46 protein-coding genes are annotated in these 53,831 nt (G+C 41.4%); 26 read left to right on the top strand and 20 right to left on the bottom strand.

All coding sequences use genetic code 11. The annotated features are described in order from the left end of the window. The first annotated feature begins 147 nt into the window (after window positions 1-147). Window positions 148-387 (top strand): hypothetical protein, encoded by a 240-nt coding sequence (locus ACFE93_RS15095; protein WP_375474061.1) that lies wholly within the window; start codon window positions 148-150, stop codon window positions 385-387. Beyond that, a complete protein-coding gene (locus ACFE93_RS15090; RefSeq protein ID WP_375474060.1) occupies window positions 368-670 on the top strand; it encodes a hypothetical protein in 303 nt (100 codons plus the stop codon). The genes ACFE93_RS15095 and ACFE93_RS15090 overlap by 20 nt, the downstream gene beginning before the upstream one ends. 85 nt (window positions 671-755) lie before the next feature. Here the strand turns inward: ACFE93_RS15090 and ACFE93_RS15085 are convergent, their stop codons facing one another. From ACFE93_RS15085 to ACFE93_RS15075, 3 genes are all read right to left on the bottom strand, one after another. Beyond that, a complete protein-coding gene (locus ACFE93_RS15085) occupies window positions 756-1,220 on the bottom strand; it encodes a type II toxin-antitoxin system VapC family toxin (RefSeq protein WP_375474059.1) in 465 nt (154 codons plus the stop codon). A gap of 8 nt (window positions 1,221-1,228) precedes the next feature. Then, window positions 1,229-1,711 (bottom strand): hypothetical protein, encoded by a 483-nt coding sequence (locus tag ACFE93_RS15080; protein ID WP_375474058.1) that lies wholly within the window; start codon window positions 1,709-1,711, stop codon window positions 1,229-1,231. Between the two features lie 82 nt (window positions 1,712-1,793). Then, window positions 1,794-2,618, bottom strand: a complete 825-nt coding sequence (locus ACFE93_RS15075) for a pantothenate kinase (protein WP_375474057.1) — start codon at window positions 2,616-2,618, stop codon at window positions 1,794-1,796. 109 nt (window positions 2,619-2,727) lie between these two features. On the opposite strand from ACFE93_RS15075, the gene ACFE93_RS15070 reads away from it, so the two are divergent. The 4 genes from ACFE93_RS15070 to ACFE93_RS15055 all read left to right on the top strand — a co-directional run bounded on the left by ACFE93_RS15070 (window position 2,728) and on the right by ACFE93_RS15055 (window position 7,687). Continuing rightward, complete coding sequence (locus tag ACFE93_RS15070) at window positions 2,728-4,452, top strand: diflavin flavoprotein (RefSeq protein ID WP_375474056.1); 1,725 nt, start codon at window positions 2,728-2,730, stop codon at window positions 4,450-4,452. 190 nt (window positions 4,453-4,642) lie between these two features. After that, window positions 4,643-6,355, top strand: coding sequence for a diflavin flavoprotein (locus ACFE93_RS15065; protein WP_375474055.1), 1,713 nt, complete (start codon window positions 4,643-4,645; stop codon window positions 6,353-6,355). A gap of 571 nt (window positions 6,356-6,926) precedes the next feature. Further along, window positions 6,927-7,274, top strand: a complete 348-nt coding sequence (locus ACFE93_RS15060; protein ID WP_375474054.1) for a hypothetical protein — start codon at window positions 6,927-6,929, stop codon at window positions 7,272-7,274. Further along, window positions 7,274-7,687, top strand: a complete 414-nt coding sequence (locus tag ACFE93_RS15055; protein ID WP_375474053.1) for a PIN domain-containing protein — start codon at window positions 7,274-7,276, stop codon at window positions 7,685-7,687. The genes ACFE93_RS15060 and ACFE93_RS15055 overlap by 1 nt, the downstream gene beginning before the upstream one ends. A gap of 91 nt (window positions 7,688-7,778) precedes the next feature. On the opposite strand, the gene ribBA is transcribed toward ACFE93_RS15055, so the two are convergent. Then, entirely contained in the window at window positions 7,779-9,449 is a 1,671-nt protein-coding gene (ribBA, locus tag ACFE93_RS15050) for a bifunctional 3,4-dihydroxy-2-butanone-4-phosphate synthase/GTP cyclohydrolase II (protein WP_375474052.1), read from the bottom strand. A 314-nt stretch (window positions 9,450-9,763) separates the two neighbouring features. Here ribBA and argC point away from each other — a divergent pair, with 314 nt between their 5' ends. Continuing rightward, on the top strand, window positions 9,764-10,822 hold the full coding sequence (gene argC, locus ACFE93_RS15045) for an N-acetyl-gamma-glutamyl-phosphate reductase (protein ID WP_375474051.1): 1,059 nt from the start codon (window positions 9,764-9,766) through the stop codon (window positions 10,820-10,822). A 103-nt stretch (window positions 10,823-10,925) separates the two neighbouring features. Here argC and eno read toward each other — a convergent pair whose 3' ends face one another. Beyond that, a complete protein-coding gene (gene eno / locus ACFE93_RS15040; RefSeq protein WP_375474050.1) occupies window positions 10,926-12,215 on the bottom strand; it encodes a phosphopyruvate hydratase in 1,290 nt (429 codons plus the stop codon). Between the two features lie 269 nt (window positions 12,216-12,484). Between eno and gloA the strand changes: the two genes are divergently transcribed. The 11 genes from gloA to ACFE93_RS14985 all read left to right on the top strand — a co-directional run bounded on the left by gloA (window position 12,485) and on the right by ACFE93_RS14985 (window position 29,090). Continuing rightward, a complete protein-coding gene (gene gloA, locus ACFE93_RS15035; protein WP_375474049.1) occupies window positions 12,485-12,919 on the top strand; it encodes a lactoylglutathione lyase in 435 nt (144 codons plus the stop codon). Window positions 12,920-13,529: 610 nt separating this feature from the next. Continuing rightward, window positions 13,530-16,172: an ATP-dependent chaperone ClpB gene (gene clpB / locus ACFE93_RS15030; protein ID WP_375474048.1), complete on the top strand. Its 2,643-nt coding sequence runs from the start codon at window positions 13,530-13,532 to the stop codon at window positions 16,170-16,172. A gap of 790 nt (window positions 16,173-16,962) precedes the next feature. After that, window positions 16,963-21,879 carry a hormogonium polysaccharide biosynthesis protein HpsA gene (hpsA, locus tag ACFE93_RS15025; protein WP_375474047.1) on the top strand — a complete coding sequence of 1,639 codons (4,917 nt, stop codon included), beginning with the start codon at window positions 16,963-16,965 and terminating at the stop codon, window positions 21,877-21,879. Window positions 21,880-22,076: 197 nt separating this feature from the next. Beyond that, window positions 22,077-22,724 carry a hormogonium polysaccharide secretion pseudopilin HpsB gene (gene hpsB, locus ACFE93_RS15020; RefSeq protein WP_375474046.1) on the top strand — a complete coding sequence of 216 codons (648 nt, stop codon included), beginning with the start codon at window positions 22,077-22,079 and terminating at the stop codon, window positions 22,722-22,724. A gap of 65 nt (window positions 22,725-22,789) precedes the next feature. Continuing rightward, complete coding sequence (gene hpsC, locus ACFE93_RS15015; RefSeq protein WP_375474045.1) at window positions 22,790-23,800, top strand: hormogonium polysaccharide secretion pseudopilin HpsC; 1,011 nt, start codon at window positions 22,790-22,792, stop codon at window positions 23,798-23,800. A gap of 38 nt (window positions 23,801-23,838) precedes the next feature. Beyond that, window positions 23,839-24,558 (top strand): prepilin-type N-terminal cleavage/methylation domain-containing protein, encoded by a 720-nt coding sequence (locus tag ACFE93_RS15010; protein WP_375474044.1) that lies wholly within the window; start codon window positions 23,839-23,841, stop codon window positions 24,556-24,558. 186 nt (window positions 24,559-24,744) lie between these two features. Next, window positions 24,745-25,719 (top strand): hormogonium polysaccharide biosynthesis glycosyltransferase HpsE, encoded by a 975-nt coding sequence (gene hpsE, locus ACFE93_RS15005; RefSeq protein WP_375474043.1) that lies wholly within the window; start codon window positions 24,745-24,747, stop codon window positions 25,717-25,719. A gap of 12 nt (window positions 25,720-25,731) precedes the next feature. Next, on the top strand, window positions 25,732-26,712 hold the full coding sequence (hpsE, locus tag ACFE93_RS15000; protein ID WP_375474042.1) for a hormogonium polysaccharide biosynthesis glycosyltransferase HpsE: 981 nt from the start codon (window positions 25,732-25,734) through the stop codon (window positions 26,710-26,712). Continuing rightward, on the top strand, window positions 26,709-27,764 hold the full coding sequence (locus ACFE93_RS14995) for a glycosyltransferase (protein WP_375474041.1): 1,056 nt from the start codon (window positions 26,709-26,711) through the stop codon (window positions 27,762-27,764). Before hpsE (ACFE93_RS15000) ends, ACFE93_RS14995 begins: the two co-directional genes overlap by 4 nt. Further along, window positions 27,730-28,377, top strand: a complete 648-nt coding sequence (locus tag ACFE93_RS14990; RefSeq protein ID WP_375474040.1) for a Tfp pilus assembly protein FimT/FimU — start codon at window positions 27,730-27,732, stop codon at window positions 28,375-28,377. Before ACFE93_RS14995 ends, ACFE93_RS14990 begins: the two co-directional genes overlap by 35 nt. Before the next feature lie 11 nt (window positions 28,378-28,388). Beyond that, window positions 28,389-29,090: a TIGR04282 family arsenosugar biosynthesis glycosyltransferase gene (locus ACFE93_RS14985; protein ID WP_375474039.1), complete on the top strand. Its 702-nt coding sequence runs from the start codon at window positions 28,389-28,391 to the stop codon at window positions 29,088-29,090. Window positions 29,091-29,207: 117 nt separating this feature from the next. Here ACFE93_RS14985 and ACFE93_RS14980 read toward each other — a convergent pair whose 3' ends face one another. Then, complete coding sequence (locus ACFE93_RS14980) at window positions 29,208-29,864, bottom strand: NAD(P)H-binding protein (RefSeq protein ID WP_375474038.1); 657 nt, start codon at window positions 29,862-29,864, stop codon at window positions 29,208-29,210. Window positions 29,865-30,043: 179 nt separating this feature from the next. Here ACFE93_RS14980 and ACFE93_RS14975 point away from each other — a divergent pair, with 179 nt between their 5' ends. Beyond that, window positions 30,044-30,715 carry a DUF1997 domain-containing protein gene (locus tag ACFE93_RS14975; protein WP_375474037.1) on the top strand — a complete coding sequence of 224 codons (672 nt, stop codon included), beginning with the start codon at window positions 30,044-30,046 and terminating at the stop codon, window positions 30,713-30,715. 104 nt (window positions 30,716-30,819) lie between these two features. Here ACFE93_RS14975 and ACFE93_RS14970 read toward each other — a convergent pair whose 3' ends face one another. Next, window positions 30,820-31,290, bottom strand: a complete 471-nt coding sequence (locus ACFE93_RS14970) for a DUF4079 domain-containing protein (protein ID WP_375474036.1) — start codon at window positions 31,288-31,290, stop codon at window positions 30,820-30,822. 195 nt (window positions 31,291-31,485) lie between these two features. On the opposite strand from ACFE93_RS14970, the gene ACFE93_RS14965 reads away from it, so the two are divergent. Beyond that, the gene (locus ACFE93_RS14965) at window positions 31,486-32,769 is read left to right on the top strand and encodes an ankyrin repeat domain-containing protein (protein WP_375474035.1); all 1,284 of its coding nucleotides are present in this window, start codon (window positions 31,486-31,488) and stop codon (window positions 32,767-32,769) included. 750 nt (window positions 32,770-33,519) lie between these two features. On the opposite strand, the gene ACFE93_RS14960 is transcribed toward ACFE93_RS14965, so the two are convergent. From ACFE93_RS14960 to ACFE93_RS14935, 6 genes are all read right to left on the bottom strand, one after another. Next, window positions 33,520-34,911, bottom strand: coding sequence for a PP2C family protein-serine/threonine phosphatase (locus ACFE93_RS14960; protein WP_375474034.1), 1,392 nt, complete (start codon window positions 34,909-34,911; stop codon window positions 33,520-33,522). Between the two features lie 1,356 nt (window positions 34,912-36,267). Continuing rightward, window positions 36,268-37,932: a signal recognition particle-docking protein FtsY gene (gene ftsY / locus ACFE93_RS14955; protein ID WP_375474033.1), complete on the bottom strand. Its 1,665-nt coding sequence runs from the start codon at window positions 37,930-37,932 to the stop codon at window positions 36,268-36,270. A 263-nt stretch (window positions 37,933-38,195) separates the two neighbouring features. Next, window positions 38,196-38,837 (bottom strand): transcription antitermination factor NusB, encoded by a 642-nt coding sequence (gene nusB / locus ACFE93_RS14950; RefSeq protein ID WP_375474032.1) that lies wholly within the window; start codon window positions 38,835-38,837, stop codon window positions 38,196-38,198. 122 nt (window positions 38,838-38,959) lie between these two features. Further along, window positions 38,960-39,724 carry a DUF502 domain-containing protein gene (locus tag ACFE93_RS14945; protein ID WP_375474062.1) on the bottom strand — a complete coding sequence of 255 codons (765 nt, stop codon included), beginning with the start codon at window positions 39,722-39,724 and terminating at the stop codon, window positions 38,960-38,962. 621 nt (window positions 39,725-40,345) lie between these two features. Beyond that, window positions 40,346-41,254, bottom strand: coding sequence for a glycosyltransferase family 2 protein (locus ACFE93_RS14940; RefSeq protein WP_375474031.1), 909 nt, complete (start codon window positions 41,252-41,254; stop codon window positions 40,346-40,348). Window positions 41,255-41,380: 126 nt separating this feature from the next. Beyond that, a complete protein-coding gene (locus ACFE93_RS14935) occupies window positions 41,381-42,223 on the bottom strand; it encodes an HpsJ family protein (protein ID WP_375474030.1) in 843 nt (280 codons plus the stop codon). A 791-nt stretch (window positions 42,224-43,014) separates the two neighbouring features. On the opposite strand from ACFE93_RS14935, the gene ACFE93_RS14930 reads away from it, so the two are divergent. Continuing rightward, the gene (locus ACFE93_RS14930; protein WP_375474029.1) at window positions 43,015-43,662 is read left to right on the top strand and encodes a glycoside hydrolase; all 648 of its coding nucleotides are present in this window, start codon (window positions 43,015-43,017) and stop codon (window positions 43,660-43,662) included. Window positions 43,663-43,684: 22 nt separating this feature from the next. Here the strand turns inward: ACFE93_RS14930 and menH are convergent, their stop codons facing one another. From menH to metG, 5 genes are all read right to left on the bottom strand, one after another. Further along, entirely contained in the window at window positions 43,685-44,497 is an 813-nt protein-coding gene (menH, locus tag ACFE93_RS14925) for a 2-succinyl-6-hydroxy-2,4-cyclohexadiene-1-carboxylate synthase (RefSeq protein WP_375474028.1), read from the bottom strand. Between the two features lie 231 nt (window positions 44,498-44,728). Continuing rightward, window positions 44,729-45,130: a metal-sensing transcriptional repressor gene (locus ACFE93_RS14920; RefSeq protein WP_375474027.1), complete on the bottom strand. Its 402-nt coding sequence runs from the start codon at window positions 45,128-45,130 to the stop codon at window positions 44,729-44,731. A gap of 233 nt (window positions 45,131-45,363) precedes the next feature. Further along, the gene (gene lptC / locus ACFE93_RS14915) at window positions 45,364-46,563 is read right to left on the bottom strand and encodes an LPS export ABC transporter periplasmic protein LptC (protein WP_375474026.1); all 1,200 of its coding nucleotides are present in this window, start codon (window positions 46,561-46,563) and stop codon (window positions 45,364-45,366) included. After that, window positions 46,563-47,192: an NYN domain-containing protein gene (locus ACFE93_RS14910; RefSeq protein ID WP_094348455.1), complete on the bottom strand. Its 630-nt coding sequence runs from the start codon at window positions 47,190-47,192 to the stop codon at window positions 46,563-46,565. The genes lptC and ACFE93_RS14910 overlap by 1 nt, the downstream gene beginning before the upstream one ends. A gap of 167 nt (window positions 47,193-47,359) precedes the next feature. Beyond that, window positions 47,360-48,964 (bottom strand): methionine--tRNA ligase, encoded by a 1,605-nt coding sequence (metG, locus tag ACFE93_RS14905; RefSeq protein WP_375474025.1) that lies wholly within the window; start codon window positions 48,962-48,964, stop codon window positions 47,360-47,362. Window positions 48,965-49,343: 379 nt separating this feature from the next. Here metG and ACFE93_RS14900 point away from each other — a divergent pair, with 379 nt between their 5' ends. The 4 genes from ACFE93_RS14900 to ACFE93_RS14885 all read left to right on the top strand — a co-directional run bounded on the left by ACFE93_RS14900 (window position 49,344) and on the right by ACFE93_RS14885 (window position 51,597). Continuing rightward, the gene (locus ACFE93_RS14900) at window positions 49,344-50,069 is read left to right on the top strand and encodes a lysophospholipid acyltransferase family protein (RefSeq protein ID WP_375474024.1); all 726 of its coding nucleotides are present in this window, start codon (window positions 49,344-49,346) and stop codon (window positions 50,067-50,069) included. Window positions 50,070-50,134: 65 nt separating this feature from the next. Then, entirely contained in the window at window positions 50,135-50,962 is an 828-nt protein-coding gene (locus ACFE93_RS14895) for an alpha/beta fold hydrolase (RefSeq protein WP_375474023.1), read from the top strand. A gap of 22 nt (window positions 50,963-50,984) precedes the next feature. Next, the gene (locus ACFE93_RS14890) at window positions 50,985-51,233 is read left to right on the top strand and encodes a hypothetical protein (protein ID WP_375474022.1); all 249 of its coding nucleotides are present in this window, start codon (window positions 50,985-50,987) and stop codon (window positions 51,231-51,233) included. Beyond that, window positions 51,220-51,597, top strand: coding sequence for a type II toxin-antitoxin system PemK/MazF family toxin (locus ACFE93_RS14885; protein ID WP_375474021.1), 378 nt, complete (start codon window positions 51,220-51,222; stop codon window positions 51,595-51,597). Before ACFE93_RS14890 ends, ACFE93_RS14885 begins: the two co-directional genes overlap by 14 nt. 75 nt (window positions 51,598-51,672) lie before the next feature. Here ACFE93_RS14885 and ACFE93_RS14880 read toward each other — a convergent pair whose 3' ends face one another. After that, complete coding sequence (locus ACFE93_RS14880) at window positions 51,673-51,969, bottom strand: DUF3349 domain-containing protein (protein ID WP_375474020.1); 297 nt, start codon at window positions 51,967-51,969, stop codon at window positions 51,673-51,675. Window positions 51,970-51,971: 2 nt separating this feature from the next. After that, the gene (locus ACFE93_RS14875; protein WP_375474019.1) at window positions 51,972-52,376 is read right to left on the bottom strand and encodes a DUF1308 domain-containing protein; all 405 of its coding nucleotides are present in this window, start codon (window positions 52,374-52,376) and stop codon (window positions 51,972-51,974) included. A 164-nt stretch (window positions 52,377-52,540) separates the two neighbouring features. Between ACFE93_RS14875 and ACFE93_RS14870 the strand changes: the two genes are divergently transcribed. After that, the gene (locus ACFE93_RS14870; protein WP_375474018.1) at window positions 52,541-53,707 is read left to right on the top strand and encodes an EcsC family protein; all 1,167 of its coding nucleotides are present in this window, start codon (window positions 52,541-52,543) and stop codon (window positions 53,705-53,707) included. Window positions 53,708-53,831 lie beyond the last annotated feature (124 nt).

Here is a 53,831-nt window from a genome sequence, read left to right as displayed (position 1 = left end):
GGAACGCAGACGACCAATTGCTCTACTAAAAGATGCCTTGGCTGAAACCTTAGCAACAACACCCAAAAACTGTTTGAAGAAATTCGCGCCTGCGGCTATACCGGTAGTTATGCCACGGTCTCTCGCTTCACTCGTTATCTCAAGACCTTGCCCAGATTTGAACCAGCAAAAGGTTCAACAAAAAACGTTTCTCCCAGGATAAGCTCTTCTTCCCATCGTCCTCTCACCCCCAGTCGCGTCACAGCTTTAGTCTTGCGACGACCAGAATTAACACAGCCTAATGAGCGTGAAGTAATCGCTCAACTACAAACAGCCCATTCGGATTTGAAGTCAGCTATTGAACTAGCTCAACAGGAGAGCATCTCTTGTGCGTCAACGTCAGCCTGAGCAGCTTGATGCTTGGTTAAACAAAGCTAAAAACAGCTCGGTTTCTTTGTTGCGCTCTTTTGCTGTTAGTTTAGAGTCTGACTACGATGCTGTCAAAGCAGGTGTAACTATGTCATTATGTCCTAATCTATGCTTCGGTTGCTATATTCCTTTCTTTCTTCTGCCTTCTGCCCTCTGCCCTCTGCCTTCCCACAACCGAGATCACCAAAAGTTGCCAAGAACCGGTTTATGCTTAACTGATGCCGAAAGTCAAGTTAAAAATGATTGCCCATGCCGGAAATGACTTACCAGAATCTTGTGCTGGGGTTGTAGCGATAGAGATTCGAGAGTTTATTAAAGCTATCTTAAAAAGCCATAATTTAAACGAATTAAACTAGCTCATTCAGAGTTTGCTGCCAATCTAATACACATATTCCTTCGCTCTCAAAGCGTGATATGTGTTTCAAGTTTGTTGTCACAACTATCACCCGATCAAAACTCTTCAATTGGAGAATTGCTTGAGCAGCAAGAATTACATCACCATCTAAGCTATCATTGCTTGCCGTAGGCTTCCCCTGGTTTCGTACCCATGCCCATAGTTCGGCTGCTTTTCGCATCGTTTCGGGAGTCAGTGGTATGAGACAAATTTGACTAAGTTTGTTGAGGCGATCTATACTTTTTCGTTTTCCTTGTCTCAATAGTTCACGCCGAAGTTCATAATCGGCTATTTCCGGCACACGTATAACAGTTTCGGTTTTCCCTAACGATTGTAACCACTGTTGGACTTTTGGGTCTACTTGTGGATGCGTTACTTGACTCAAAGGATGAGTATCTAGCAATACAGCTCTACTCATCTGCGTTTTTATACTGACATCCGATTCTGATTCAAGTTTGTCTCAATCTGTGGGTATGTTGGTTCATCATATCCCGATTCATCAACCATCCATTCGTCAACCAGTTCCATTACCTTTTCTAAGGAATCATCTCCTTTTGATTCCGATTCTAAAAATTGGGCAACTTGATTTTGTCTTAATACTCGTAACCAGGTTGGCAAGGGATTTGTTGCATTTGTTCTTGGTATGTTTATAGTTGCAGGTGCAGCAAGGATGTCTACGTCGTTATTCTCGTTACGAATGAATGTAAATCTACTAAAACTCCCATAATATGTAGTACTTTCAGGGATCTGAACGTTAGGCAAACGAAACAAAGGTGGTTGACCTTTACCCAATGGCAACGATTGTCCCTCAATCAAGGCATCGACTCTTGCCCTAACTGCTAGTAATTCTGCTGAAGAAAGGGCATCCAATTGTTGCATAATGACATCTAGCTGTGAAGTTTTGGGCATGGTTTATTTAGGGGGAAACTTCTCTTTTAATTCTATGCTATCTGGGTTTTGGATGGTCTCTTTGCTGTGAAAATTCGGATTTCTATTCTTTATGCTCCATTACTATTTCCCGCATACCCCAAAATATTAAATTGGGTTCTACAATCAAACGTGCTGCAATTGTAGGATATAAAGCTTGCAGATAATTTAGTAATAAAGTGCGATCGCCCCCTTTAATCGCAATCTTCCCATCAGGAAATAATTGCAGCCACGCTTCAATAAAATCTTTAATTCCAGCTAATATTGTATAAACAACTCCACTTTGAATAGCCTCTGTAGTATTGAGAGCAAAACGCGATGGTAGAGACGGGAAAATTTGCCTTTCTACTAATGGTAATTGTCCTGTTTGTTGACCGAGAGTTGCAAATTGCAAACCTAATCCCGGCAAAATTGCACCTCCAACTAGACACTGATTAGCATCCGCAGCCGTAAAAGTTAGCGCTGTCCCAGCATCAATTACCAACATTGGAAAACCCCACGTTTTACCCGCACCCCACAAAGCTAAAGCGCGGTCAATTCCTAATGTGGGATAAACAGCTTTTAGCGGTACTTGTTCTAATGTAATAACATGAGTATTTGGGTAAGTTTGCCAAATAGCAGTTTGGCTGGGAACTACGGAGGCGACGAAGATAGGACAGAGGGGCAGAGTGTTTGTTAGAGATTCACCTTGTGGAAAAATTCTCTCTAGTAAATCATTCAGAGTTTGACATTCAGCCAGGTGTTGTATAACAGACTCAGGTAGATGGTCAGTATCCCAAGCTGAATAAAAGGTTTCGCCAATAAACAATGCCCAATGTAACTGAGAGTTCCCAATTTCCAAAGCTAGCCAAATATTATCTGTGTGTTCTGGGTGCTTATGCGGTTTCACACTTTTAACTTTTTTAAGTCGTTATATGTTTTTTAATAAAAATTAACATTCATCCCGTGTCACAATAAACCTAGAGGAACAAATACTCATTGTGTCAAGGAGGGGAGTTATGGTAGCGCTCACCGAAAAAACTGAAAAACGGCTCACCATACAGACAGTGGAAATCGCTCAAGAGACTACGGCTATTCGCTCTCTGGATTGGGATCGCGATCGCTTCGATATTGAGTTTGGTCTGCAAAATGGTACCACCTATAACTCGTTTCTCATCCGTGGGGAGCAGACTGCCTTAGTTGATACCTCCCACGAAAAGTTTCGTCAACTATACTTGGATACGCTCACCGGACTAATTAAGCCAACAGATATTGATTATTTAATTATCAGCCACACCGAGCCAGACCATAGCGGTTTAGTTAAAGATTTGCTGCAAATGGCTCCAGAAATAACCGTTGTCGGTTCTAAAGTGGCGATTCAGTTTCTAAATGATTTGGTACATCAGCCATTTAAACGGCGGATTGTGAAAAATGGCGATCGCTTAGATTTGGGCAATGGGCATGAATTTGAATTCGTAATTGCCCCAAATTTACATTGGCCCGATACCATTTTCAGCTTCGACCACAAAACCAAAATTCTCTATACCTGCGACGCTTTTGGATTGCACTATTGCTCAGATAGCACCTTTGATGAAGACTTAGCAGCTATCGAAGAAGACTTTCATTACTACTACGATTGCTTGATGGGGCCGAATGCCCGGTCAGTTATATCTGCCCTGAAGCGGATGGCGGAACTGAAAACTATCGACATGATTGCCACAGGACACGGCCCATTATTATCTCACAATGTTGAAGAACTAGTTGGACGTTACCGCACTTGGAGCCAAACGCAAGCCAAGCCAGAAACAGTGATTGGCATATTTTACGTTTCTGAATATGGATATAGCGATCGCCTTGCGCAAGCAATTGCCAACGGTATCAGTAAAACTGGTGTCACCGTGGAAATTGTCGATTTGGGATCTGAAGTCGATTTACAAGAACTGCGGGAACTAGTTAGCCGTTGTGCTGGACTAATCGTTGGATTACCTCCGGCTTCTGGTGGTGCGAATATCCAAGCTGCACTCAGCACAGTTTTAGGATCTACTAAAGAAAAGCAAGCTATCGGCGTATTTGAAACCGGCAGTGGCGATGATGAGCCGATAGATCCTTTGGTGAGTAAATTCCGTAATTTGGGTTTGACAACAGTTTTTCCAGCGATTCGGATTAAACAAACGCCTACGGAAAATACCTACAAGTTGTGTGAAGAAGCGGGTACAGACTTAGCTCAATGGGTAACACGCGATCGCAACATCAAAGCGATGAAATCCCTTGGTGCTGACTTAGATAAAGCACTAGGTAGAATTAGCGGTGGGTTGTATATTATTACTGCTAAGAAAGGCGATGTTTCCAGTGCCATGCTAGCCTCCTGGGTTGCTCAAGCCAGCTTTAAACCATTGGGATTCTCCATTGCAGTTGCCAAAGATCGGGCAATTGAATCACTCATGCAAGTAGGCGATCGTTTTGTTCTCAATGTCTTAGAAGAAGGCAATTTCCAACCATTAATGAAACACTTTTTGAAACGGTTCGCCCCTGGTGCAGATCGTTTTCAAGGTGTAAGAACTCAGCCAGCCGAAAATGGTGCGCCTATCCTCAACGACGCCCTCGCCTACATGGAGTGTGAAGTCATCAGTAGAATGGATTGCGGCGACCATTGGGCAGTATATAGCACAGTCTACGCCGGAGGGGTTTCTAAGCCAGAAAGTTTGACTGCTGTGCATCACCGTAAAGTTGGTAATCATTATTAACAAGCAAAGCAGAGGGGCACAGGAGCGGGGAGAATAATTAATACCAATGCCCCATGCCCTTCAGGAGTGCTGAGTGCTGAGTGGGGAATCTCACTTCTTTACTCGCTTGCCGAGGAACTCGAAACGGGCTAAACGCCCCGCTGACGCTAACGGAACTGTTTTGCCCCATCCCCTATTCCCCAATAAAGCTATGTCAAAAAACAAACCCCGTGACGTTCAAGTTTTCCCCATTGCTACAGATACGAGAATACTGCGATCGCGCAGTTGGTCAAGGCTGAGATTTGAAATTGAATATGCTCTTGCTAAAGGTACAACTGCTAATTGTTATTTAATCGAAAGCGATAAAAGTGCCATTATCGATCCTCCAGGGGAAACCTTTACGCAAATTTATTTAGAAGCTTTGCAGCAACGTTTCCATCTCGAAGATTTAGATTATGTAATTTTGGGACACGTAAATCCTAACCGCGCTGCAACTTTAAAAGCTTTGTTAGAAATTGCCCCGCAAATCACCTTTGTGTGTTCTAATCCAGGGGCGAGAAATTTACGTGCGGCGCTGGAAAATCCAGATTTGCAAATTCTTGTCATGCGGGGCGAAGAAACTCTAGATTTGGGTAATGGGCATAATTTACAATTTATTCCTACCCCCAATCCCCGCTATGCAGATCAACTTTGCACCTACGATCCACAAACAGAAATTCTGTACACAGATAAGTTATTTGGGGCGCATGTTTGTGGAGATCAGGTATTTGATGAAGGCTGGGAAATATATAACGAGGATCGGCGCTATTATTTTGATTGCCTCATGGCTCCCCACGCCCGTCAAGTTGAAACAGCGCTGGATAAACTTGCTGATTTTCCTGTGCGAATGTATGGCACTGGACACGGGCCTTTGGTGCGCTATGGCTTAATCGATCTGACCAAAGCTTATCGGGAATGGATTCAACAGCAAGCATCTGCTGACTTGACAGTAGCGTTAATTTATGCATCCGCTTATGGGAATACGGCAACATTAGCCCAAGCGATCGCTCGTGGAATTACAAAAGCTGGCGTTGCCGTAGAATCAATTAACTGCGAATTTACGGAATCAGAAGAAATCCGAACGGCTGTGGAAAAAGCGGGTGGTTTCATCATCGGTTCTCCTACTCTCGGCGGTCATGCACCGACACCCGTACAAACAGCTTTAGGAATTGTGCTATCCACCGCCACTAATAATAAACTCGCTGGTGCTTTTGGTTCCTTTGGCTGGAGTGGGGAAGCGGTTGATTTAATTGAGGGTAAATTAAAAGATGCTGGCTATCGGTTTGGTTTTGACACCATCCGGGTAAAATTCAAACCCGACGATGCCACCTTACAATTGTGTGAAGAAGCTGGAACCGACTTTGCCCAAGCACTGAAGAAAGCAAGAAAAGTGCGATCGCCACGTCAACCTGCAACAAATGTAGAACAAGCAGTTGGTCGGATTGTGGGTTCTCTTTGCGTTCTCACAGCCAAGGAAGGCGATCGTTCCAGTGCCATGTTAGCTTCTTGGGTGTCTCAAGCTAGCTTTAGTCCACCTGGTTTAACCATCGCCGTTGCCAAAGAGCGTGCAGTAGAAACTCTGACACACTCAGGAAACAAATTTGTCCTCAATATTCTTAAAGAGGGGAATCACTTGGGGTTGATGAAGCACTTCCTCAAACCTTTTGGCCCAGGACAAGACCGATTTGCTGATGTCGCTGCCCAAGAAACAGAAAGCGGTTCTCCCATACTTACAGATGCCCTAGCATATCTCGAATGCTCCGTACAAAACCGGATGGAATCTGGCGATCACTGGCTGGTTTATGCGACTGTCGAGAGTGGCAAAGTGCTAGATACTGATGGCGTTACAGCCGTGCATCATCGCAAGTCGGCAACTCATTATTAATTAATCATCGCCAATTTCTGACCCCAGCCTATTTTTGTTAGTACAATTGTTTCCCTTCTTGCTTGCGGGGAGGGGTTATGGGTGGGGTGCTTTGATTTTGAAGAATTTGGGAAGCACTGAAAAGTTCATTTTTAGTAGTTACTTTGTCAATAGATTGTGCTATCATATTTTCAAAAGTTGTAATTAAATTACAAATTAAGTTACTTACAACATAGAAAGCAAGCTAAAAAAGACTCAAACACTACTTGGTCAGAAGTAATGTTTAAGTCCAATTTGACAGGGTGATAACTAAATTATCTTCCTGTGAATTTTTCAGATTTTTAACTTTGTATGAGTTGCTAAAAACAATTCAGCACCTAAGAAAGCTAAAAACATAGCTTGGTCAAGTCTAAATTGTGTGTTTTGGGACTATTTTTGTTTCAGCATATTTAGTACTGAAACTACAGATTTAAGAATAGAATCTGTATTTAAAGAAATATAAGCCACTGGGAACAGTAGCGTTAAAGCTAGAAACCAAAGAATATATATTTTATTCATTGTGTTTTTAGTTTTATTTTTCAGCACACAACCAATGAATTCGACCAGCACCCTGATTAAAACCTGGGTACAGTCATTGTATTTATGTATGCGTGTTTCTAACTATAGCTTATTTATTTTAATAACTCAATGCTCTCTGTTGAAAATTGTTGCTATGACTTTACGTGAACTTGAAGATCAAGCACTGAGATTATCTGCCGAGGATCGTTGGCAGTTAATCAATACATTGATGCGATCGCTCCAACCAAAACTTCAGCCAACCCCGAAGCCAAAGGGTTTAGCTGCAAGTTTAATCGGTATTGCCAAGACTGATACCCTGCCACCTACAGATGAAGAAGTAAAAGCCATGTTAGATGAGCGGTTGGTGCAAAAGTATCTGTAATGCGAGTTTTATTTGATACGAATGTTCTGCTGGATACTTTGCTAGCGCGTGAACCTTTTGTGGCGGATGCTGCTTTTTTGCTAGAGACAGTTGAATCGGGGCAAGTTGAAGGATTTATGTCGGCAACAACGGTTACGGATGTACATTATTTAGTTGGACGCCAAACCAAGAGTGCTGAAATTGCGATTGCCGCAGTGACTCAATTGTTAGCACTGATGGAAATTTGTGCAGTGGATCGCAGTGTGCTAGAGCAGGCGATCACATTGAGGTTGACTGATTTTGAAGATGCGGTGCAAGTAGCGTCTGCGATCAAGTTGGGGTTGGAAGCGATCATTACTCGTGATGTACATGGATTCACAGGTTCGCCGATTCCAGTACTATCATCGAAAGAGATGAGAAATCAGTTGATGTAGCAGAATGCCTGAAAAGTTCGGGGGAAGGTAAGACTTACGCAAAATAAATCTCCAACCCCCTTAAAAAGTTTTCTCTTAAGGTTGTGGCTATTTAGCTAAAGCTGTAAATTTGCTGCGTCTCCAAGCGATCGCTAATTGATGAAGGCAGTGTACCATCCGCAAATGTCTGCCGATCTAGTTGGACTTGTAAATTACTCAAAGGATCGCAACCAGAAGAAATCAGAAATTCTAGTTTCTGGATGTAAGGCACAGTTGCTAGGTTATCCAGAATTTGGAAGATTGCGTGTATATAAGGATGACCACTCTGCTGATACCAATCACAGCTAGCAACTTTTGCCTGATCGAAGCCCAAGTGTACTGTTAAAGATGGCTCGTCAAATAAAGCGATCGCTAAAGGACGCGCTTCTTCTTGCAACAATAGATCGTTACTTTTCGCTAGGTGTCGCAGTTTTTCTAAGCGTTCATAACGTTCGGTCACAGCTTCCGGGTCATCTTGCCAGTGGATTGCTACTGTTACTAGATAAGTCTGTAACAGCATGTGACCCAGCTTTTTCGCCTTTGTCGCTAGATAATAGGAATTGTAGTCGTTTGCCTCAATCAACAATGGCACGCGATCGACTACTTCTAACCCATAACCTTTGACACCAGCAATCTTACGGGGATTATTGGTAATTAGGCGAATCTTTTTTATGCCCAAGTCCATGAGCATTTGTGCCCCCATACCGTAGTCTCGCAAGTCAGCAGGAAATCCCAAACGCTCATTTGCTTCTACTGTATCCAGTCCCATATCCTGCAATGAGTAGGCTTTCAGCTTGTTAATCAAGCCGATTCCCCGCCCTTCTTGACGCAGGTATACAACTACACCTTGACCAGCAGACTCAATCATTTTGAGTGCGGCTACAAGCTGCATCCGACAGTCGCAGCGCAAAGAACCCAAAGCGTCGCCAGTTAAGCATTCTGAGTGCATCCGCACCATCACTGGCTCATCTTGGAAGTTAGCTGGATCGCCCTTGACTATCGCAACGTGTTCTGTATTATCTAAGGTATGGCGATAGGCGTAAATTTCAAACTGACCGAATTGACTAGGCAGCTTGGTAATTACCTCACGATATACTAAGCGATCGTGCTGTAGGCGATAGCTGATTAGATCCGCAATACTAATAATTTTTAAATTGTGACGTTTAGCGTATTCAACCAACTGCTGCAACCGCGCCATTGAACCATCGGAGTTTTGAATTTCACAAATTACCCCCGCCGGGTATAGCCCTGCTAGCCTAGCTAAGTCCACAGCAGCTTCCGTATGTCCTGCGCGTTTGAGTACGCCTCCAACCTTAGCCCGAATCGGAAAAATATGACCAGGACGACGTAAATCGGTAGGTTTTGTGGCTGGGTTGAGAGTAACCTGGATAGTCCGGGCGCGGTCTTCTGCTGAAATGCCTGTGGTGACACCTAATTCTGGCCCGGCATCAATACTGACAGTGAAGGCAGTTTGGTTAGTATCTGTAATGTTGCTTACCATTAAGGGTAAGTCTAGCTCGTCTAAGCGATCGCCCATCATTGCCAAACAAATAAGTCCTCTTGCTTCCACCGCCATGAAATTAATCGTGTCGGGTGTGGCAAATTGGGCAGCACAAATTAAGTCGCCTTCATTTTCTCTATTTTCATCATCTACCACTACAATGACGCGACCAGCTTTTAGGTCTGCTAAAGCGGCATCAATCGAATCAAATTTAAAAGCTTGGGTAGGATTAGTCTGTGACACAGAAAGATTTCCAGCTATAAACGTAAATTTTTTTAACAATTTCTTATTTTAGATTGTAGCTCCTTTATAAGGCAGAGAAGTAGACTAGCAATCATTTGATAACGGGGCAAAAATTTTTGCTATTAAAAGTGGCGAGAAAGTGCAGCGACAGTAAAGGATGAAGGGAATGAGGAATAATAATTGTTTGTTTGCTCTCCCATCTCCCCAGAACAAAGTAGAGGGGTTTAAGACGTTTTGTGTGCCGTGCGTCTGGTCGCTGATATTGTTGATAGCTGAGAACGAATTAACCATTCATGGGATAAGGATTTGGGATCATGGGCAAATTTAGACGCGTACCCGTTGGGATTGTTGGCGCGTCGGGCTATGGTGGAGTGCAGTTAGTACGACTACTGATGGATCACCCAGAAGTCGAAATGGTTTATTTAGGAGGTGAGAGTAGTATCGGGAAATCCTTTGGGGATCTCTACCCGCATCTGGCTCATGCAACTAACCTGCTAATAGAGGCAATAGAACCAGAAATAATTGCTCACCGCTGTGAAGTAGTTTTCCTGTCTTTACCAAATGGTCTGGCTTGCCAAATCGCACCCAAACTATTAGAAAAAGGATGTAAAGTATTAGATTTGAGTGCAGACTATCGGTTTAGTAATTTGACAACTTATACAAATTGGTATGGTACAGAGAGAAGCGATCGCACAATTGCAGCGACAGCAGTTTATGGATTACCAGAACTTTACCGCGATCGCATTGCCGAAGCTCAACTTATTGGCTGTCCTGGTTCCTATCCTACTGCCAGTCTCCTTGCACTTTCGCCACTTTTAAAGCAAGGCTTAATCAGACCAGAAACAGCTATTATCGATGCCAAGTCTGGCACATCTAGCAGTGGACGGCAGGCTCAAACCAATTTACTACTAGCTGAAGCAGACAACTCCATAGCAGCTTTCAATGTTGGTCGTCACCGTCATACCCCAGAAATCGAGCAAATTTGCAGTGACTTAGCCGGTCACGAACTCATGATCCAATTTACACCGCACCTTATTCCAATGGTACGCGGTATTTTGGCAACAGTATATGCCACAATGAGCGACCCCGGTCTAGTGCGAGATGACTTAATCACAATTTTCTCAGCCTTCTACCGCAACTCTCCTTGGATAAGAGTCTGCGGTAGCGGCGTTTATCCCCAAACCAAATGGGCTAACGGTAGCAATCTTTGTTATATCGGTGTAGAAGTTGACCCACGCACAGGTCGTGTAATTGTCATGTCAGCAATTGACAATCTAATTAAAGGACAGGCGGGCCAAGCTATTCAGTGTCTAAACTTGATGATGGGCTGGGATGAAACCTTGGGGTTGCCCAAGTTGGGGTTTTATCCGTGATCAGTGGGGATTGGGTATTGGGTATTAGGTATTGGGGACTGGGTATTGGACATTGAGAAAACTTTTCTTTAGTCCCCAGTACCTAGTCTCTAGTCCCCAGTCCCTACTTCGGCCCTAACCCTACAGCACCAGCATAAACGGCGCGATCGCCTAGTTGATCTTCAATTCGCAGCAAGCGATTATATTTTGCTACTCGTTCGCTGCGACAGAGAGAACCTGTTTTGATTTGACCGGCACGGGTTGCTACAGCTAAATCAGCGATCGTTGTGTCTTCTGTTTCGCCAGAACGATGGCTAATTACTGAACGGATACTATTGCGAGTTGCCAAATCAATCGTTTCCAAGGTTTCGGTGAGTGAACCAATTTGATTGAGTTTAATCAAAATGGCATTGGCGGCTTTTTCCTGGATACCTCTTTGCAAGCGAGTAGCGTTAGTTACAAATAAGTCATCCCCTACCAACTGCACCCGCGAACCTAACTTCTGGGTGAGCAATTGCCAACTTTGCCAATCTTCTTCGTGCAAGCCATCCTCAATTGACACAATTGGATATTGGTCAACCAATTGTGCTAAATAATCAATAAACTCAGTCGGAGCGTGAGGTTTACCATCGTAAACATACTGACCATTCTTGTAAAATTCGCTAGCCGCTACATCTAACGCCAAGGCTACTTGTTCTCCTGGTTTGTAACCAGCTTTCTTAATCGCAGCAACCAACAATTCCAAAGCCACCTGATTAGATTCTAGGTTAGGGGCAAAGCCGCCTTCATCGCCCACACCACTAAGCAAACCCTTTTCATCTAATACTTGGCTGAGGGTAGCAAACACCTCTGCACCCCAGCGCAACGCTTCCCGGAAGGAAGTTGCGCCAATTGGGACAATCATAAACTCTTGAAAATCCACGTTATTCGAGGCGTGTGCGCCACCGTTAATCACGTTCATCAACGGCACTGGGAGCAAATTCGCTAATGGCCCACCCAAATAGCGATACAGAGGAATTTCTAAAGATTCAGCACCAGCTTTAGCAGCTGCTAAAGAAACCCCCAAAATCGCATTAGCCCCCAAATTGGATTTGTTAGCAGAACCATCTATCGCAATCATTGTCCGGTCTAGCAATTCTTGGTTGAGGACATCCAAGCCTAACAATTTTGGCGCAAGTGCTTCTCTGACGTTTTGTACTGCCTTGAGTACGCCTTTGCCCCCATAACGACTTTTATCACCATCACGCAGTTCGTGAGCCTCAAAAGTGCCAGTAGATGCACCACTGGGAACTTGCGCCAGTCCGACAACACCGTTAGCTAAATGCACTTCAGCTTCAATTGTTGGTCTACCGCGTGAATCAAGAATTTCACGAGCTGCGATCGCCTCAATAGCAGTATCTAGAAATTTACTCATCTGTACTTTATCCTTTATTCGAGTGTGTTACGCATCCAGTCCAGTTGCCTAACCCAATCGCTAGCATAGGCGGTTAAGAGACTTTCTCGGCTGAGATTAAAGAAGATTTCCATTATCGAGATCGGGAGCATTGCCAAGAATGGGTAATTGTTTATCCTGTCCTTTCGGCTTTTAATTCTTTCTGTGACGGCATTTTTACCTTAAGACTTTGAGCTAGGTAAAATGTTTGCAGAGAATAACACTAAATCAATTACAGAGAAAAGGTCAATATGCGATTACTACACACAATGCTGCGGGTGGGCAACCTTGAAGAATCCTTAAAGTTCTACTGTGAAATTCTAGGAATGAAACTGCTGCGCCGAAAAGATTATCCGGGGGGAGAATTTACCCTGGCTTTTGTTGGCTATGGTGACGAAAGCGACAACTCGGTTATAGAACTAACCTACAACTGGGGTGTGGAAAAATACGAATTAGGTAATGCTTATGGTCACATTGCCCTTGGCGTTGATGATATTTACGCTACGTGTGAAGAAATTCGCAATCAGGGCGGTAAAGTCGTGCGCGAACCAGGGGCAATGAAACATGGTTCGACAGTAATTGCTTTTGTAGAAGATCCAGATGGGTATAAAATTGAACTGATTCAACTGGGAACTCAAGGTTCGGCAGTCAAACAAGAATCACAAGAGCAACTTGTAGGTCAGTAGTTCTTACAAGGGATTTCCAAAAAATTAATTATCTAGTAGGGTGAAATGTCGCTTATTTAAGCTGGATTCAGATCCTCAACTTCTTTAAGAATTCGAGGATCTGGGCAGTAACTTTTGCTTAAGAGCGATAGGAAAATCCACACTGATATCTTGAAAACTTGAGCTAGAGGGAGATTGATTCTTCGGGCATACTGGCATCTCGTGCCAATCAACCCAGACACGCCAGACTTTCCCCTTTTTAGGCAGGTTAGGGGATCTCCTCTGCGTAAATCCGATTAATATTACCCCATACTCTCGTTAATGAGCAACACTAATAACGCTCGCTCCAACAATACCATTGGGGAAAGTCTGCTCATAACAGTGTTTTCGTTTTAAATTAGGAAATAGGTAATGGATTAAACTATCATCAATTGCCAATCCTAAATCGCCACCGGAGATACACGCGGATATACGCTAAGAATGTTTGGATAATTAGGGACTGGGGACTAGAGACTAGGAATTAGTGACTAGGGAAAAGTTTTTCCAATGCCCAATCCCCAATGCCCAATCCCCACTCCCAATCCCCACTCCCAATCCCTAAACTAAAAATCCAAATTCCAAAATTTTAAAGATGCAACCTACAGATCCCAATAAATTTACTGATAAAGCCTGGGAAGCAATTGTTAAATCTCAGGATATAGTCCGTGCTTATCAACAACAGCAACTAGATGTTGAACATTTAATTATTGCCCTGTTAGAAGAACCCACTAGTCTAGCAATACGTATCCTGGCTCGATCTGAGGTCGATCCAATCCGCTTGCAGCAGCAGCTAGAAGCTTTTACCCAACGTCAGCCGAAAGTTGGTAAAAGCGATCAGCTTTACCTTAGCCGCAATTTAGATATTTTACTAGACCGAGCGGAGGAAGCTAGAGCTAGGATGAAAGACTCCTACATTTCCGTGGAACACATACTTTTGGCCTTTGCTGAAGACGATCGCATTGGACGAAAGATACTCAAAGGCTTTAATGCGGATGCACCTAAACTCGAAGCTACTATCAAAACTATTCGCGGTAGCCAAAAGGTGACAGATCAAACCCCAGAATCCCGCTATGACGCCTTACAAAAATTTGGCAGAGATTTGACAGAACAGGCAAAAGCTGGAAAACTCGACCCGGTAATTGGGCGGGATGATGAAATTCGGCGGGTAATTCAAGTATTGTCTCGTCGTAGCAAAAATAACCCCGTACTGATTGGTGAACCTGGAGTAGGTAAAACAGCGATCGCAGAAGCATTAGCACAACGGATGGTAAACGGTGATGTTCCTGAATCTCTGAAAAACCGCAAGTTGATCTCGTTAGATATCGGCAGTTTAATTGCTGGAGCAAAATTACGAGGTGAATTTGAAGAACGTCTAAAAGCGGTTCTCAAGGAAGTTACTGAATCTAACGGTGACATTGTTCTGTTTATTGACGAACTACATACCGTAGTCGGTACAGGTTCTAGCCAACAAGGGGCAATGGATGCGGGAAATTTGCTCAAACCAATGCTGGCGCGAGGAGAACTACGTTGTATTGGTGCTACTACCCTCGACGAGTTCCGCAAACACATTGAGAAAGACGCTGCCCTAGAACGCCGCTTTCAGCAAGTATTTGTCGATCAGCCAAGTGTGGAAAATACTATTTCGATTCTGCGGGGGTTGAAAGAACGGTACGAAGTTCATCACAACGTCAAAATTTCTGATTCGGCTTTGGTAGCAGCAGCAACACTGTCAGCACGTTATATTAGCGATCGCTTCTTACCAGATAAAGCCATTGACTTAGTAGATGAAGCAGCAGCACAGTTGAAAATGGAGATTACCTCCAAACCAGCCGAATTGGAAACCATTGATCGCCGTCTCATGCAGTTAGAAATGGAAAAGCTGTCATTAGCTGGCGAAGAAAAGGGTACTCCCCAAACGAAAGAACGTTTAGAGCGCATTGAACAAGAAATCGCCAATTTAACGGAAAAACAGCAAATATTTAACGAGCAATGGCAAGGTGAAAAGCAGATATTGGAGGCGATAAGCGCCTTAAAGAAAGAAGAAGATGCGCTGCGAGTGCAAATTGAACAGGCAGAACGCGCTTACGATTTAAATAAAGCTGCCCAACTGAAGTATGGCAAATTGGAAGGAGTGCAACACGATCGCGAAGCCAAAGAAGCGAGCCTTTTAGAAATTCAAAACCAAGGTTCCACGTTACTGCGAGAACAAGTCACCGAAGCCGATATTGCCGAAATCGTCGCAAAGTGGACAGGAATCCCTGTCAATCGCTTGTTGGAATCGGAACGGCAAAAACTGCTGCAACTAGAAAGTCATTTGCATCAACGAGTCATTGGGCAAGAAGAGGCTGTAGAAGCAGTAGCAGCCGCAATTCGCCGCGCCCGTGCGGGGATGAAAGATCCCTCTCGTCCCATTGGTTCATTTTTGTTCATGGGCCCTACAGGCGTGGGTAAAACCGAACTCGCCCGTGCTTTAGCTCAGTTTCTCTTTGATTCTGATGATGCATTGGTGCGCTTGGATATGTCTGAGTATATGGAAAAACACTCAGTTTCTCGCTTAGTGGGTGCACCTCCAGGATACATAGGATATGAAGAAGGCGGTCAACTTTCCGAGGCGATTCGCCGCCGTCCCTACTCAGTGGTGCTGCTGGATGAAGTGGAAAAGGCGCACCCCGATGTGTTCAATATTTTATTGCAGGTGTTGGATGATGGGAGAGTTACTGACTCTCAAGGAAGGACGGTAGATTTTCGTAACACCGTCATTGTGATGACCAGTAACATTGGTAGCGAACATATATTGGATGTATCTGGTGATGATTCCAAATATGAAACGATGCGAAAGCGGGTAATGGATGCTTTGCGATCGCATTTCCGCCCGGAATTTCTCAACCGCGTCGATGACATTATTCTCTTCCATACACTAAATCGCACTGAAATGCGGCATATCATCCGCATTCAACTCAAACGGGTAGAAAATCTCCTCCGCGAGCAAAAAATCTTCTTTGAGATATCCCAATCAGCCTGCGATCACCTTGTTGAATCAGGCTATGACCCAGTTTACGGTGCCCGTCCACTCAAACGGGCAATTCAGCGAGAAGTAGAAAACCCCCTCGCCACCAAGTTATTGGAGAATACTTTTATCTCTGGAGACACGATTATCATCGACAAAAATGAAAACGGTCTGTCTTTTAGCAAAAAAGTGCTGGTGAAGGTGTCAGTACCACAGATTGCTACATAGCACCTGGCATCTCCCCTTGACTCAACGGGAGAGGCTAGCGCCTGCTGTACCCAAAGGGTTGTAAGGAGAAAACCAAACTGGCTTGGATAGACAAACAAAGTCTAAGAATAATTGAGGGTTTGAAACCCACGGAGGTGGTTAAACCCCGTATAATTGCGGTTTATAACCACCCTTTTTAACATTAATGTGACTGCGTGTTGCATCTATGATGCCTAGTAGCTTCTGCCACCGGGTACTAATTTTTCGTACCTTGTGGCAGAAGCTTGCTTGCCTTTAAAGGTGGTAGTGGGATTTACGCCAAGGTTTACTAGTGAGTTAATTAGTAATTAATCAAAGCAATGTGAACAACAAGATTCCCGACTTCTTAATTAAAGAAGTCGGGAATCTAAGCTGCACACCTGATTATTTTGCATCTCACTGATATCTTTTCTTTAACAGATGGGTATTATAAGCCTACTCTGCTGACAACATCTTTATAAATTTATCTTTAAATAAAACACATTTACGCAAATATACTGTGAAGTAATGCTCTTATTATTTATCAGCCTTGAACTAAATAATTCTGAAAAAATCAGTGTTTACCGGATAAAATGAACAATTCATAAATGATATAACTTTAATAAATTCTCTTTTTTATAGCTACCTTATTTGAAAGTTAGGAAAGCCAAATGTAGTAGTTAGATAAATATCGTCTTAATATAATGCCTGTGGAAATACTTCATAGGCATTATAAATGAAAACTTTGACAAAATAGAAAATCCGCTATAATCCACTTGAACAGGAAGCAGCTATGCCGCGAAAACGTCAGCTATTCAAGGCAATTCAAAAAACCTTCAGCCAAATTAGTAAGCAGTTTTTATCTGCAATTAATAAGCAAATTATTTGGCTTTTACGAACTATTTCTGGTACTCAAAGAAGACGCGGATCGGTTAATTCTGGCTTTGTATTGCCAACAGTAGCGATGGTAGTTTTGGTAGTCGTACTATTAACAACTGCAATATTGTTTCGGTCTTTTGAACGTTCTAAAAATGCTAGTAATGTCCGCGTAAATGAAGCGACAATGCAAGCCGCTACCCCTGCCTTAGACAGAGCTAAAGCCAAAATAACTGCACTGTTTGCTGACCCAACTTTACCACGCTCCGTACCATCAAATGTAACACTATACAATACCTTAATTAATAAACTTTCTATCTATACATTTGGTGATGAAACTCCCATAACCTTGGCTTATAACCTTAATAAAAGTACTTCATCTCCGATGATTGAAGCAGGTAGTAGTGTGGTTTTGGAAAATAAAGAAAACATACAAACAGCCTGGAAATTTCCTGCTGATACAGATAATAACGGTAAATTTGATAGCTTTATTCTCTATGGTCTCTACTTCCGCACTCCCCCCCAAACTGGTACAACCCAAACCAGAAGTAGAAGCCCACTAGATGCTAGAACCCCTCCTATGCTACCAGCTAAGGCAGGTGGAGCTTGTGACATAGCTGGTGATACTAGTGCTAGCTTAGTAGGTAGTTCGGGTTGGTATAAGCTACCAACTGGCGAATTGAAAAAAAGCTTTTTCGTTTATGCAGTAACAGTTCCCATTAGTGATATTGCTCAAGCTACTTCTCTTGATACAACCAAATATGAGAAGTATCGAGGTAATAAGGGCTTCTCGGCATTAGAAATGCAACAAGATCGTAATCAAGTTCCTATTACTAATAATGCCGTTGTCTATGAAGATGACTTAGATATTACACCAGGGCCGAGATTCCGTCTCAATGGACGTATTTTTACTAACAGTAACTTATTTACTGGTGAAACTAGTGAAGATATAACCTTCTTTCAGGTCAGTAGTAGGTATTCATGTTATTACGAACGAGAAAATAGCAAGATAGTTGTTGGCGGTAATATTGCAACTAATAACCCAATCAGTACAACTAATCTAGGTGGAACACGCGTAGATTTATTTCGAGAAAATAATGCACCTGATACAACTAAATCTTTGGCAGGGACTAATAAAACCACCTCAAATAACTCGAATGATATTGCCTATAACACTCAGGCTTATGCTCAACGCATAGATTTATTAGTGAAGGCACAATTTTACAATGCTTCTACTACTGACCCTCAAGAAATCAGAACTAATATAAGCAACAGGATTCTAACCGATCCAAGCTTAGATGCGAATAAAGTACGTAAGGAAGAATTGGAAAATTGGTTCCGTAAACGTACTAGGCGTGTACCATTTAAAGAAGTTCCTTATGGTACTTCTGCTATTATAAAATCTGGCACTACTGAGTATGACTATATAACAGATGCAGGAACCTTTATGAAAGGTTCCGTTAATACGCTACGTCCAATGGATGCCTGGATTTATCCAACAGATACTAATACAACACTAACACTAAATACAGCGCAACTACCTACTAGAGATCCAGACATTGTAGATGATACTCCCGTAACAGAAACAGAGTTAGGCGATCGCATCGTAGTAGGCAACAACCTGCCTGAACTTATATGGGATAGCACAAAAGGAGACTTTGTAGGAGAGAATGCTCCCCAAGCCATCTCTCCTGCGGTGAAGTGGACAAGTAGCACTACCAAAGATCGTACTCGTAGCACTCGTGTCAGACAGTTATCAGATTTAGGGGTAACTGGACGTGATGGTTTTTGGGAGATTTCAGCTGCTTCACCCCGAACTAATATCCTTGATGTGGTCGGTGGATTGAGGGTGATTACAGGTGCTGGAATATATAAACCTACAGGTTCTGGACTACCTAGTCGTCCAACAACAGTGCCTAACGATCCAAGTACGTCGGGTGTCAACGAAAATGCTGGCACAGTAGTCTGGCCTGATAGTATGCCTATGCTTGTACCCGATCCGCTCGATCCTCTTGATGCGAGTAAACAAAAACGTGGTGATTTGGTAATGCGCGCCACAGTAGTGTATCACTACAATTTTGATTCCTACAATCCTCTGGCGGCTACACCAGACGATTATCAGACACCTATGGCTTGTGTAAGTAGCTACTACGATCCTACAAACAAGGATACAGCAAGAAATACAGGTACACTGGCGGATGTGAGCGGTGAAGTAGTTGGTACTAAACCTGCTGGAGCCAGATCAAATAATGGGATTGTTTACGAGGCTCCTGCTACTACATCTGCTGGTATAACTAGAGGACAGGCAGTAGATAGCAATGGTTTTTTTGCAGCTGCGACTAACGATGATGATGTTACTAACACTAGCGTAACTTTGCTAGATCGCTTGAAACATCAAGCCAACTTGGTATTTCCCAATGGTCGCCTTGTCAATCCGTTACTGCGGCAAGCACTGGCCAAAGCAACAACTAGCAAACTCACTCTCTCTGAACAATCAGCAATTGACTCTACTATCTGTGCAATCAAAATTGCTGATGGCAGTCTGAGTACGAGTACTACCTACGTCCCTGATGGCGCAATCAAAGAAACTGCATTTCTTGATGCCCGACAAATTAAGGCTATAGATAAAGGTGCTGCATTAACTGGAAACTACAATCTGGAAGTTGAACAGCGTCAGCCACTAGAAATTCGTGCCACTACCATAGATTTAAATCTGCTTCGCACAAAAGCAATCGGCGCTGCATCGGATAAAGAATATCTATTGCCCAATAGCGGCATTATCTATGCATCTCGTGATGATGCTCAAAAAGATCGCAGTGACTCAACAAGTGATAATGTCAGCGCCAGTGACTACAAGCTTGACCCTGAACGGCGACCTAACGCCATTATGTTGATTAATGGCAGTAACTTGAGTCGTCTGAATGATTACAGAGCGGAAGAAAAAGGCTTAATTCTAGCAACTGAGCTACCAGCGTATGTTAAAGGCAATTTTAATCTGCACGCTAAACAAGAATTTCTAGGTGGGGATCTTTTAGATCCCAGTGCTAGTGACTACGATACTAAATTTTACACTCGTACTGCGGCAAATCGCGATCGTAACTTTGCTTGTCGGCCTAATGACTCTAGACTACCTAATTGCACAACAGGCGAAACTTGGCGACCAGCATCAGTAATTGCCGATGCTGTCACCTTGCTGTCTGGTAACTTCCGCGAAGGTTTCCGCAATGAGGGTGATTACGACTTGCGAAACAACTATCAAGTAAGTAATGCTGACGCCGTATTGAATCGATTGAAGGCAGGTTTTTGGAATAATAACTTTGTCACTTCATCTAATTTCTTTACTGCCTCTAATGATGATACGTACTACAAGAGTGGATCATCCGATACTACAAATGACTTTAATAATACTACTCGTCTTGTTCCAAATCCAAACAACAGTTCTTACTTGAATAATTTCGTCACACCCATTCAACGACGAGGGAGTTTTCCAGAGTATGTGATGGAAATGTGCTTCAAAATACCAGTTTCAGAATGTACAGAAACTGATTGGTATATTGGTTACGACGGCAATAGATCAATACAATCTCATAATCTTCCAGCAAATGCAGAGCGTGACAAACTCTTAGCTGGTACTACTGCCCAATCGGCAAAGGCTGGTTTTGAACGATTTGCCCGTCGGGTTGCGTTCAAACGAAATAGTTCTGGTAGGCTGCTTACTAGCACTAATGTAGTCATAACTAGTACAAATCTTGCTCTGAATAACATTACTCCAGTTGCACTAGGCATAACAACAGTAGGGGGAGCGAAAGTAGTAGCTCAATTTAATGATAGCAGCTTACCCGAACCAGCAAATAATGCCCTCTGGTTTGCAACCACGAAAGAGATTAGTATTAAGGCACCAGGATTCAGCGGCAGCGATATAATTTACAAAAACAACATTCGTCTATTCTACAGGTATCCCCAAGTACCAGCTGCTTCGCTTTCTTCGCTTAGGGATTTTCCTGGAAGCACGACAACATTCACAAGAGATGGATCTTTTCAACCACTATTAGAGCCTGTATTGCAATTACAGGTAACAACCACAGATCCTGACAATACTGAAAAGACTTACACCGACATAGCATCATCATCTAGTTTTGTTAAAAATACTAGATGGTTGTCTCTGGCAAGTGACACAACTTTTAATCTAGTAATTGCTTCTGGTGACACTCCTGCTCGTGTAAATTCAATTAGCGGGGGTTCAACTCCAACTACTTACGAAATCAACGGGGGTTTGCATAACTTTGTGCGCTTCTTAGAAAACTGGAATGGGATTAATGCCAATATCAACGGTTCATTCATCCAATTTAAACGCAGTATCTATGCTAGCGCACCATTCCAAGTTCTCGTCAGACCAGGCCCAGCAACTGTTGCTGCAACCTCTTCTACCCCTAGTGCTCTTTCCTCTACTGCTAATATTGACAGTATCTTTTTCAGAACTCTGTATTCTACAAGACCTGGTTACACATCAGATAGTACTTTCACTACTAATGGTGCTGGGGAAGCGCCTTATTATATGCCTCCTAACCGGAACTGGGGTTTTGATGTGGCTTTACTGGCGCAAAATCCTGACTTGTTTGCCCAGCGCTTTGTAACTCCAGCAGCAGATCCTCCGAGTGAATACTTCAGAGAAGTAGGCCGCGATGACCTTTGGGTGAAAACTCTGTTGTGTGCTGTCCAAACTCAAACAGCTGATGGGTTTGATACTGCGGACACGACTTACTTTGGCAATGATTTCAAATTTGCACTACCAGCAACTGAACGTCCTACTAACTGCCAACTCCAACCATCCTAAAGTGTCTGAATGAGAGTTTTTACAGCACTTTTTAGGTGAATAGACCACGTTAACAAACCTAGCCCCCTTCCCTAATGGGGAAGAGGGGAAAATTCAAAGCCTCTCCCCTACAAAAGGAGAGGTTTGGAGAGAAATTACAAGTGTATTACATAGAATCGCAAATTACTTTAAAACATAGCTTTATTAAGAAATTGAGTATGAACCCACGCCAACTACAAGAATTATCTGCCCAGTCTAACGAGTCTGGTTTTACGATCATTGAGTCGCTTGTGGCGATCCTCGTAGTTGCCATTTTGCTGGTAGCGATCGCACCCGTTCTAGTAATGTCAACAGCAACTCGTGTGCAAGCTAAACGGATAGAATTGGCAACAGGAGCGGCTAAAGCCTTCATTGATGCTATTAAGTCTAAAACAATCTCAGATCCGACAATCACCGTTACACTGGCTGCTAGCACAAGTAGAAATGTATCTAGTTCAAGCAGTGACTATTTATTGAGTAGTACGTTAGCTCCTACTGCTAGCACTGGTTTGTATTGCTTTAACAAAAATGGCAGCCTTGCTAATCCTGACTGTACTAGCGATTTGTTTTACATTCAAGCTATTCGGCTTGCTGTCACAGGTAGCGACGCTGATAAAGGTCAAGGCTATCGTTTGGGAGTTCGGGTATATCGTTCAGATGCGGAATTTGGTTCTTTGACTGCGGGTAGCAGTGGAAAAAAAGCAGCGACATTCACAGGGGGACTAGGCGATCGCAAAGCACCCCTAGTAGAAATGACAACTGAAATTGTCAGGGGTCAAAGCTCGTATAGCGCTTTGTGCGATCGCCTTGGTGGTTGTCAACCATAATTAACTCGGTAAACATAAATAATTTCATAACTCAGTATCGGTCACTAAGGAGAACCTGTAGCAAAATGAATATATTGAGGTGGCTGTTAAGTACTCAGCTAAAACCCTCTCACAAGCAAAACAAAAATAGTGGCTTCACGCTGATTGAATTACTGGTGGCTATGCTCATTGCATTTTTAGTAATTACGCCGTTACTAAGTTTTATGATCGGTGTTTTAAACACTGATGGTCAGGAACAAGCCAAAGCAAACTCTGAGCAAGAAATTAAAGCTGCACTAGATTATATTACTCGCGATCTCCAACAAGCGATATATATTTATGACGCTACTGGAATTGCTTGTCTAAGCGGTACTGTTGATGCTAGTGCCGCTAACACTTGCCCAAATGCAAGTACAACTGGGAATCAACTACCAACTACAACAGATAGAGTTCCTGTGCTTGTCTTTTGGAAACGAGAATTAGTTAATCAAGCAATTACAATTACAGGCACTCAAAAAGATGATACTTTTGTTTACTCATTAGTTGCCTACTATTTAATTAAAGACACTAGTACTACTTGGTCTAACGCTGCCCGCATCGCCAGATGGGAAATTAAAGATGGCGTTCCAAATACTGCTGCTACAGTAGGTGCTTGCGGCGATGGATTTACCACCGAAAAATATCTCCCATGTCCAGATAAAGGTTTTAAACCATTTGACTTGTCACAAAAAGGCATAACATTACAAGCAAAAATGAATAGTTGGGCAGGAGGGGGGACTTACGATCAAGTTCCCGTGGTGTTGGTTGATTTTATAGATCAAACAACAATAGCACAGGGAGCGCCAGCAGTAACATGCTCTACTGGCTTTAATCAAGTTCCAACAGCTGCAACCATTGTTAGAACAGGCTTCTATGCTTGTGTAAATTCAGTTAGCGTAGATAATAGAAGTGCTGCGGAAGTTTATTTAAGGGGTAATGCACAAGCTCGTTTAATACAAAATGATGAAACTAAAGTACGTTACGCGCAGAGTAAATCTAGTTATTTTCCGAGTGCAAACACTAAGGTTCAAGGAAGCAGCTTCATTTTTACAAAATAGCTTCTATCTATGATAAATATTCATAAAAGCAGGATAGTATGCCGAATATTCCTAGTTTAAGACTATTAAATTCTTTCCAGTTGCACAGCCGAAAAACAAAGCTAAAGCAGCAATATTTAGCAAATAGACCCTCTACTAATGGTTACAATCAACAAGATGCTGGATTTAGTCTTATAGAGTTAATAGTAGTACTGCTGTTAGTAGGAATTTTAGCAGCGATCGCAGCTCCTGGTTGGGCTGCCTTTATAAATCGACAACAAATAAATAAGGTTAACGACGCCGTTTTCGCCGCACTGCAACAAGCACAACGAGAAGCTAAAAACAAAAAACTTAGCTACAGTGTCAGTTTTCAGAGAAATAGCACAACCCAAAATGTAGAGGTTGCTATTTATCGTACCGATGCAGCAACCGCCACATGGACATGGAAACCTTTAGGGGGCGATGTGGGAGCCAATTCTGATAAATTTTTGCTGGGCGGAAATCTTAGTGGAGAAAATATTGCTAATACTACTACTAATTCTCCTGTCTCATATCCTTTAAGTACATCAGCAAAAATTACTTTTGACTATATGGGAGTTCTAACTTTGCCAAATAACTTTGGAACAGTCGCAGCAGGTACAGAGCCACCTGGGTTAAAAATAGTGGTAGCTGTACCAAGCTCTGCAAATCCTGCATCGGCTGGTAGCGTAAAGCGATGCGTCATTGTGAAAACTCTCTTAGGCTCAATGCTGACAGCAAAAGATGATAAATGCAGTTAAGTAATTTAAATACCAATATTTATTTAAAAATACGTAATATTGCTGTACATAAAACTGCACGTTGATAGCAAAATTGAAACATCATGTGTAGTTTTAATGTTTAATAGATTTATAAGAGCCATTGATAAATTAGCCATTGCCTGAACATAATAAAAAGCGTAATCATCAAAATACACTTTTCGGAAAATGACTGAAAACCTTGACTTTACTGTGGCTATCCCAACTTATAATGGTGAAAGTCGTTTGCCTGAACTACTAGAACGACTACAAAACCAACTTCACACCGATAATTTATCTTGGGAAATTATAGTTGTAGATAACAACAGCACTGATAACACAGCTAAAGTTGTTCAAACCTATCAAAAAAGTTGGCAGGCTCCTTACCCTTTAAAGTATTGCTTTGAAGCAAAACAAGGCGCAGCTTATGCCCGAAAAAGGGCAGTTGCAGAAGCTAAAGGTAGACTCATAGGTTTTCTAGATGATGACAACTACCCAGTATCAAATTGGATAGCCGCAGCTTATACTTTTGGTGAAAAATATCCGAAGGCGGGAGCTTATGGTAGCCAAATTCATCCTGACTGGGAAGTAGAACCACCTGAAAATTTTCAGCGAATTGCTCCATTCTTGGCAATTACAGAGCGAGGTAATTTACCACTATTATATGAAGCATCTAAAAAATTGCTACCACCATCTGCCGGACTTGTTGTCCGTAAACAAGCCTGGTTAGAAAGTGTACCAGATAAGTCTATTTTAACTGGGAGAGTTAAAGGCAGTATGCTTACCAGTGAAGACTTAGAAATGTTGTCTTATATCCAAAAAGCAGCATGGGAAGTTTGGTACAACCCAGAAATGGAAATTTCTCACAAAATACCCAAACTTCGTTTGCAAAAAGATTATTTAATTCCATTTTTTAGAGGTATTGGATTTAGCCGTTACGTAACTAGAATGGTTAATGTGAAACAGATATATAGACCAGTTGCTTTTTTTGCTTATATGATAAATGACCTGCGTAAAATTGTTTTTCACTTACTTAAATATCGAACTATGGTGAAAACTGATTTAGTAGCTGCTTGCGAAATGCAACTATTTTTAAGTAGTTTTATTAGTCCTTTTTATCTTTGGAAGAATGGCTATTTAAATAAAAATATAATTAGACATTAATCTTTTATGTATATGGATATTGAAAAATTAGATTTTACAGTAGCTATTCCTACATATAATGGTGCAAAGCGTTTACCTAAAGTTTTAGATTTGCTACTAAATCAGATAGGTATAGAAAGCCTAAATTGGGAAGTTATTATTATTGACAATAATAGTAAAGATGAGACGAATAAAGTAACTGATTATTACCAAAATAAATTCGATCAAAACTTTAAATTGAGGTATTTTCAAGAAAAACAACAGGGAATAGCATTTGCAAGAATGCGGGCTATTAATGAAGCTAGAGGTGAGTTTATTGCATTTATGGATGATGATAATCTCCCAGCATCTGATTGGGTTTTCCAATCTTATACTTTTGGCAAAGAGAATCCTCATGCTGGTGCCTGGAGTGGTCAAATCCACGGTGATTTTGAAGTAAGCCCACCAAATGATTTTACCAGAATTCAAGCCTTTCTAGCTATCAGGGAACACGGACTACAACCATATTTATTTGATGCAGATAATTTAAGACTTCCTCCAGGTGCTGGGTTGGTTGTTCGTAAGCAAGCTTGGTGTGAAAGTGTTCCTGAAGAATTGGTTTTTAAGGGTAGACTTAGTAAATTGATGGTTGGGGGGGATGATACAGAAGCTCTCTTATATTTACACAAAGCAGGTTGGGAAATCTGGTATAATCCTGCAATGCATATCAATCATCAAATCCCACATTGGAGGTTAGAACAAGATTATTTGCTGCTGCTAGCGCGTGGTTGTGGTCTGTGTATTTTCCAGCTACGCTTAATCAATGCTAAAACCTGGCAAAAACCAATAGTTTTAGTTAAAACTATCTTGGGAAATCTACAACGAGTATTACAGCATTTTATTAAGTATAGAGGTCAATTAAAAACTAATTTAATTATCCTTTTTGAAATTAATTTTTACTTGGCTAGTATGATCAGTCCTTTTTATTCTCTAAGATGGAAAGTAGACAGAATTTTAGGAAATACAACAAAATGATTAAATCAACTTTTGATGTAACAGTTATTTCTGTAATAATACCAGCTTACAATAGCGAAAAAACCATTAAAGAAACAATTCAATCTGTTTTAAATCAAACTTTTACTAACTTTGAATTAATTGTAATAAACGATGGTTCGCAAGACTCAACTTTAGAGGTTATTACACAAATTAAAGACGCTCGAATAAAAATATTTTCTTATCCCAACGCTGGCGGAAACGTTAGTCGTAACCGAGGGCTAAACCGTGCAGTTGGAAAATTTGTTAGTTTCTTAGATGCAGATGATCTTTGGACACCTGATAAACTTGAATCTCAATTAAAGGCTCTGCAAGAAAATTCGACTGCGAAAGTTGCTTACAGTTGGACTGATTATATTGATGCGAATGGTAAATTGGTGCTTTCAGGTAAGCGCATTAATCTAAATGCAAATATTTATGAAAGTTTATTGCTAAGTAACTTTCTAGAGAATGGCTCCAATCCCTTAATTTGTAGAGAGGCTTTAATTAAGTTAGGTGGCTTTGATGAATCTCTAACTGCGGCTCAGGATTGGGATATGTGGCTGCGATTAGCCTCTAAGTTGGATTTTATATGTGTACCATCTGTACAAATCTTATATCGCATAAGTGCTAATTCAGTTTCTTGCAATCTTGTCAGACAGGAAAAAGCCTGTTTGCGAGTACTTGAGACAGCGTACAAGGAAAGACCTTCAACACTTAAGCATAGTTGGAATATAAGCCTAGCAAATTTATATAAATATCTGGCCTGCAAAGCTCTACAAAAGCCATTTAATCGGCAAAAAGGTCTAGCCGCTGCTAGATTTATGTGGAAGTATTTTATTAACGACCCTTCAAGACTTCAAAATATAAATTTCAGCTTAAAATTATTCTTGAAAATCCTCATAATTTTTACTTCGCCCACCTTGCTCTACAGTATTATTAATCGGCGCGAAGTCAGAAGCCAAGAAGCTGAAACATTGCTCAACATCTGGGTAGCTGAAAATCGACCAGAAAGCAAAAATGGATATCCAAGTGCATTTACGATCTCTAGTTAATGCAAAAAATCTTTGGAATAATGACTCTAACAGTGGTTTTACCTTACCAGAGATGTTAGTAGTTATTGTATTAATTGGTATATTAGCTACAATTGGAATATCCAATTGGCTGGCTTTTGTGGAGACTCGCCGTCTCAACACTACCCAAAATGAGGTTTATTATGCTATGCGCCAAGCGCAAAGCCAAGCCACTAAAGATAAATTGACCAAGCAAACTAGTTTTCGCATACAAAATGGTGTTGTGCAATGGGCAGTTCATCAAGCAGAAGCAGGACAATTCATTCCTGATACTGTTAAAAACAATGGCAACCTATGGCATAACCTTGAGCCAAACATTAGCATTGATGAAGAGGAAAACAATAAAGGAAAAAAAGAGACAACTTTACTAAAACACCCTTCACAGCAAATGTGGCGAGTTTTATTTAACTATCACGGTTGTCCTATCTCTGAAATTGGAAATCAGTGTACAGTAGGCGGATTAGGACAAATAACATTCTACAGCTTGAATGGTGGGAAAACTAGACGTTGTGTCTATGTTTCTACAATTTTGGGGGCTATGCGAACGGGAAAAGATCATCCTAGAGCCAACGAAAACGACAAGTATTGCTATTAAGATATTTTTAGTTGATTCAAATAAGGTATTTTGTACTGAACTTACCAGCAAGCCCAAAACAGCACCTGATTATTTTCACCCGCTATCCAGAACCAGGTAGGACAAAAACTCGATTGATACCTGTTTTGGGAAATGTTGGTGCTGCCAATCTTCAACGGGAAATGACTGAGCATACAATATTTCAGGTTCAAGAATTGCAAAAAGCCATTGACATATCCGTGGAAGTGCGGTATGCAGGTGGCAATTCGCAACTTATGCAAGACTGGCTGGGGTTGGATTTGGTTTATCAGTCTCAAGGTGAAGGGGATCTAGGTTTAAGGATGGCGCGATCGCTTTTCGATTCCTTGCAATCTGGTGCAGAAAAAGTAATTATCATTGGTACAGACTGCCCAGGAGTGAATGCCCAGATTTTAGTAACAGCCTTTGAGAAGTTACACGCCTTTGACCTCGTACTTGGGCCTGCGATCGATGGTGGATATTACTTAATTGGTTTGCGCCAACCCATCCCAGAGCTATTCGTTAACATCGAGTGGGGAACTGCTCAAGTATTCCAGAAAACCGTGGATATTGCCCAGAAACTTAATTTATCATACGTGGACTTGTTGCCCTTAGCTGATGTTGACCGACCAGAGGATCTGTCAATTTGGGAACAAGCCCTTGCAGGAAAGATGGAGCGATCGCGCTTTAGGCAGTGGAATCAAAGGGCGGTCTAATTTAGATAATGCAAGCTAATTGAAAAAGTGCGTGGGCATTACTTTTCCATAAAGATGTGAGATGACGATCTTGGGGATGAGAATTAACAGACAGAAGCAATAAAATCCTGTAGAATATCAGCACTGCTGAAATAGCTCCTTAAAGCTTTTTGAGACTGCTTCAGGTTTAGCAATAATTTCGACAATTTTATTGCGTGCATCTGCTTCAAACAGCGCCTCAACTGCAACTTGGGCGACTTTCTGCCTGGGGATGCTACCATCAAACAGCGTATCTGCACTCTGCATCAAGATGTGGTCAGAGTTGTCTTCATTCTTCAACCCACCAGGTCGGACAATCGTATAAGTAAGACCACTTTTCTGAATATACTCTTCAGCTTGTTTTTTCCACAACAAAATTAGCCAAAACAAGTTCAGCGGATGGAAAAGTCGGGAAGTACACAAAGAAGAAACTAAGATAAGATGCTCAATTCCCTTTGTCTTAGCAGCATCTACTAAATTTTTATTCCCTTCAAAATCCACTTTATAGGGTCCAGTGGGGTCAAAGCTAGGTTTTGCCCCAGTCGCAACCAGGACAACTGTGCTATCTCCTAACACAGCAGTTAAACTTTCTGGTTGTAATACGTCGCCTACTACTAATTCGGCTTCAGGAGACAGAATACCCCTAGCTTTCTCTATATCTCGCACCAAAGCTCGGACGGGAATATTCCGCGCTATCAATTCTTGCACAATCCGGCGACCTGTTTCACCTGTTGCCCCTGCTACAAATGCTTTCATGATAAATGCTATCCTGGGAAACTATTGTGTGTTTGTTCAGTTCTCTATTTTAGTAATTCTATGGAGCCGATCGCAGATTAATGAGGTTTCGGTCAAATTGGGATCTGAATGCGAAATGACCCAGGTGTGTGGGGAATCATTAAATATAGACTAACGCCAAAATATACAGTGATGCATTTATGCTTTCAAGAAAAGGCGAATATAAATCCTGGAAAATAACAGAAGCAGTTTTACCTGTAGTGTCCAGCCAACAAGCCGAGGACACATTAACAGAACCAAATGTAGCGACGCTTACAAAATTTTACGGTCGTTATCAAGATTTTATGGAAATGGCTGCCCCAGTAGAGAAGGTTGCTGAGTATCTAAATGCTCACGCCTCATGGTTTGCGCGCTGCGCTGAACCCATGAAGGTACAATCACTTGGGGAAAATGGCTATGCTTTAGTAATTGGTCGTTTTGGTTCTTTTGGTTATGAAGTAGAACCGAAAATTGGTTTGGAATTGTTGCCCCCAGAGGAGGGTATTTACCGCATCCGTACAATCCCTATTCCTGACTACCAACCGCCTGGTTATGACGTAGACTATCGCGCATCTCTACAGTTAATAGAAACCGACGTTTCCACTAGCATTAGCAAGGTTACAAGAGTTGAATGGGAATTGGATTTGATAGTTTATCTTCATTTTCCCAAGTTTATTCAGCGATTACCCCAGTCTATAATTCAATCTACAGGCGATCGCTTACTTAACCAAATTGTCCGCCAAGTCTCCCGCCGCTTAACTCGCAAAGTTCAGGAAGATTTTCATAAATCTTTAGAAATACCGTTTCCTGCTAATTCTAAACAAAAGCGGTAATTCAAGAATACAGCCAAAGACACTCCGCCTCTGGTTAAAAGCGGAGCCAAAGACGCTCCGCTTTCGGTTAAAAGTCAAAAAACTCTAGATTCCTGAATACTTAACTATGCTTGAGTGAGAATTTTTTGGACAATTTGTACCCCAGTAACAGCCTGCCAAGCAAAAAGCCCCAAAAGGATAAAATTCAACAAAATGTGAGTTGCACGTGCCCAATTTGCTCCTTTCTGCATATAAGGAGACAAAGCAGCAGAAAATGCAATCAAACTCGTCATACCCAGTCCTGCTAGTAAGTGAGAACCGAAAAATAACTTTTGGTTATTAATGTAAGTCACAGCCATCGCACCGATCGCACCTGCTACCATCAAAGCTAAGAGTATAGACCCCATTTGGTAGTGTCTGACGTTATATCTACCTTTAATCAGTTCTTTCTTTTCTTCGCCCTGAGCATTTCTGGTACGCTGGACTTGCAGCCCTAAGTAGGCAGCATAAATTGAAAGTGCTAATAGCGCCCACATCAGCACAGGATGAAAGAAGTTCAGCCAATATTTAACCGACGTAGAAAGTTCCAGACTCATCGTGTTCTCGCCTAATCATTAAATCTTCATAAAAATTAGCATAACTCTATTTTCTGTGCTTAAATTGGCACAAATTAAAAGAGACTCCCCATCCTCACTGACTATTTTCCTTCAGCCTCTTGCCAAAGTGGATAAACAATCTCAGACTAAATTTTGAGGGTAGACGAACAAAATCCCCTTTGTGGGATCTGATCCATGACTGAAAACAAAGATACTTTGCTGCTAAAAGCTGCTAAAAGTGGTGATATTAAAGGGCTGTGTGCGCTACTAGCTGCTGCTACGAGGGTGGACGCGTGCGATCGCCAAGGCACTACGGCGTTAATGTTTGCTGCCAATTTAGGCTACACCGAAATTGTGCGATCGCTTCTGGATGCCGGGGCAAATATCAACTTGCCTAGAAAACTCTATGGTTTGACGGCTTTGATGTTGGCGGCTAGTGCCAAACAGCTTGACATTGTGCAACTTTTACTATCTAGAGGTGCAGATGTTAACGCCACTAATGAAGATGGCAGTACAGCTTTAATGGCAGCAGTACTCAAAGGTCATATTGATGTAGTGCGAGTTTTATTGGCTGCTGGTGCCCAAGTTAATATTGCTGATAAAGATGATGATACGGCATTGAAACTCGCCGTTAAGCAGGGAACAATAGAAGTTTTTCAAGCAATTCTCAAAACAGGTGTCGATATCAATATCTTAGATGAGGAAGGTGAGACACTTTTAATGCTAGCGGCAGACTTGGGACATCTGGAGATTGTGGAAGCACTGCTAGCAGCAGGGGCTGATGTGAATCTGAAAAACGCTGATGGTGGAACTGCTTTATTGGCAGCAGCAGCGGCTGGACACAGTGCGATCGCAGCAGCTTTACTAGATGGAGGTGGTGAGATTAATCTCCAAGATAAAGATGGTGAAACTGCTTTACACCTTGCCGTTGTGGAAGGCTACATTGATGTAATGCAAATGTTACTTAACAGGGGTGCAGATGTCCAAATTAGCAACTACCTGGGCGATACACCACTGCTTGTAGCAGCATTGCAGGGACATAGCCAAATTGTCGAGGCACTGCTACGTTCTGGCGGAGATATAAATGGGAAAAATCTTGGTGAAGTACCTTTAACGTTGGCTGCATCACAAGGACACACGCAAACGGTGCAAGTGTTGTTAGACTATGGTGCTGATGTCAATATTCCAGGGGATGATGGCAAAACTGCTTTGATCAAGGCAACCGAACGCAAACACAAAGAGATGGTACATTTGTTGCTGGCAAAGGGGGCAGATGTAAATTTTCAAGATTCAACGAGGGCTACATCATTGATGTGGGCTGCTTCAGCAGGTTATGGCGAAATTGTGCAGTTATTACTCCAAGCTAGGGCAGATGTGAATTTGAAAAACCGGGGTGGTTATACTGCTTTGATGATTGCAGAATTTAATGGTTATAAGAATGTGGTGCGGAGTCTGCAAAAAGCTGGGGCGCAAGAATAGCCAGCTAAATTTTTCTTCATCTAAAATCTTTTCAGATACAGCAGATTTCAAGGAAAATGAGGTACACAACGATTCGTCTGTTATATCCAGATATAAAGGGTGTTTTACTCCTTAATTCTGAATTATGTTGTATATCTTGACAAATTATTAAATGAGGGTTATTAACTTAAATACTAAAGAAGTTTAACTAATTACTAATTCGTAATCACACTCTCTATGAGACGCTGCGCGTAGAGAGTGTCATTATCAATTACGAATTATTTTAAAATAACTAAGTCTAGACCTAAGAAATAAATAAAGCAAAACTCCGTCGTAGCTGTTGTGAACTTGCTACGGCGGAGAAATAAAAAATTAAAACGCCAAAAGTGAGCAGACCAAATGCTTGCGTCACAAGGATAGAAAGAAAGCAAAAATGAAGAAGTAAATTTACCTTTTACTTTTTACCTTGTACCTTTTACCTTTTACCTGCTCTCCCCCTTAGCGTTTCCTACTGTGCTAGATGTGCAAAATATATAGTTTTTAATTGAACAGAAAAGTATTCTAACGATCATTTTTTATGTATTATCCGAAAGGCTAAATACAAACAAGTCACCAAAAAAGGTTGATGTACAACCATTTGGGCGATCGCTACGGAAATTTCAAGAAAAATAAATAAAAAATTAAATTTAGTAGAATCACTGTGGTGAATATTCTGTCACCATAATCCCAAGCATTGACTCATGACTTGACCGAGTATAAATGCCCAATGAATTATAAAATTTGTAGAACAACTAGTGTCATATCATCAGTGTTTTGTTTATCAGCACCGATGAATTGCTGAACTTGGTCAAATAAGTAATCTACAATCTCCTCTGGGCCATTGCAGTATTTACAAGCAGTATTAAAGCCAGCAACAAAATTGTCTTCATCGAAGCGATCGCCACCAGCAGCAGCAGCATCGGTCAAGCCATCTGTATAGTAAATAACTGTATCTCCAGGCTCTAACTGTGCCTGGGCATCTTCATATTGGCTGTTAGCATCCAAACCGATTAACATTCCCAAAGTATCTAAACGGGTGACAGTTTTTGTCGCTGCGTGCCACCACAAGGGAGGATTGTGTGCCGCATTGCTATAAGACAGAATTCGGCTGTGGGGGTTATATTCTGAGTAAAATAGCGTTATAAAGCGGTGCGAATTTTCCAAATCCGCATACATAACTCTATTTAAGTTTTGTAGAATTCTGGCGGGGGAATTACCATGTAGCACTTCTCCTCGTAACATTCCCCGCATCATCGTCATAATCAGCCCAGCGGGGACACCTTTGCCCATGACATCTCCAATAACCAAACCCCAGCGACTAGTTTCGGTGCCACCTTTGATCTTGGGCTGAATCTTATTATGATTGGTAGCAATAAAGTCGTAGTAGTCTCCGCCGACGCGATTGGCAGGTTTACACCGTGCTGCTAGGACTGCACCAGGAATTGTAGGGCATTGACGTGGTAGAAGTCGCCGTTGAATTTCTGCGCCAATTTCTAATTCTTGGTCTAGGCGTTCTTTTTTTCTTAGTTCTACAGCTAGTTCATCGTTTTCGATCGCTACTGCTGTTTGGTCTGCCACTAACCTAACTAACTTTTGCCTGGTTTCTGTCCAACTATATTCTGGATCGCGGCTCAAGACATAGAGCCATCCCCGTTCTGTATGCTTTACCAGAATTGCCGTACCAAAGATTTGCACATCTGGCCCCAAATAGCGATGCATCTGGTCATCTAAAATTCCCGTGGCATTAGCTAGGGGGGCAGTATTTGGCAAAAGCGTGATTTGACTACTGGCTATTTCTAGCGCTTTGCGGATATTCTTGCGCTGGCCACTATCTTGCCAATGTAACTGTTCTAACCTGACTTGACCATTAGGTTTGTAAAGAAACAGGGCGCTACCGTCTGCATCTGTCACTCTTGTTGCCATTAGCGGAATCAGTTCCAAAAACTGATTCAAATTATTGAAACTTCTCAGGGCGAATCCTAAAGAACTTAGCAAATCTTGAATTTTGTTCTGTTCCCGGTGCAACCTTGCTACGAGTTCTTTGAGTGCCACGACTGGTGTGACATCTGTGGTGGCACTACTATTATTATCAATGGGTTGAGAGGGCAGTTGAGACACAGGCACAGGTACTATTGCACTTTATATTGGCAGATTTTGGATTACTTATAAATCTTTTGGCTTTTGGCATTGCTAAACCATATTTAGACAAGACTTGTCATTTTAGCAAGAGTATAAAGACGTAACAGGCAAATTTTATAAGTATTTTATTTGCTTATTGTATTTCTAATGGAATATTAGTGATTTCAAATCATGTATTTTTAGTCCAAACTCTACCCGTAAAAATTACTAATTTTGCTGATATATCAGAAAGCTTTTCATTTTTTCATAACTTAATTACCAAAGCATATCTCTAAAGTCATAAAAATACTTTATTCAAAAAATAATTTATAACGCTTTCAGAGGGACTGTTTGGGCAGAGGAAACTAAGAGACTAAAAGTCTTTTGAGTGAAAACCTCTATAAGCACTCAAATCGAGCTTGATTTGCTAAAAAACAGGCTTACACTCATTCCCAAACTTGAGAAGATGTAAATAAGTTTTCAAATACTTAATTTGTATACCATAATTGCTGGGATAATCGCCAAGATTGAGCTTTTCCATTTTTAATTTTTCGTTTTGTGAATTTTGAGTCGCTGAATACGCAAAATTTAAACCCATCAAAACGGGATAAAAGTGGAGCAATTCTATCTTCTTAGTCAGATGTAACAGAGTTAAACCATTAGCCTGTAATTTATTCTAGGGGTGAGTCATTTGGTAAGTGTAAGATATGAATAGAAGAGATGACACTAAAAATAGAAGAAATATCTTCCAAAAACTTTAAGTCAAAAGTCAGAAAGAGTGTTTCATTTAACCATCAGAATTCAAACCTATCGAGAGACGTTGCACGAACAAGTCGCCATAGCCAACACCAGACACCTATGGAGGGAAAACCTCTCGTAGCGCTGAAATGACACGCGCTGGTTCCCCAACGCACTGCTCACCACTGAGACTGCTGTCCATCCCACAATATAGTTGTGTGAGGGTGAGCGTCTCGATTCCCTTTTCAATTGCTGCAAGATGAAAGTCTAGGGGCTTTTGTATGTCGCACTAAATACCGTACTACTACATTTAAAAAGCCCGTTTAAGACTTCAAAAAGGGCATTAGCTAGAAATTTTAGCAAAAGTCACCGATTTATTGTGACAAATTCATAATTTTAGGACTTGAGCTGTTTCTAGTTAGTTCAAGTGATAATAACAGATCGGTCATCCCTAAATTTATCAGTTTTAGGACTTACGAAAAAATAGCTAAAAAGCTTAATTTATCGAATTTCCTTCTTTCTCAGAGGCTTACGCCAACGCGCAGTGTCTCCCAGAGAAGAATCATACAGTATTGCGTAAGTCCTAAGTTTGTTAAGAAAAATTTTTAACTCGAAATTTTTCAACTAACCACTCAAGAGAGCTTCGACAAACTCATAGCTCGAAAAGGGGCGTAGGTCTTCAATTCCTTCGCCAGCACCAATAAAGCGAATGGGTAAACCTAGCTGCTGCACAACGGCAAGGGCAACGCCGCCTTTGGCAGTGCCATCTAACTTGGTTAAGACAACACCACTGAGTTGGGCAGCTTGGGAAAAAACTTCGGCTTGCCGCAGTCCATTTTGACCTAAAGTGGCATCTAGAACTAAAAGAGATTCTACTTTGGCATTTGGGGCTTTTTTGTCAATAATTCGCCGGATTTTACCGAGTTCGTCCATTAAATTTTTCTTGTTTTGTAGTCGCCCAGCTGTATCTACCAGAAGTAATTCGGTTTGACGTGCTTGGGCGGCTGCGATCGCATCAAATACAACTGCTGCCGGATCTGTATTCTTTCCTGGATTGGCAATTACATCCACGCCGCTTCTACTACCCCAAACCTTCACCTGTTCCACGGCGGCGGCGCGGAAGGTGTCTGCTGCCCCAATCAGGCATTTGTAGCCAGATTTTTGTCCAAGATGGGCAATTTTACCGATAGTGGTGGTTTTACCAGCACCATTCACCCCAGTAATTAACCAAATATTCAAGGTTTCTTTTTCTGGGGTAAAGGTAGTTTTGTGGGATGTTTTGCTCGGTGCATCCAGCATATCCCGGAGGATTTTTTTCAGGAAAGCGATCGCTTCTTCAGGTGCGGTAACTTCTTCTCGAAGTTTTGTCTGTAGGGCATTGATAATAAAGTCTGTCGCCTCTACACCCACATCCGCTTGCAAAAGCAATGCCTCAATTTCCGTCACAGCAGCTTGGTTTAGCGGCCCTTGACCAACGATCGCCTTCAGTTGATTGAGAATACTACGGCGAGTTTTGTCTAATCCTTGCCGAAGCTTTTTCAGCCAGGTAATTTCTTCAATAGAAACGTCTTGTGCACTTCTACCTTGAGCTGCTAGAACTTTCGCCGACCAGACAAACCCATCATCAAATAGCAGTCCGGGAATTTCCTCTCCTGTTTCTGAGGTTGTCGTTACTGGCTGTACTCCCTCTGGTTCTGGAACTTCAATGGCAGTGGCTATTAGTTGTTCTAGCTTGGCTTGCCGTTCTGCCGCCGCACGTTCTAAGAAGGATGGTGCTGTTGACTGTGCTGCCTCTGGCGTAGCTAGTGGTTTGGTGGGTGTTGGTTCAACTTCACTTGCCGTGAGTTCTGAACTGGAAACATCTGGCCGATCGACAATTGCTATCACTGAGGAATCTTCTGTAATTTCTTCCTCACTAGTAGCTTGGATAACTTCTGGCTGTGTAGTTTCTAGGGTTGTATTAGCAACTTCCTCAGTTGCTTCTGGTTCAGCGATTTTTGCAGTTACCGTTTCTGCGGTTTCAGGTTGTATTGATGGTGCTAAAGTATCTGCTGGATCGGGTGGGGTTTCTATTACCTCGACTTGCTGTTTTTGCTGAATATTTTTGTAGGCAGCTTTCGCAAATGCCAATAAGTCTGCCGTTGTGTCTGGTGCAGTTTCGGCAGTTGGTGTTGAGGTTTCGGCTGGCTCTGGTTGGGGTTCTTGTGCAGGAGGAGTTTCTTCCTGTTTCTTATCAGAGGGAGTGTTGGAGGAATCGTTATGTTGACGACGGAACCAATTAAAAACCATTGCAGCAGTATTAGTAATATGAGTTATAAGTTATAAGTTATGAGTTTAATTTAACTTTGCACTTTTTCTTGGGGTGAAAACTTCCCGGTTATCCTCACCTTTCAACGCTAGTTTGAGGAGAATCGTTACAACAGAAAGTTTTTTGCGTTAGCGCAGCATTTACTCTTACTCTCAAAGGGAGAAGTTTCCCTTGTAGGAAGCCGCAGAAGCGGCTACAGACTTTTTTCCACAGCAGTATAGAAATTATGAATTCCGCGGCAGTACTACGCAGTTTTTTTCTGCTCAGTGACTCGGCGCAAAACACCATTAATAAAGCGATGACCATCGTCTCCACTGTAGCGTTTGGCTAGCTCCACAGCTTCGTTAATGGCGATACTGTCTGGAACTCCTAAAAACTTCATTTCTGCTACAGCGATTTGCAAGATATCGCGGTCAATTTGGGCGAGACGAGTTACTTGCCAATCTACTAAGGCAGCAGAAATGAGTTCATCTATAATGTGTCGATTTTCGTTGACGGTAATTACAAGCTCTTTAGCGTAATTCCGAACTCCTTTGTCCTGATTAGCTAACTGAATCAATACTGGGAAATCAACTGCTGTACCCAACTGATTGATTGCTGTCTGGGTACAGGCGATCGCTTCTTGAAGCATGGTTCTAGCAGTATTGAGGTCAGAGGCCCGAGTTTGGCTACTTAAGAGGCGATCGTTACTGCGTTGTAGTTCACCTGCAGCATTATCGAGGGTATCTTGTACTTCTGAGGTCAGAGTGCGTACTGCTCCTAGTAGCAACTTGGATACTAATTGATCGTCTTCTAATTTATCTAATTTCTTTGGGTTGACTGGCAATTGGCTAAGGCTTAAAAGCGCCAATTCACGAGCAATTTGCTGGGGTTTACGAGGTTGCATAAAACTGAGGGGTGATTGTGCGAGAACTGATTAACTAGGCAAGACAAACTTACAAGCCTATCAATTTTGGCACAGTTAAACAACAACATTACGCATTTGCTTGTGACTATGCCAGATTGATTTTAAGTTTCTTCAACGGGAATAACCTGCTGCTTGATTTCGTCGTGTTTCACTTCCATTGTGGACTCTTTGGGGAAAACCAAAGGCGTATTGGAGGCGACAATGCCACCTGATACAACTATTTTAAAGGCGTCTTCAATCGACATGGAGAGGTTTACCACCTCGTCTTCAGGAACAACTGCGTACCATCCGGTAGTCGGATTTGGGGTGGTGGGGATAAAAACACTTAGCACAGGGCGAGACATCTGGGCTTGGATATCACTGCTGATTACACCAGTAACAAAAGCGATCGCCCAAATTCCTCGGCGAGGGTACTCTACCAAAATTACCCGACGAAACTTACCATTAGAATCTTTCAGTATTGTTTCTAAAAGCTGTTTGAGAGTTTTGTATACTTGTCCTGCTAAAGGAATTGCTTGTAATAATCGTTCACCAAAATCTAACAACCACCGCCCAGCTATATTCCGAGCCATCAAGCCCATCAGTAATATACTTAGTAGTGGTACAGCTAATCCTACTAATAAATTAAGTATATTTACTAAAAAAGGGTTTAACCCATCAAAGGGATTCAATTGTTTGGGAATTTGGGTGAGGAAGTTGATTACCCAAGTCGCAATGGTAATTGTCAGCCAGATAGTGGTTGCTAAGGGAATTATTACCAACAAACCAGCAATCAGGTCGTTTTTTAAGTCCTGTTTTAGGCGATCGATTACCAAGCCTCGATTCTCCTGTTTTAAGCTAGAGGAACTTTTGTTATTTGTATCTATACCAGCAGATTCGTCAAATTCCGAAGGCTTTAACTTTGGCAGATTCTGCCGCAAGTAACTGTCTACAACGCCAGCAAGTTGCCTGCTGCTGGAAATTAGCTATTTTCCTATAAGCATACACATAGACATTAACCAATCCGATGGCGACTGGTTATTCTTAGAGGATGTTACTTTTCTTTATAAGAGTTGTAAATGATTGTTGCAAGTTTTTAAGTATTATTAATCTACCGCGCTTAATCAAAAGCTGCCCATAACTGTGAAAGTACCACCGGGTAAACTAATAAACTATTTTATCTTGTCAGTCACTCACTGTTGAGCAGGGGTAACTTTTATGAAAATGTTCTGTTAAAAATATTAATTTATTAAGTATTTCCAAGAAATAAATTATCCATCTTGTAGGGTGAGTATTCTGCCTACCCTGAATATAGAAGAGATGGGGATACCTTTCCCGTTAGAGAAATTGGGATATTTTTTATTTGGAAGTTTCTTTTATCTAGTCTTGAATTATGAAAAACAAGATCCCCGACAACTTTTACGAAGTCAGGGATCTGTATAGCACATCTGTGCGCCCTATGATTTTGCGATCGCTATACTGGAAATCCTTCTAATCTCCAGCTCTCTTCACGCCGCATCAACCTGTGTAGTTTCAGAATCCGCGCACTGCACCTGTTGCCTACTCTCTTGTACCAAAATTGCTGTTGTATCTAAATTAGGTTTTGGTAGATACTTCATTTCCCAGACTTTGAGCAAAATCAGGTATTCGTAGAATGCCTGCAATGTACACCAAGCAACTCCGGCGCGTCCATCTAAACATCCGCCTAAAATAAAATACATATATATAAACCGTAGCAACGGCCTGGCGGGCAAACGCAAAGACAAATCTTTCAGGGCACGCCGTCTTTCGACTTCTGATTTCCCAAAGAATAAATCTTGCCAGTTAACTTTACCCTGTTCTAACTGATACAATGTTTCTTGAGCTTCATCCGTAGAATAACGGTTGTGCTTGTCAATCCAGCGGCTCAAACCTTTGCTACAAGTGTAGTGTGGGTATGTTTCTTTTAAAAAGCTAGTTGCACCCTCACAAACTTCCCGCTCAGTATGACCGTAATCTGTAAACCACACTTTACCGTGGCGGAAGAGTCGCATTTGGTAACGGGGATACTGTGTGCTGTAGCGAATCCAACGATTCATGAACATGACGCGTTCAGCCACGTAGTAACCGATGTAGTCTGGGTTCTGACTTGCTTTTTTGCATTCCGCAAACAGTTCTGGTGTCATGCGCTCGTCAGCTTCGAGAATATAAACCCATTGATGCTTTGGGGGGATAGACTCTAACATCCAGGTGCGTTGGCGTCCGTGGCTTTCAAAAGCGTGTTGGACAACGCGGATGGGATAGCGACTGGCGATTTCCACAGTGCGATCGCTACTGCATGAATCCACAACAATGATGTCATCTGATAACATCGCCGATTCGATACAAGCAGCAATATCTAGTTCTTCGTTATATGTCAGTATGTAAATTGAGAACATTACTCAAGTTTTATAGCGATTTTACTCAGTGATAATTGCCTTTTTATGGTTATTAGCTATTAGGCGCATGGCAGTATCAGCCGTCAGTAATGTTTGAATACGTCCTACTGCCATGCCAATAGTGGATTAGCGTGCGGCAGCTCTAGGTTTACCACCTTGTATAGCACCCCTACCTCTTAAACCTGTCCAGCCGATGATAATGTAACCAATGGACAATAGCAAACTGCTAATACCAATCCGCAGTCCAGACTTCCAAGCAGTATCTTTAGCTTGTTGCAGTGCTTCGTCTCGGCGCTGGCGAAGTTGGCTCAGTTGTTGAGTTTGCAGCGTTTGAATATCTGTTTGTTGTTCGATAGCTTTGTCAAGTACTTGGGGATTTGTTTTAGCCTTCTTGAGTAACTCTTTTATATTTGCGGGAATTTGAGGGCTTTCAATTGCTTGCTTATATTTTTGGTCATCTTTGAGGATTTCACTAAACTGAGCTTTGGTTTGGTTTCGCAGCTGATCTAGTTGCGCTTTTCCTTGGTCAGTATTCAGTTGTGCTTGCAATTGCGATAAGCGAGTGTTCAGTTGATTTTCTGCTTGGTCTGCTTCTTGGGTGATTCGGTTGAGTGTTTGAGTCTTAGCTTGATTGACGTTATTTAGGTGCAGGGGAAAAATCAGCAAGAACATCAATCCTAAAATACTGGAGATAATCGCGGCGGGAAATCTTAAATCGATACCTTGGGGGCGATCGCTTGCTGCATCAGCATTCTCAATCCAATAGGCAGCAAACAGAAGCCCCAAACCGACTAGAGGAACAATTCCTCGATCGACGAGCGCTGTTCCCAAATTGATTTGCCATACGCGATCGGTGGGTTGAAAGGGTAACAACAGAATCAAAAAGTCAACGAAAAAGGACAAAATGCAGATTATTCCAACTACCTTAAGTGTGAGAGCAGTACTCACGGAAGTAAAACGGTTGACCATAGTTTTTCAAACTGGTGGTGAATACGAGTGATTTTCATATTTCAAGCTACTTGAATATTGTGCCCATGACTATGACTATTGTGTAAAAACACAAAGCAGATTCAATATTGCTAAAGGCTATCTGCCTCTTGGTTTTCAACTAGACCACAGTAACATTTGTTATCTACAGTGTCTTTAGGAAATTCCTGGTATTTTAAGATACTAAATTTATGCGGGGCTAGAGAAACAGACTGATTAATTACCCAATCTCCTCAATCGCAGTTCTCAATCGGTCGTAATACAGACCTTTTATAGGGGATTACAGATGTGCGTTGGTGTCAACTTAAATCTAAACCTTTGCAATCAGGTTGTATCGACTTATCGCCCGATTTAAGCAAAGAAGCAATTATTACTTAGATTACATACTACTACAAAAGTTAAGTTTATACTTAGAAAAAATTTTTGCGAGTATTTTGCTTGCTATACTTACATTAATTTTCTTTTGTATGAAGTACAAAGCTACGGGTTTTGAGGCAGGAGGTAGAAACTCTTTATAATTGATGCGTGAGTCCTGCATTTTGTACCTCAGTTACTTACAAACTCCTGTATTTATACTCTTTTTTGCTAATTCCTAAAAAAATGAGCAAATCGGAAATAATAACTAATAATCAGGTGTGAACTTTACTGGAATCAGTTCGTCGATGATTTACGGAAAGCAAAAAGAGTGAATTTGAAGGAGTTAGACTCTGAAAGGCTTTGAATTCAAAGGTGTTGAAAAACTTATTGGCCCAATAGCCGCGCTTCTCGGATTTGTGTATTTGTTGCAATGGTATATTGGAGACTTGCGATCGCCTTCCGATCCCATCTTTGAAAGTAAACAGCCGCCTTTGATCATGAAACAGGGCGACCCCTACATCCGCGCTTTAATGCGAACTATCTCGGCAAGTGAGGCTAGTGGAAACCGTCCCTATTCGCTGTTGTATGGGGGACAGCAAGTCAACGACCTCAGCCGACATCCTGAGATATGCGTCACAATTATTACAGGACCCAACATAGGGAATTGTTCTACCGCTGCTGGTAGATATCAAATTATCAACATTACTTGGTATCGTTTAGCCCCTCGTTATCACCCAAAGCCGATGCGGATGATGTTTTGGACTGCTTATAGTTTTGAAGCAGAATATCAAGATGTAGTAGTTTACCGTTGGTTAAATGATTCTAATGTTTGGGGAGCTGATATTTCGCAACTGTTGCGTCAGGGAAAGTTAAATGATGTTTTGCGGCGACTATCTCCCACTTGGACAAGTTTGGGATATGGCATAGAAACTAATTCTGTTAGTAACTCTTTGCCTAAAGTTTATCAGAAAATGTTGCAAGAGGAATTAACCGCAGCTAAACAACCAACAGTCCCGAATTTGCCACCATCCCCAACTCCTTCTAGCAAGGCAGTAAAGAAGTAGTGAATTTCTCTTAATTTTTAATTTACTGCGGACAAAAACTTTTGATATTTTCTACAAATGCCAAAGTATTTTCAAAGTGGATATTGTGTCCAGTATTACTAATTATTTTTATCTGAGCAAATTCACATATTTTAGCTATTCCTGTATTAATAGATATAAATTTTTTATCGTATTCACCCACTAGTAAAAGCATGGGAATTGTATTGCATTGTAGCTTTTCCCATAAAGAAGGTTGACATCCAGTACCCATAAAGCGTAGTGATTTATCTAATTCCTGTGGATTGTTTTGCAACCGACTTTCTACCATGCGATCGTATTCTGGATGATTTGTTATATAACCAAAAATCGGCTGATTATACCAATTTGATAGAAAAGCAGCAAAATCACTTTTTTCAAAAATTCTTGTTAATTTTCTAGCTATTTGTGTATCAAGTTTAATCCGTTCTAATCGTTCTGCTGCTGTTGGTAAACCTGGAGAAGCTGACTCCAGCACAACTTTATGAAAACGTTCTGGAAAATGCAGGGTTAGGTATAAAGCCAATCTTCCACCCATTGAATAACCAACTAAAAAGCATTTAGCAATTTTTAACTCATCCAGTAAGTTGATTATTGCTTCAGCAGTTGGTTCTATTTTATAGTATTCATCAGTTCCTAAAATTTGGGTTTTACCATGTCCTGGTAAGTCCAGGGTGAGATAAGAAAAATATTCACCTAGTAATGTTATAGTTTCATCAAATTCATTAATGTTTCCCATGAAGCCATGCAATAAAATAATTAGTGGTTTATCTAAAGTGCCAGTTAAAGAATAATGAAATTGATAATTTTTTTGAATCATAGTCTAGCTAAAAATCATCGTAATTGTACAACATATTATTTGATAAAATAAGCTTTTACCTCCTTCACTTCTAAAAAAAGTGAATAAAAAAAAGTCTATAAAAATAGGTTGTCTACCAGTTCGCAATCTGATGTTGCTAGAGTGAATATCACGATGCACTATTAAATTTTGATGTATGCTGCTAGTGCATCAGCAATTTGGCAAATGCATTTTACATTATTTTTCTAATTTTTAAGGCAAAAATCGATCTAAAGCAGCTTTTAACTGTTTAATTTCAACGTCAATATTACCTTCTTGTGCGGCTCTACCAATACACTCAGTTAAATGTTCATCCAAAACAATTCGCGCTACCCGATCTAATGCGCCCCGCACTGCGGCAATTTGCAGTAGAACATCAGGACAAGGGCTACTTTGCTGCACCATTGCCTTAATACCACGAACATGTCCTTCTATACGCGATAATCGATTGACAATTCGCCGTAAAGACTCTTCACTATGGATGTGAGGATGAGCCAACTCTCCAGTTCCATGAGTAGAATCTGTATGCTCGTGATCTGTATCGTGATGGTGGGAATGTTCTACTTGCTGGGATATTGGCAAGGATTCCTTACCTAATCGGTTTGATCCATTCATGGGCTATCAAAAGGCTTGTATTACTAAGATCCTAGTCTAGTACTCGACCAACCCAAAATTTATGAGTTGGGAGTGGGGAATAAGGAAGGGTTAGAATTTCATTCATTTAGTTTAGAGACTTATTAATCAAGTTAAAATACTCATTCACGAGTATCAAAGACTCATTTCTCTAGTTTCAAGACTCCCTCATCTCCCCACTCGCTACTTCCTACTCCCCACTTCCCTTAACTTTACTACTGACGATTGGCTTTTTCTTGAGGAATAATCTCCGTTACTACCCTACCGCTAGAACTGCCACCTTTGACAAGAATATTTTCTGTTTGCAGATTACCAACTGCTGTTTCACCCACAAAATTTAATGGTGGGTCAATTTGTCGGTAAACAACATTTCCCTGAGCTTCAACTAACTTATTATCTAAATACCAAGTTAGTGTATTGGATCTTAGAGACTGGCGACGCTGACCAACGGCGTTGACATTACCTGTTAAATAAACGGTTTTTTGTGGTATTTTCATTTCACCTTGATTAGCTGTCACTGTAACGTTTTCGGCACGCTGGAACATTCGCGTCGGCGAGTTTGTAGTGACAGTTTCTGCGTTCATGTTCCAGGTCATAGAGTTACTAGCTATTTGCATTGGTGGGTCTAGTAATTCTAGTTGAGCATTTTTTTGGACAGTGGCAATTTTTGTTTTTAAGTTGACTTCGGCAGAATTTCCCTTGCCGCGATCGCTAATTTTATTATCTTTATAGCGGTCAATTTCTAGGGGGCGATCGCCAATCAGTTTTTCTTCTTTAATATTCCAGATTAAATGTTCAGTTCTCACTTGCATCTGGGGATCGATAGAATTTGCTACTACTCCTCCAGAAAATTCCATTCGCTGTTCGCGGGTTTTAACTCGCACTTCCTGCGCTACTGCTTGTAGTTTTTTATGAGTACCGTTAATCTTGTTACGAACAATCAATAAATCTTCTTTGGGACGCCATTCTAATTCATTACCTTGCAACACAATCCCATTATTAGGATCTGTAGCAAATATTTTACCTTTAAGAAACAACTGCTTTCCATCTTGTTCAATGTCTGCTACATCTGCCTTTATTTGGTAAACAATTTTGCCATCTTGATATAGTTCACCATAAGGATTTTCAGCCTGACCAATTTGTTTTTCTTTAGTGTATTTTGCCTGGTTAGCCCTGACTTTCCAAATTGGTCTTCCCACTTCATCTGCTTGTTCTAGGGTGACATCATAGAAAGTCAAATTGCTATCTGGATTAGATGAATCCGCAGTGTTTTGTTGGGAAGCTAGCGGGAATTTGCCCCCGCAGGCGACTAAACCAAATATTAATAAAAGTAAAATAAGAAACGAGGGAGTGGAGGAGAAATTTTGAATTTTTCTCTTTCCCCATCTCCCTCTTTTATGAAATTGATACGCCATTATTCTTGGATTTCTAGGTGTCCGTCACTAGTTCTGGGGTCTTCCAAAAAACCGATACCAGATAACGGTCGGTATGGATAGCTTTGGCGAGGGGTTTTTTGAATATCTTCTTTGATAGCTTCTAAATCAATGTAGCGATCGCTTACATTAATTAAGCTATCGCTAGTCATCGAACGCAAGCTCACTACTTCTACCCGTACGCCACGATAGCTGACTGAATTTACCGCATAAGCTAAATCCCCATCACCGCTAACTAAAACTGCGGTATCATAAGAATCTACTAGTGCCATCATGTCTACTGCTATTTCTACATCCAGGTTAGCTTTTTTCGAGCCATCTGGTAGTTGGACTAAATCTTTAGCAATGACTCGATAGCCATTGCGACGCATCCACAGCAGAAACCCCTGTTGCTTCTCGTTTGTCCGGTCTACACCAGTGTAGAAAAAAGAACGCAGTAATCTAGAACCTCCTGTTAATCGACATAATAACTTCGTGTAATCTATTTCAATACCTAATTGCAGTGCAGCATAAAATAAATTTGAGCCATCAATAAATATGGCCACCCTACCCCGATTCTCCAAAACTTGTTCTGGCGTAAATATTGAATCGTTTTCTAAATTATTCAACATCATTGTGATACCTCAATTTTTATCCCTGTTATTTTTGATACAAATTACCAACTTTTAGATGCTAGTCACAGCGGCTTATGATAATGTTCTGCGGCTAATTTAAATTCAGCCACGATAAATTTTGTGAGAAAATAAAAAAATTGAACAAAATCAGAGTTTGATAAGGACTAATCGTTTTTCGGAGGTTCTATTCGCTGAAAAACAGGTTGGTGTTTACCCAACTGTTGTTTGCTCGATAGTAGCCCCCATGTAGCATGGGTGGCAAAAGGGGCGGTAATTGAACTTTGTATTTGATCGTTAAAGTTTATTCCAAAGCCTAGCTGCTGATAAATATCGCTGCTGATGTTCGGAATAATTGGGGATAGCAGATAAGCTGCTAGTCTAACTGATTCTAGAACTGCGTAGAGAACCTTTTCCACCGACTCCTGTTGTCCCTGTTTATATAATGACCAAGGAGCTTGTTCATCAATAAACTTATTACTGGCTTGTGCCAGTGAAAGTATGGCCACGCAGGCTTGACTGAAGGCTAGCTCCTGATATGCTTGTTTTACCTGTTCCCCTAGACGTAAACCAATGGCTTTCAAAGGATTTTCGTCAGAAATCGCTTCATTACCTATTGATGGGAGATTATTCTCAGCGCAGTACTTCTTCACCATGCTCAAGGTGCGATTGAGCAAATTACCTAAATCATTTGCCAAATCTGCATTCAGAACATTAATGAATCTAACTTCATTAAAATCTCCATCTTTGCCAAATTCGATTTCCTTAAGGAAGTAATAACGAACGGCATCACTACCATAGCGTTGAACTAACGCCACAGGATCAAGGGTGTTACCCAGACTTTTGCCCATTTTCTGCCCGTCTTTGGTCAAAAAGCCATGCCCAAATACTCTCTCTGGCAAGGGTAAGCCAGCCGACAACAGCATTGCTGGCCAGTAAACTGCATGGAAGCGGAGAATATCTTTACCAATTAGGTGCAGATCGATTGGCCACCATGTTTCTAAAGCATTTGCTAAAGTTGGTTCTGCATCTGGTTCAAGTAATGCTGTGACATAACCTAGCAGCGCATCAAACCAGACATAAAGGGTATGCTTAGGATCGACTGGTACGGGAAAACCCCAATCTAAATTCACTCGTGAAATGGAAAAGTCTTGCAGTCCTTGATTGACAAAGCTGAGAACTTCGTTGCGCCGACTTTCTGGTTGAATAAAATCCGGTTTAGATTGATAAAATTCTATCAGCTTGGTTTGATATTTGGATAAGCGGAAAAAATAGTTTTGTTCGTCTCGCCACTCCACTTCTTTGTTAGTATGAATTGGGCAACGGTGTCCTTCTAACAGATCCCGTTCTTCTTTGAATTCTTCGCAGGATACGCAGTACCAGCCTTGTTGTTGTCCCTGGTAAATATCATCAGATTCCCAGACTCGCTCAAAGAATTCTTTAACGATCGCTTGATGACGAGGTGCAGTAGTCCGACTAAAGCGATCGTATTGAATATCTAATAATTGCCATAAACTGACGAAACTAGGGACAATTTCATCACAAAATTCTTGTGGTGCTTTGCCTAAACTTTCTGCCGAACGCTGAATTTTTTGCCCATGTTCATCTGTACCTGTAATTAGTAATACCCGATGCCCTAGTAACCTGTGAAATCGCGCTACTACATCGGCTGCGATCGTTGTATAAGCACTGCCTATATGAGGGACATCGTTTACATAATATAAGGGTGTAGTCAGGGCAAATGTATTTTCTGTTTTATTCACTAGATTCATGCAAAATAAAAATTAACTTATTAAAACGTTTTACATCTTAGCTTTTGGTGGCAAAACCACGCCATTATACAATATTATTCCTATTTTTTCCAATAACGTCTTCATCCTAGCAAATTTATTAGGTCAAAAATTGTTTGGTAATATGCATCAATTAAACTCATTTTTACCTAAAAAATCGAAATTAACTAATCATAATTTTTTTGAATAGTTTCTATTAGATATTCTTGTGTTCAAGAATACATAATTGAGAACGCAGAAAATCTAGTTACTTTTGGAGATTAGATATTTCTATCTTAAGACGGTCATGACAATAGTAAAGAAATGTAAAACTAAAATTAAGACGAATTGCCATATTTACCGGAAAATATATTGATTAGGTATGAGTGGAAATAGCCCCCTAGAGATTTCTCGCGCTTTGGTGGCGGCATTCTCAACGCAAATGTTCCGCTATTACGAAGACCGCATTCCCCAGGATGCCAGGGTGGTAGTAGTCAGCAATCATCGCAGCTTTATGGATGCACTGATTTTAATGGCGGCGTTATCGAATCCGATTCGCTTTGCTTGCCATCACTACATGGGACAAGTGCCAGTCATGCGGGAGATTGTCATCGGTCAATTGGGGTGTTTTCCTTTGGAGGAAACTCAAAACCGCCTGCAAAGCTTTTTTTTGCAGTCGCAGGTGCTATTGCAGTCCAAGCAGATGGTGGGAGTATTTCCAGAAGGGACTACACCAATGGTGAAATTTACTCAGCCAAATCAGGTGGGTGAGTTTCAGCGGGGATTTGCCCATTTGGCATTACGAGCGAATGTGGAGGATTTAGCTATTTTGCCGATCGCGATCGCCTCCTTAGAAGAGGTAAACACCAATGGCTTCCCTTTAAGGCTCTTGAGTGTATTCGACCCTTCAGAACCTTTATTTAATCAAAGTGGTTGGCATCCTCTGGTAATTTATCGTCGAGTTGCGGTGTTAATCGGTCGTCCTTATTGGATTACGCCCCAACATCATAAAAAATATCATGGCAAACAAGCCAGAACTGTTGTGGCTGAACTGACACAACACTGTCACGGCGAAATTAGTAATTTACTGCGTCAAGGTTGCTATTAGAATCAAAAGCACCGAAGCTTTTATAAGCAACAATCAGCAGTTCAAAAGTTTTATATCAATGATCGATGACTATCACAGAAGTTGAGCTAAACCCCTGTTTTCTAACTCCTAAACGAGTACAGCCAGAGTATCCGCTATTGGTATATTTGCCAGGAATGGATGGAACTGGTCAACTATTGCGATCGCAAACTGCTGGATTAGAAGCTGGCTTTGATGTCCGTTGTTTGGCGCTCCCCCGAAAAGACCTTAACACTTGGGATGTGCTTACTAAGAGTGTATTGGACTTGATCGATGCCGAATTAAAAAAAAGCTCTCAAAGACCAGTTTACTTGTGTGGTGAGTCCTTTGGTGGTTGCTTGGCAATGAAAGTGGCAATCCAAGCACCCGATTTATTTAAGCGAATTATCCTAATTAACCCAGCTTCAGCCTTTCAGCTTCGCCCTTGGTTAAGTTGGGCATCCCAGCTAACTTACTTAGTGCCATCAGGATTGTATGATGTTGGCGCACTAGGCTTGTTGCCATTTTTAGCATCTTTGCCACGCATTTCTCAAAGCGATCGCCACGAGCTGCTAAAAACGATGCGTTCTGTCCCCGCAGAAACCGTTCTTTGGCGGTTGTCTTTACTGCGAGAGTTTCATATTGATGAGGAACAGTTAAGGCATTTAACTCAACCAGTTTTGTTGATTGCTGGTGCTAGCGATCGCCTTTTGCCTTCTGTAAATGAAGTCAACCGGATAGCGAACATCTTACCAAATAACAAGATTGTAGTGTTGCCTAATTGTGGACACGCTTGTTTGCTAGAGCAAGATACTAATCTCTATGAAATTCTTAAAGATAACGACTTTTTAGAAAGTCAAGCTGATATGGGTACGGGGCTAGAGGTTATAAAATAATTAAACAAACTCAAAACACACTATGACCAAAACAACTGTCAAACTGCAAATTCCTTTTGAATCACTCTTAGATGCCATTGCCAACCTTCCTTTAGAAAAAAAACATCAATTGTGGCAATTATTAAATGAGGAAATTAACCAACGCGAAGGAAATTTGCTTCCAGAAGACTCTTATGATTGGGGTTCCCAAGGGCAGCCAAAAGGCAAGCCAATAGAATATATATCTGGAGTTGGGCTAACAGTTATTGGTGGCAAGGATGCTCCAACCTGATTTGCTTGAGTGTGGCGACATGGTTATAGTAACTTTGCCTGCTAGTAATTCTAGAGGACGTGAACAGCAAGGAACTCGACCTGCTGTAGTGGTCGGTATACCTTGGGGAGAAGTCCGCTATCCAATGCTAATAATTACACCTTTAACTACCCAGAGGGGTTCTTGGGTGTTAAATACTCCCAACTTATACCCGCGTTTGTTGGCTGGTGCTGGTGGTTTGCCTCTGTCTTCCATTGTCTTGCTAGATCAAACGCGTGGATTAGATATCAATAGAGTTTTGGCGTATTTGGGAACACTCACGTCTGAGCAATATGTTCCTATTCTTGATGGATTAACACAGTTGTTTAGACAACAAAATAGTTAATCTTAAACTGATATTTACGTTACTTCTTAAACAAGAAGATTTGAAATGACGGTTCAACGAGGTGAAAGATAAGTGCTATTCAGCTTCTTTGAGCCACTCTTCATAACTACAAACAAGCAAACGCTGTTTCACCTTGTCAATGGCTGAAGCCTTTGGCACATCAGTTGTTCTCACACGATACATATCATTTAGAACAACGCCATAATGCTTTGTTGTGTAGTAAGCCACGACTTCTGCTAAATTTCGATCTGACATTTCATCATAAAGCAATGCCAACAGTGGTAAATAGTCTTGTGTTTCTATTCCATTCGGAAAAGCACACTGAATCAGCTTATAGGTACTTAAAAGATAAGGTGCAATAGTAATTTGCATAATTAATTTCCTCTTAAAGGGCGAGGCAGATGGATATACACATTGAACTTTACACCCTGAGAAAGTGCTGCTCTGACCGCTTTGGCATCTGCTGTCATTGTCACAATTCCTAACTGATCCCCTGTTCCTAGAATAATGATATCATTTGTCCCCAAACTCCTAGTCGGCTGTAAGTTTAGGGCTACAGTTGAGGGATTGTCAGGTATGATGTTTAATCTTTGTATAAATCTACTTGATCTCGTCTGTTCTGATACTCCGCCTGACCATTGAATAATATCAGTAACTTCTTTCAACGCTATTTGAGTAATTACCATTTGTTGCCCTTGTACATATTGTCGTAATTCATAGCGCACAGATGAGCCTTCAGAAATAAACGCAAACACAGTACCTGTATCTAGATTGACCATTTCAACGCCATACTCAACGCGATTATTTTATGGGAGTTAGGTCACTTTCGGTAAAAGCGTCACAGGAATTGTTGATCTATAACTTGTACTTGTGGGGAGATGTCAAAGCCCCTCAAACTTCGCTACAACCAAAAAAGAGAGGCTTTACAAGATGGTGTCAAGCAATGGCAGACAAACCCCAAAAAAAAGAAGTGAATAAATTAGTTAATTCACCTAGAGAAACTTCAGAATTAAAAATCCAGGCTCAATCATCAGTAGAAAATGAACCGTCTATAGTAGAGTCTTTGATTAAAACTGTTGCTGAGACTGGTCAAGCAGTTTTAGACACAGCAATGGGGGTGGGAGAAGCGACAGCGAAAGAAACACATAAGTTCATTGAGCAAACAACTCAAACCAGCGGTCAGGTTGTGAATCGCCTCAGCGAAAATTGGCTGATTAGAAAACTATCTGGAGTATTAAATCTCAACTGGCTGATTAGCGATACTAACCTTGTTGATTTGGAACAAGCAGAAGCGGCAGTAAACAAACTCAAGAAACAGTATCCAAATGAATCACCCAGCCAGCTTGCTCACCGAATCATGGTGGAAAAAGCAACTAAAGCAGCCACAGTTGGATTAGCCACTAGTTTTTTGCCAGGAATAGCAGTGGCATTGTTGGCAATTGATTTAACAGCCACAACAAAATTGCAGTCAGAAATGCTTTATCAAATTGCATCTGTCTACGGGCTAGATTTAAAAGACCCTGCCCGTAAAGGTGAAATTTTGGCAATTTTTGGGTTGGCTTTGGGTGGAGGACGTTTGTTGAAAGCTGCGGGATTAGGGTTGCTGCGAAATTTGCCCTTGGCGGGTGCAGTGATTGGAGCTAGTTCAAATGCGACGATGATCTATTCATTGGGGTATGCTGCTTGTCGATTTTACGAAACCAAGCTGGATGAATCTACTTCCTTGGCATCGCCACAGACATTGGCAACATTAAAAGCCGAAAGTGAAAAGTATCTAGAAAGTGCGATCGCTCAACAGGCTCTCATGGATCAAATCTTAGTTCACATGATCCTAGCTAGTCATCCAGAAAAGACTTGGCAAGAAATTTTACCAGAATTAAAAGCTTTAAACCTTAGTTCTACTTCGTTGGATGCCATTGCCCAAAATATCAAATCGCCCAAGCCTTTAGATGTATTGCTCAATCAACTGAATCGTGATTTTGCCATACCTTTGTTGGCTCAATGTTACAAAATTGCCCAGCTTGATAATCAAATTACAGCACTTGAGCAAAAAATAATCGAAGCGATCGCCAGCAAATTTGATATTGACAGAAATAAAATTGGGGCATAGGGCATAGGGCATAGGGCATAGGGCATGGGGCAGGAGGTAAAAGAGTAGAGTTTATAGCTTCATTAACGAATATCAAAGACTCGTTAATGGAGTTCTGAGGTGGATTAATGAGTATCAAAGACTC

The sequence above is a fragment of the uncultured Nostoc sp. genome (assembly GCF_964247315.1).
Classification (GTDB): Bacteria; Cyanobacteriota; Cyanobacteriia; order Cyanobacteriales; family Nostocaceae; genus Nostoc.
Note: the sequence above shows the minus strand (reverse complement) of the source record. Positions and strands in the feature narration are given on the sequence as shown.

Coding starts and splice junctions, on each gene's coding strand:
- ACFE93_RS15085 (WP_375474059.1), bottom strand. CDS start 1,220: ATGAGTAGAGCTGTATTGCTAGATACTCATCCTTTGAGTCAAGTAACG.
- ACFE93_RS15080 (WP_375474058.1), bottom strand. CDS start 1,711: ATGCCCAAAACTTCACAGCTAGATGTCATTATGCAACAATTGGATGCC.
- ACFE93_RS15070 (WP_375474056.1), top strand. CDS start 2,728: ATGGTAGCGCTCACCGAAAAAACTGAAAAACGGCTCACCATACAGACA.
- ACFE93_RS15065 (WP_375474055.1), top strand. CDS start 4,643: ATGTCAAAAAACAAACCCCGTGACGTTCAAGTTTTCCCCATTGCTACA.
- ACFE93_RS15060 (WP_375474054.1), top strand. CDS start 6,927: ATGAATTCGACCAGCACCCTGATTAAAACCTGGGTACAGTCATTGTAT.
- ACFE93_RS15055 (WP_375474053.1), top strand. CDS start 7,274: ATGCGAGTTTTATTTGATACGAATGTTCTGCTGGATACTTTGCTAGCG.
- argC (WP_375474051.1), top strand. CDS start 9,764: ATGGGCAAATTTAGACGCGTACCCGTTGGGATTGTTGGCGCGTCGGGC.
- eno (WP_375474050.1), bottom strand. CDS start 12,215: ATGAGTAAATTTCTAGATACTGCTATTGAGGCGATCGCAGCTCGTGAA.
- gloA (WP_375474049.1), top strand. CDS start 12,485: ATGCGATTACTACACACAATGCTGCGGGTGGGCAACCTTGAAGAATCC.
- clpB (WP_375474048.1), top strand. CDS start 13,530: ATGCAACCTACAGATCCCAATAAATTTACTGATAAAGCCTGGGAAGCA.
- hpsA (WP_375474047.1), top strand. CDS start 16,963: ATGCCGCGAAAACGTCAGCTATTCAAGGCAATTCAAAAAACCTTCAGC.
- hpsB (WP_375474046.1), top strand. CDS start 22,077: ATGAACCCACGCCAACTACAAGAATTATCTGCCCAGTCTAACGAGTCT.
- hpsC (WP_375474045.1), top strand. CDS start 22,790: ATGAATATATTGAGGTGGCTGTTAAGTACTCAGCTAAAACCCTCTCAC.
- ACFE93_RS15010 (WP_375474044.1), top strand. CDS start 23,839: ATGCCGAATATTCCTAGTTTAAGACTATTAAATTCTTTCCAGTTGCAC.
- hpsE (WP_375474043.1), top strand. CDS start 24,745: ATGACTGAAAACCTTGACTTTACTGTGGCTATCCCAACTTATAATGGT.
- hpsE (WP_375474042.1), top strand. CDS start 25,732: ATGGATATTGAAAAATTAGATTTTACAGTAGCTATTCCTACATATAAT.
- ACFE93_RS14995 (WP_375474041.1), top strand. CDS start 26,709: ATGATTAAATCAACTTTTGATGTAACAGTTATTTCTGTAATAATACCA.
- ACFE93_RS14990 (WP_375474040.1), top strand. CDS start 27,730: ATGGATATCCAAGTGCATTTACGATCTCTAGTTAATGCAAAAAATCTT.
- ACFE93_RS14980 (WP_375474038.1), bottom strand. CDS start 29,864: ATGAAAGCATTTGTAGCAGGGGCAACAGGTGAAACAGGTCGCCGGATT.
- ACFE93_RS14975 (WP_375474037.1), top strand. CDS start 30,044: ATGCTTTCAAGAAAAGGCGAATATAAATCCTGGAAAATAACAGAAGCA.
- ACFE93_RS14970 (WP_375474036.1), bottom strand. CDS start 31,290: ATGAGTCTGGAACTTTCTACGTCGGTTAAATATTGGCTGAACTTCTTT.
- ACFE93_RS14965 (WP_375474035.1), top strand. CDS start 31,486: ATGACTGAAAACAAAGATACTTTGCTGCTAAAAGCTGCTAAAAGTGGT.
- ftsY (WP_375474033.1), bottom strand. CDS start 37,932: ATGGTTTTTAATTGGTTCCGTCGTCAACATAACGATTCCTCCAACACT.
- nusB (WP_375474032.1), bottom strand. CDS start 38,837: ATGCAACCTCGTAAACCCCAGCAAATTGCTCGTGAATTGGCGCTTTTA.
- ACFE93_RS14940 (WP_375474031.1), bottom strand. CDS start 41,254: ATGTTCTCAATTTACATACTGACATATAACGAAGAACTAGATATTGCT.
- ACFE93_RS14935 (WP_375474030.1), bottom strand. CDS start 42,223: ATGGTCAACCGTTTTACTTCCGTGAGTACTGCTCTCACACTTAAGGTA.
- menH (WP_375474028.1), bottom strand. CDS start 44,497: ATGATTCAAAAAAATTATCAATTTCATTATTCTTTAACTGGCACTTTA.
- ACFE93_RS14920 (WP_375474027.1), bottom strand. CDS start 45,130: ATGAATGGATCAAACCGATTAGGTAAGGAATCCTTGCCAATATCCCAG.
- lptC (WP_375474026.1), bottom strand. CDS start 46,563: ATGGCGTATCAATTTCATAAAAGAGGGAGATGGGGAAAGAGAAAAATT.
- ACFE93_RS14910 (WP_094348455.1), bottom strand. CDS start 47,192: ATGTTGAATAATTTAGAAAACGATTCAATATTTACGCCAGAACAAGTT.
- metG (WP_375474025.1), bottom strand. CDS start 48,964: ATGAATCTAGTGAATAAAACAGAAAATACATTTGCCCTGACTACACCC.
- ACFE93_RS14900 (WP_375474024.1), top strand. CDS start 49,344: ATGAGTGGAAATAGCCCCCTAGAGATTTCTCGCGCTTTGGTGGCGGCA.
- ACFE93_RS14895 (WP_375474023.1), top strand. CDS start 50,135: ATGACTATCACAGAAGTTGAGCTAAACCCCTGTTTTCTAACTCCTAAA.
- ACFE93_RS14890 (WP_375474022.1), top strand. CDS start 50,985: ATGACCAAAACAACTGTCAAACTGCAAATTCCTTTTGAATCACTCTTA.
- ACFE93_RS14885 (WP_375474021.1), top strand. CDS start 51,220: ATGCTCCAACCTGATTTGCTTGAGTGTGGCGACATGGTTATAGTAACT.
- ACFE93_RS14880 (WP_375474020.1), bottom strand. CDS start 51,969: ATGCAAATTACTATTGCACCTTATCTTTTAAGTACCTATAAGCTGATT.
- ACFE93_RS14875 (WP_375474019.1), bottom strand. CDS start 52,376: ATGGTCAATCTAGATACAGGTACTGTGTTTGCGTTTATTTCTGAAGGC.
- ACFE93_RS14870 (WP_375474018.1), top strand. CDS start 52,541: ATGGCAGACAAACCCCAAAAAAAAGAAGTGAATAAATTAGTTAATTCA.